The following is a 55,517-nucleotide window of genomic DNA, read 5'->3' on the forward strand; positions in this document are numbered from 1 at the left end:
ATTCGTTTTAAAAATGATACGGATGACTACTACATTTATAAGGAAACACAAAAGCGTCCTGCAATTGTAGGTGGTAAGCGTAAGTTGGTAGAAGTTCCGCTTGTGTGGGCGTTTGATAGATACAACAATTCTATCACAACCTTTAAATTTACAAATATGTTTGACAAGAATTTCTACATTATGAAATTTGACGAAGCGGGCGAACCAATCTGGGATGATCCAACAAAGAAAAAGGAGTAGTATATGGCACCAGACGTCATAAATGCGGTCGTGACGATTAGCGCTTCGTTGATTGGCACATTCGGCGGGATTATTACTAGTGCTAAGATAACCACTTTTCGGATTCAGGAGTTAGAGAAAAAGGTGGAAAAGCATAATAGCGTAGTAGAGCGAACTTATCGCTTAGAGGAAAGAACGAATTACCTTGATGAGCAAATTGACAAGCTCGAAAACAAAATCGAAAAGGAGAAATAAGATGACAAAACTAACAGAAGTAGCAGAAGGGAATTTCAATTTTGGGTTTGGAACGAAATTATATTTGGCACGAGATGAAGAAGGAGAGGTTCGCGCTCATATTTCTAAAAGTGCAACTCAACGTTGGGACGATGGTCAATTTACATTGTCCGAAAGAATCCCCGAAGGATTTAAACCGGCGCACGCTGTAACGTTTACAGCTAAGGTTATTCATCAGAATAAAATTCATCCACAAGCAACAGTAGATCTTGTATTTATGCCGGACGGACGGGTATTTACTAGTGGAAAAAATATTCACCAAATTCCGACACCTGTTCAGCTGGTAGGTGAAGTAACTTATATTATTGGCGCAAGTCAATTTGATAAATAAAAAGGAGACAAATAATGAATAAAATTAACTGGAAAATCCGTTTTACTAAAAAGAACAAAGCATTTGTTACTAGGGTATTCGTAGCAGTATTTATTCCTATTCTTACATATTATGGACTTAAAGTTAATGATATTACAAGTTGGAATGTGTTGTTTGATTTGATGGCGAAAGCATTTTCTAATCCATTCATCTTGGTAATGTCAATCTTTAACTTCATTAATATCATTCCCGATCCTACAACATCAGGATTTGGTGATTCTGAGCAAGCATTAGGATACGATACTGTAAAGGATGACAAAGATAAAGAAAATACAGAAAAGCAAACAGAAACAGAAAAAGGAGAATAAACATGAGTAGAATTGAATCAAGTATCGCAGAGATGCGCAGGTTGCAAGCAACTCCTGTGTATTATGACATGGGCGATCGTTACGGCAATGACGCAGACAGAGACGGACGAGTTGAGTATGATTGCTCTAGCGCGGTCAGTAAAGCGGTCGGATTGAGCCTTAATAACAACACAGAGACGCTGAAGAGCAATTTGCCTACAATTGGGTACAATTGCGTTTATGATGGCGTGGATGGTTCTATCGATTTCGAGCGTGGTGACGTGGTGATTTGGGGCCCTCGTGATAGCTCTAGTTCGCTTGGCGCATTTGGTCACGTTATGATTATGATAAGTCCAACAACTATGATCCATTGTAATTACGGCTATGACGGCGTGACCGAAAACGACTACAACCAAATCTGGGAAATCAACGGACGACCTCGCGAAACCGTCTACCGTTTAAACGCACAAGCGCAGGCTACACCAACTCAATCACAAGCAAGTAGCAAGTTAAAGGTTTATCAAGTAAACGACTTGCAATTTGTTAACGGCATTTGGCAAGTTCGTTGTGATGACCTCTGCCCAGTTGACTTTGACTGGACAGACAATGGCATTGATGTTGCAGACATCGACATCACAGACGCAAGCGGCAATGTGATTAGCGACCAAGAGACGAAAGTAGGTAGCTATTTTGTCATAAATCCTAATAAAGTTGTCTCTGACGGTGAGGGAGCTTATGGCTCTGGTAGTTATTATTGGCGGCATATCACCCTCGCAGCGAGCGGACAAATTTGGCTCTCAGTTTGGGACACTAACCATTTGCTGCATGGATAAAATCTCTTTTAAATAAAACAAGTAAACCCTAGCTTTTGCTAGGGTCTTTTTTATTTCAATTTATCAGTTCTAAAATTTCTTGCTTTATTTTGTCATCGTGCGGATAGTACCTAGCCGATAACTTAAAATGTCCGTCAGTATCAAGGATTACGGCAATTTTGCGATAGCCTTTCACAAAATATATTGTAGGATGTTTCTTCCATTGTGTGACTTTACCCGATTCAATCAGCGCCTGAGCTTTTTGTGAAATTTCTGTATTTTCGATTTGCGCGGCAGCTGCTTCTAACTCTGCTACTCTCTTCTTGTATTTTCTAATAGTAGCGGCAGTATAGGACATTTCTCCTTTTTCGTATTTCTCAATTTGCATAGTAGGCTAAAAATGTTTGTAGCATAGGTTGGTCGCCGCTTGCTTCTAATGCATTGTAATAATCATCAAATTCTTCAAATTCAAATAGTGCGCTCATCACCTTATCAAGATATTGTTCAGCATTTTTGTAGTTAGTACCATAAATTTCATTTATTTCTTGGATTATTCTCATGATCTTATACCTCTTTTATTCAACTATTCGACAGGTACGCTAAATATTTCTTCTTCGTCGTCTTCAAACAAATCAGCAATTCCTAATCTTTCTTGTTCTTTGCGAACCCGCTCTGCATCTTCTTTTGTCCAAACAAAAAGGGAAGCGATTAAGTCATTGTCATGCGCTTTAAGTTTTTCGATTCTATCTTTGAGCTTGCTGATTTCTTTATCAATATCTTCTTGAGTGACGGCTTCGCCTGCCACCAGACCAGTATATTCTCCCATTTCATTCATTTTTAGCTCATTTAAGAAAATATAGATTTGCTTTTCGATTTCTTGTTCGCTTACTGCATAAACTTTGTTGTATTTTGTTACTTTAATCATTTTGTTTTCTCCTTTCAATGACTAGAAAGCTTGTCAAGCTTTCTAGTCGTATTCTATTTAGCATCTTTTATTTTTCAAGCAATCCCGAAACGTGATAATCTAATTTTTCGTTGTACTCGTATAGCTGGTTTATTTGCTGTTGTAGTTCTTGATTTTTCTTTTCAAGTTGATAAAATCCAAATGCAATAGTAAGCGTGATAATGATTGTTGTAATGATAATGATTGATTTTTTCATGATGTTCACCTGCTGTCTAGTCAAGCCACACAATGCCATTGTCGACGTGTCCAATTTGTTTCATTTTGAATTCGCGTTCTCCGGCTGGCGCCATGCCACGAGCTTCAATGCTGATGTCGCCGTCTCTGTCTTCCCAAATGTCAACCATATCCGGTTCAATTTCTATTTCCTTGAGGATTTCCAAGATTTCTTGTTCTGTATGTTGTTTAATCATTTTATTTTTCTCCTTTTCTTCCTTTTACATTTTTAAAAATTTGATTGCTTCTTCAGCATCGTCTTTAAAAAAGAAGAAGTTATAAATATCTTGTTTTGAGGTTTCTTCTTCTGCATTATCTTCGTTTTTGTAGAGCTTTTTAAAAACCGAGTCATCTTGTTTTCATTTTGTTTACCTCATTTTCTTAACTGTTTAAAGGGATTGTATTTAAGCGTATTTTCTATTTGTAATGTTGTAAGTTTCTTCTAACTCTTTCCACATGTCAGAAAGAATGCCATTATAGTCTTGTTCAATGTTTTTGTCTGTCATAGTAAACTCGTCTACTGTTATGTGCTCTATTTTATAATAAGATCCTCTATCGTCTTTATATTCAACCTCATACACATCATATACTTTAATAGTGTATGTTAATGTAAAACCGTTTAAATCAAAATCGTAATCACGTTTAACAAATATTTTATTTCCTGTTTTTTGCGCAGTCATAACATACCTTCTTTCTTTGCGAGGTACGAAAAAACGTACCTATTTGACTCAACAGGCACGCTATGGTATACTATGTATACAGCGCTCTATTGAGTGTTGGACGGCTTGTTACACTATCGCTTTGGTCGGTTGAGAGTGTAGCAAGTTTTTTTATTTCGTAAGGTCTATCTCAACCTTACGAATTAAGTATATCATAATCTAAATATTATGTCAATACTTTTTTTAAAATTTTTTTAAATTTTTTTCGATAAGCTTTGAAAGCTCTGTTAAATCTTCCTTTGTGGCTAGATTTCTAATAAATCCGCGAGCGTTTGAACGTCTGCTCAAATAATTTTTATGCTCTTTATTTTTTTCAGCCCAGCGCCGATTAGCGGCGGCCTGCTGCTCTTTGGTTGCGTAACCTTTGCGTTTCTCTTTTTCTTCTATCATGTCTTCCTCTTCTTTCTGCTAAATTAACATAGCTATAATTTTAAGCAAGATAGCAATAACTAATAATATGATGATTATATTGTATTTATTTCTCATTGCATTTCACCTATATTTTTTGATATAATATAGGGTGTAGGGGCTCTCGCCCCTTCGCCCTACTTGAGTTTAAGCAACAAATCTAACAACTTATCAATGACTTCTAATATAGCTAGTATCAGTAGTAGCTTGATAGTGATGTGTTCTTGTCGCTTAGACTCTTTTTGTTTGCGTTTTTCCAAACGCTTCATATCATTCTCCTTTCTATTTTTTGGCAAGGTATTTATCAACCTCACAATATAAGTATAACATAATCTAAATATTATGTCAATACTTTTATTCAAATTTTTTTAAAAATATTTTGCAACCTCTCGCGAATTCAACAGTATCAAGCGTTTAACTCATCTAATTATTTTTTAGATGAGTTATTTTTTTGCGTTTTCTTCTATTAAATAGTAAAAAAGAGCTGATGACCTGCGAGCGATCGAAAAATATAAATTAACAAAATATTTGCTTTACATCAATTGTAAACCTAAAATAAAATAGGTGTACGAAAGAGCAGGGGCGTGCGCTTAAAATTCGGAAAATACCCCACCAAATTTTGAACGGGGCTATGTTTGTTCGTGATTAAAGAACGCTGCCCTCTTCTGTGCAAAAAATTCCCTTTTTGAAATTTTTGAGATGACAAGAAAGGGTTTACACCAATGATTTTCTTGTTTTAAACAATAAAAAAAGACCTTGTCCAGATAGGTCGTAAGAATGGCGGGGACAGTACCCTTAAAGTATTGATACTACAAGGTTTATGTTTTAGGTGCCTGAAAACTTTTAGTCACTAGGATACTTAAAAGAGATTCTTGAGGATTCTAATAAAACTAAAAATAAAGTATTTACTTATTTAAAATTAAGTGTATAATTATGTTTAACAAAAATTAAGCAATAATTTAATAAAAAGAAAGTGGATATGAAATGAAACGAATATTGCAAAATAAACTGTTTATGGGAACTTTCATCTCGGATATGTTGTCTAATTTTGGAGATGTACTCTATTATTTGGCTTTAATGAATTATATTTTGCTATTGCCAGAAGCAAAATTTGCAATCTCTTTAGTGACTTTATCTGAAAGTTTGCCTTTTCTGACGATGATTTTCATGGGCATGTGTGGCGATCGTACTAAGAAGAAAGTAGATATGATTTTGGTGACGCTTCTGTTTCGGACAGGACTGTATCTGCTCATTGGTCTGGCTATGGGCTTTCAGCCAGCTTTATGGGTAGTGATTTTAGCTGTATTGGTCAATCTTTTATCTGATCTAGCTGGTCAATATGAAGATGCTTTGCATATACCACTCAGCCTTCGTATTATTCCAATGGAAGATCGTGAAGCCATGTATGCCTTTCGTCAAGGAGCAAGCTCTATCCTAAAGATTCTCTTTCAATCCAGTGGAGCAATTTTAGCTGGGCTGATGAGTTATCAACACCTCGCATTTTTTAATGCTGGAACTTTTGTAGTTAGTGCTTTGATAATGCTGATACTTCGTCCCAGTTTAAATAATCTGCTCAAAGATAATCCAATTCATTCTTCTGTTGAGAATCGTGAGGAAGAGAGACATTTTATTAAAAATACATGGAATAGTTTGCAGCAATCTTATCAAACTGTTCAGAATATCTCCATCTTAAAGACTTCTATTTTCACTATTGCTGGTTTAAATGCTGTGTTTGCAGCAGAGAATGCACTGCTCCTCCTAAATATGAAAGAAAATCCCAGTTTTGCATTTATCAATCCAGCCACAACTATAGCAACCGTTACAGTTGTAACTTTGATAGGAAATATTTTGGGGAGTGTTTTGGTAACGACCGTATTAAAAAAAGTAAGTATGGAGTTTTTGCTGAAGATTTCCGTATTCATGCCTCCTGCTCTCTTTATTGGTTTTTTACTCCACAGTATTTATATTATTTTCTTGGTGAATTTTTTGACAATGGTTATCGTAGGCATTTTTCAGCCGAAGATGAATGCTTTTATCATTTCATCGCTTCCTGAGGAGCATTTGGCGACAATCAGTGCGGGGATTAGTAGTTTTTGCACATTAGGCTTAGTTCTTTGTCAAATGCTAGTAGCAGTTTTGGTAACGTTCTTGTCATCAGCCCAAATTGCTTTCTTATTTTTAATATTATCATCAATTTTATTCTTTTATACACTGAAAGTGCCCAGAAAAAATGCTAAACAAGTGATGCAATAGCTTTCCAAACAGTTTACTTGTTAGGGTGAATTTGATAAGATAACACTAAAGAAGGAGTAAAGATAATGGTGGAAGTACAGTATTCAGAACAAGCAAGTGATTTAATGGAGCAGTTTTCTCTATCTACTCTGATACAGGATAGAAGAGAGACTATCGAAAGTTTTAGTGGCAAAGAGCGTGAGCTTTTTAAAGATGTTTTTCCTGTGATGGAGGAGCTTCGCCTTTTGTTTCAACCTTATAAGGAAAAAATGGAAACGTATTATTTGACTGGTTATGGAATCACCTTGCTACAAAGTTGCTATTTGGAGATGGTAGATAAGGGGCTGACGCCCAAATCTGTTGAAGCGGTACATGCCTACTGTTTGCAGCTAGATGCCGAAGCGATAAGAGAACAGCTAAAAGATCTCTTAAACACAGGTCCTGAGCACATGGCTAAAAGTGGAGATTTTTGGGATTATTTAGAAGCATCATCTATTAAATCAGAAACTAAGTGGTATTTCAGTCAATTTTATCGGAAACCACTTGAAGCTATGAAAGAGTTAATAGAATTGTCTCGGGAACTTATTCCGCTTTACCAGCCTTACTTGGAAAAAAGTGCTGCTGAACGTAGAGCTTATGCGGCATCCTTTTCATTGGAGAATACCATTGCAGAGTCTGCTAGTCTATCTCATTTTGATTGGAATTTTAAAGAAAATCAATTTATTAGGCTTTATGTTGTCAGTCCATGGGTGGTGCAGTTTGTATCTTATTTTAGTGAAACAGAACCGAGTGAGAGCCATTATTTTATCGTTTCTTGCCGCATTGATCAATTACTTAAAAGTGGAACAGAACTGGATATGGATACGTTTGCCGCAGTTCTCAAGGTACTTAGTGATAGCACACGCTATAATGTTATGGTAGAATTAGCTAAACCGTATGCAAAGAGCAAACGGATTGCTGAAGAGTTAGATATTACTGGAGCAGCAGTTTCTTTTCATACTCAAAAGCTCATCAATGCAAAACTCCTGCTTTTTAACCGTGACCATAAAGATGTGAAATATGATGTAAATAAAAGTTTACTTAGAGAAATCATTGCCAAGCTGACGAGTGACTTTGGCTTGGAAGAAAAGTGAACAGAAAGATCTTTAGATTAGTTACAGACGAAAAAAGAGGCTGGGACAAAAGTCCTTAACCTCGTCGATTTTTATGAGTTTCTTGCAAGTTGCAGTGGTTGAGTGGGCTCTATGCGGTTGATAAATCAACCTTTACAGCCTACTCAACTGTGCGGGGGTGGGACGACAAAATCAAATTTCTTCGAAATTACCGATTTTTGTCCCACTCCCTTTTGAATAGTTTCTGTTATTCTTCCAATTCTTCGCTGTATGCAATAATCTGATCAACTGTGTCTGACAAGAATTGGATGGTATCACGGAGTGGTTTATCAGTAGAAATATCTGCACCGATGATGCGAGCTGACTCAAGAGGCGTTTTGCTTCCGCCGGATTTGAGGAAGTTGAGCCAATCGCGGGCTCCATTTTCAGAATTTTTCAAATGAAGATAACCAGCAGTTGAGATAACGAGACCTGCAGAATAGGTATAACTATACAGTCCCATGTAATAGTGACTTTGCCGCATCCAAGTGAGCGCAGCATCGTCATCAATTTCCACCGCATCACCCCAGAATTCGGTCAGAACTTCTTTCATGATACTGTTCAGTTTAGCAGCACCAAAAGTTTCACCAGCTTCAATCAGATTGTAAACACGGCGTTGGAAAGCTGCTTCCAGGAGGTGAGTAATGAAGTTATGGAAGTAAGTGTCGGTTAGGCGGTGAGCCAAAGCAAAGCGTTTTTGACGTGGATTATCAAATTGATGCTCTAAATAGTCACTAAGCAGCAGCTCATTAAAAGTAGAAGGAGCTTCTACATAATAAGTTGACATGTGGGTATTAAAGTAGCTTTGGCTGTTGTCTGAGAAGATAAATTGACCAGAGTGACCAATTTCATGAATCAGAGTATATACATCACTCATACGACCCGTCCAGCTCATGAGCACATAAGGGTGCACACGATAAGGGTCAGTTGCATAGCCTCCGGAGTCCTTGCCGGCATTAGCTGCAAAATCCACCCAGCGCTCTTTTTGATAATTGGCAATTTCGCGCGTGTATTCTTCTCCAAGCGGAGCAACGGATTTCATTACTAGTTCGTAAGCGTCGTCAATAGTGACATCAGGATTGAGTGCGCTATCCAAGTCCAATTTCCAATCTGCAAAGGTCATTTTTTCAAGACCGTTGATTTTAGCAACGTGTTTGAGGAACTTTTGTGCAACAGGGGCGAATTCTGTCATGATGAGGTCAATTTGCCGGTCAAACATAGAACGGTCTACCTCTTGCTCAGCCAAAAGATAGTCAAAGACAGAGTCATATCCCCGCATATCAGCAATCAGCTTTTCAGATTTCACTTGAGCCAGATAAGTTGCAGCAGCAGTATGTTGATGTTTGCGAAGTCCAGCTGAGAAAGAACGGAAAGACTTTTCGCGTACATCGGCGTTTTCGTGATTTTGGTAAAAATTTTCATAGCTGATAAAGCTATTCTTATAAACTTTTCCGTCTACTTCAAAATCCTCCATGGCAAAATCACCTGCCCTCATTTTGGTGTAAATGTCTTGTGGGCTGTAAAAAACTTCACTAAGATTTGTCAGAGCCTTTTCGACATCAGCACCTACATAGTGAGCTTTTTGAATTTTTGCTTGACGAATTGCAGCAGTCAAATGCGGTAGTTGTCCGAGACGGTCGAGTACTTTTTCATCGGCATTTACCAAAGCTGCGTCAAAGAAGCTAAGCGCAACGCTGGCTTCTGTTTCAAAATCTGTACCAGCTTGCGCAATCTGTGCAAAGCTTTCATCACCGTAGTCCGTTGTTTGCGGCATAAAGCTGTAGTTGCCAATATGGCTTCTTTGAATGTAGATTTGCTCCAATTCAGCAAAAGCCTTTTCAAAATCCTCGAAAGTATGGAGGTTATCCTTATAATCACGTGTGAATTGGTTAATGTCCTCACGCGTTTTTTCAATCGCACGCAAGAAGTCCTCTCGGTCTTGATAGAGGGCTGTTAAGTCCCACAGTTCATTTTCTGGAAATTCAGAACGTTGTTTTTGTTCAACCATAAATCTATTTCTCCTTGTCATTAACTTTCTTCTAGTATAGCAGAAAAACGCAATAAATAGACAGCATTTCAAAAATTATCACTAAATTCTCAAAAATTCTTGGTAAAAAGCTGTTTTAAGGCTTTTTCTTTTAGTTGAAAATATGATAAAATAAGGTTTATACGTGCTTGATACAAAGATGAGGATTTAAAGGCTTATTAGGGACAATCCTTGTTTATTTCAAAAGTACAGCAGATGAACATTGTGAGCGTTTAACGAGATTTGCGACAGGAACTTGTTAAATCGGTATTATTTGGCAAGAGGCTTTGACTTAGCAAGGCATTTAGCGATTAGCGTAAACTGATTAGGTACTAAGTACCAATCAATTTTAATGCTTTGTATCTTGATCTTTGTAGGCAAGACGTATAAAAAAATTAGAAATTGAGTATAAGCTCAACGAGGAATATATATGACAAAGCAAGTATTTAAAACTACTTTTGCTGGTAAAGACTTGGTAGTTGAAACAGGTCAAGTGGCAAAACAGGCAAACGGTAGCGTAGTGGTGCGCTATGGTGAAAGCACTGTTCTGACGGCAGCCGTCATGTCAAAGAAAATGGCGACTGGTGATTTCTTCCCACTTCAAGTCAATTATGAAGAAAAGATGTATGCAGCTGGGAAATACCCTGGCGGATTTAACAAACGTGAAGGTCGTCCTTCGACAGATGCGACTTTGACAGCTCGCTTGATTGACCGTCCAATTCGTCCGATGTTTGCGGACGGTTTCCGCAATGAAGTGCAGGTTATCAATACGGTTCTTTCTTATGATGCAGACGCTTCGGCACCTATGGCAGCCATGTTTGGTTCATCTCTTGCTTTGTCAATCTCAGACATTCCTTTTAACGGTCCAATTGCTGGCGTGCAGGTCGGCTATGTCAATGGAGAATTGGTCATCAATCCAAGTCAAGAACAAAAAGAAGCTTCTTTACTGGAATTAACTGTTGCAGGAACCAAAGAAGCAATTAACATGGTTGAGTCTGGTGCCAAAGAATTGTCAGAAGAGCTAATGTTGGAAGCCCTTCTAAAAGGTCACGAAGCAGTTAAAGAATTGATTGCTTTCCAAGAAGAAATCGTGGCAGCAGTTGGAAAAGAAAAAGCAGAAGTTGAGCTTCTTCGTGTGGATGAAGAATTGCAAACAGAAATTGTAGCAGGCTATAATGCCGATCTTCAAAAAGCCGTTCAGGTAGAAGAAAAATTAGCTCGTGAAGCCGCAACTCAAGCTGTTAAAGACGAAGTTATAGCCCTTTACGAAGAAAAATATGCTGAGCATGAAGAATTTGACCGCATCATGCGTGATGTGGCTGAAATTTTAGAGCAAATGGAACATGCAGAAGTACGGCGTTTAATTACTGAGGACAAGATTCGTCCAGATGGTCGTAAGGTAGATGAAATTCGTCCATTGGATGCTGAAATTGACTATCTGCCGCGCGTGCATGGCTCTGGTCTCTTTACTCGTGGGCAAACGCAGGCTTTATCTGTCTTGACCTTGGCACCGATGGGCGAAACACAAATCGTTGACGGTTTAGATCCAGAATACAAGAAACGCTTTATGCACCACTACAACTTTCCACAATACTCTGTAGGAGAAACGGGTCGTTATGGTGCACCAGGTCGTCGTGAAATCGGTCATGGAGCTCTTGGTGAACGTGCACTTGCGCAAGTTCTCCCTAGTCTAGAAGAGTTTCCTTATGCTATCCGTTTGGTAGCAGAAGTTCTTGAGTCAAATGGTTCATCTTCACAAGCCTCGATTTGTGCTGGGACACTTGCTCTCATGGCCGGTGGGGTACCAATTAAAGCGCCTGTAGCCGGAATCGCTATGGGGCTCATTTCAGATGGTAGCAACTACACGATTTTAACAGATATTCAAGGCTTAGAAGACCATTTCGGAGATATGGATTTCAAGGTGGCCGGTACACGTGAAGGAATTACTGCTCTTCAAATGGATATCAAGATTGAAGGAATTACTGCTGAAATCTTGCAAGAAGCATTGGCTCAAGCTAAAAAAGCACGTTTTGAAATTTTAGATTTGATTGAACGTACAATTCCAGCTCCTCGTCCAGAACTCGCTCCAACCGCTCCAAAAATTGATACAATCAAGATTGATGTTGATAAAATTAAGATTGTCATCGGTAAAGGCGGTGAAACGATTGACAAGATTATCGCAGAAACAGGTGTCAAGATTGACATTGACGAAGAAGGAAATGTTTCTATTTACTCTAGCGATCAAGATGCGATTAACCGTGCCAAAGAAATCATTGCAGCTCTTGTGCGTGAAGCAAAAGTAGATGAAGTTTATCATGCCAAAGTGGTTCGGATTGAGAAATTCGGTGCTTTTGTCAATCTCTTTGACAAGACAGATGCCTTGGTGCACATCTCAGAAATGGCTTGGACGCGTACTAATAAGGTTGAAGATTTGGTACAACTTGGTGATGAAGTAGATGTCAAAATCATCAAGATTGATGAAAAAGGTCGTGTGGATGCTTCTATGAAAGCATTGCTTCCGCGCCCTCCTAAAGAGGATAAGGAGAAAAAACATCATCATAAAACGCATAAAGAGCATAAAGCTGTTCAAGAAGAAAAGTCGCAAGACTAGACAGGTTGCTAAGTGTTTGCCTTCAGTCTAAAGCTAGAAAGGAGTCATCATGGGTTGGTGGAAAGAGACGATAGATATTGTAAAAGAAAATGATCCGGCAGCTCGCTCCTCACTTGAGGTGCTGTTGACTTATCCTGGGATTAAGGCTTTGGCTGCTCACCGACTTTCTCACTTTCTGTGGAATCATGGATGTAAACTTTTAGCTCGGATGCATAGCCAATTTTGGCGCTTTTGGACTCAGATTGAGATTCATCCGGGGGCACAGATTGCTTCAGGTGTCTTTATTGACCACGGGAGTGGTTTAGTGATTGGCGAGACGGCCATTGTAGAAAAAGGAGTGATGCTCTATCATGGTGTCACTCTTGGAGGCACAGGGAAAGATTGTGGGAAACGTCATCCGACGGTTCGTCAAGGTGCGCTTATTTCAGCTCATGCGCAACTAATCGGTCCGATTGAAATCGGTGAAAATGCAAAGGTCGGCGCTGCTGCGGTTGTTGTGGCAGATGTTCCTAGTGATGTGACTGTTGTCGGTATACCAGCTAAAATTGTCCGTGTACACGGTCAAAAAGATGCTCCAACGATTAAGAATTTAGAAGAAATCCGCGAAGAAAGTTATTATTCATCTAAGTTGTAGATACTATTCTCAAAAATAGCACTTGAACCAAAAGTTAGTTTCCACTTAATAGAAAGAATGAAGTTAGAATATGATCAAAATTTATGATACTATGACCCGCAGTCTGCGTAAATTTGTCCCTCTGGAAGAGGGCAAGGTCAAGATGTATGTCTGCGGGCCGACCGTTTATAACTATATCCATGTCGGCAATGCTCGCTCCACCGCTGCTTTTGACACGATTCGGCGCTATTTTGAGTATCGTGGGTATGAGGTGGCTTATATTTCTAATTTCACCGATGTGGACGATAAAATTATCAATCGAGCTAAGGAAGAGGGGATCACACCTCAGGAAGTGGCAGACAAGTACATTGCGGCTTTTCGGGAAGATGTGACGGCGCTGGGGGTTCAACCAGCGACCCAGCACCCGCGCGTAGTGGACTACATGACGGACATCATTGATTTTGTACAGGTCTTGGTGGACAAAGGATTTGCCTATGAGTCAGAGGGTGATGTCTATTTTCGAGTGGAAAAGTCTCACAATTATGCCAAACTAGCTAACAAAACCTTGGCTGACTTAGAGTTAGGCGCTTCTGGTCGGACAGATGAAGAAACGGCCCGCAAGGAAAATCCTGTTGACTTTGCTCTTTGGAAGGCTGTTAAACCCGGTGAAATCTTCTGGGACAGCCCTTGGGGGCCTGGTCGTCCAGGCTGGCATATTGAATGTTCCGTCATGGCGACAGAAATTCTGGGAGATACGATTGATATTCATGGTGGCGGAGCTGATTTAGAATTTCCGCACCATACTAATGAAATCGCTCAATCAGAAGCTAAAACTGGAAAGACTTTTGCCAACTACTGGATGCACAATGGCTTTGTCAATATTGATGATGTCAAGATGTCTAAGTCTCTGGGGAATTTCATTACCGTTCACGACGCCCTTAAAACCATTGATGGGCAGGTACTGCGTTTCTTCTTTGCAACCCAATACTACCGCAAGCCTATCAATTTCACAGAAAAAGCCGTCCACGATGCGGAAGTGAATCTGAAATATCTGAAAAATACCTACGAGCAACCCTTTACGGGAACGGTTGACCTGACAGAATTGCAGGCTTTTCTGGATAAATTCACCGCTGCAATGGACGAAGATTTCAATGCAGCAAATGGGATTACAGTCGTTTTTGAATTGGCTAAGTGGATTAATTCTGGTCATTACAGTCAAGAAGTAAAAACAGCTTTTGCTGAGCTTCTGCAAGTTTTTGGTATTGTCTTTACAGCAGAAGTACTGGATGCGGATATTGAAGCCTTGATTGAGCAGCGCCAAGCTGCGCGTGTTGCCAAGGACTTTGCAACAGCTGATAAAATCCGTGATGAATTGGCAGCTAAAGGGATCAAGCTTTTAGATACCAAGGACGGAGTGAGGTGGATCCGTGATTGATGTCAATCTTATAAATGGTATTGCCTTGGCTTTTGAAGGCGATGCTATCTACTCAACTTATATCCGCCGTCACTTGATTTTCCAAGGCTTGACAAAACCGAACCAGTTACACAGAGAAGCAACCAAGTATGTGTCGGCTCGTGCGCAAGCTAATCTCATTTCGCAAATGTTGGAAGAAAAAATTCTGACAGAAAAGGAAGAAGACATTTATAAGCGTGGACGCAATGCCAATAGCCATACTAAAGCTAAAAACGCAGATATTGTAACCTATCGTATGTCGACAGGTTTTGAAGCCGTTCTGGGATATTTACACATGACCGATCAAATCAAGCGTTTAGAAGAGCTGATTGATTGGTGTATTGTGAGAGTGGAGGGCGCACATCATGACAAAAACTGATCTTTTAGAGTGGTTTCCTCAAGGGAGGCTTCAATCCAATCCAAATGCAAAAGAGGATGAAGTGGCAATTCCCATTTCAAGTAATCAATGGTTGTTATTAAAAAAAAGCAGTCTGACAGAGCGAGAGCAAGAACTTATTTCTTTACTGACTGGGAAAGACTCTGCATTTGATGGTGGACCTTGGTATGATTATTTGGTTCATAACCGTGGCAAAATGCCTCAAAACGTTCAAAAGCTACAGTTCGTCCATTGTCATTTATTCCATTATGAAAATGAAACGATTGGGTCTTGGTTGGAAATGATGCGAACCATACTGCCCAATAGAATAGCAGATTTTCAGCTGTCCTCTCAGGATTACATCTTTGTGCTGGATCAAACGCAATTAGTCCCTGTAAAAGATGTCCTCCGTGATACTTTATCGGCTATCGAATATGACTTTAGCTTAACTCTGACGATTCAAATCGGGCAAATTTGGCCTCTAATTTTTAAAGAAAGTTATTCAGAACTTTTTCAAGCGGAACATGCTCTTTTCGTCAAATGGTGGGAGCAGGTTCAACATTCCAATGTGCATTCTTTTTCCCAACTCTTTTTGTGGGGGATTGGTCAAAAGGATTTCATATTGCCAATTTTAACGAAGAAACTTCATCAATTGATTGAAAGTCAGGATCAGCTCGTTGATATTATTGCAGCTTTGTGGGAAAATACGGCAGTTGTGACAAAAGCTGCCCAGCAGTTGTATATTCATCGGAACACCTTACAGTATCACATTGATAAATGGGAAGAATTGACGGGTTTACAGCTGAAAGACCTGACAGATTTGACCCTGTGTTACCAGATTGTCATCAATGATTTAGTGTAATGTTTTGTGCATCCTGCACAAAACATTTTTTTTTATTTTGTTCACTTTGCCATAGGATAATGAAGCGTTTTCATATATAATAAAATCATAATAACAAAGGAGTTCCATCTTATGGTAGAATTAAATTTAAAAAACATTTACAAAAAATATCCAAACAGCGAACACTACTCTGTAGAAGATTTCAACTTGAATATTAAAGATAAAGAATTTATCGTTTTCGTAGGACCTTCAGGCTGTGGGAAATCTACTACACTTCGTATGATTGCTGGTCTTGAAGATATTACAGAAGGTGAATGTTCAATTGACGGGCGCGTGGTGAACGACGTAGCGCCAAAAGACCGTGATATTGCTATGGTTTTCCAAAACTATGCTTTGTATCCACATATGACCGTGCACGACAATATGGCTTTTGGTTTGAAGCTTCGTAAATACAGCAAGGATGATATTGAAAAACGTGTAAATGAAGCAGCGGACATTCTTGGTTTGAAAGAATTCTTGGATCGTAAACCAGCTGACCTTTCAGGTGGTCAACGTCAACGTGTAGCCATGGGACGTGCTATTGTTCGTGATGCAAAAGTATTCCTTATGGACGAACCACTTTCTAACTTGGATGCGAAATTGCGGGTATCTATGCGTGCAGAAATCGCTAAAATCCACCGTCGTATTGGGGCAACCACTATCTATGTTACCCATGACCAAACAGAAGCAATGACTTTGGCTGATCGTATCGTTATCATGTCTGCAACAAAGAATCCTTCAGGAACGGGGACAATTGGACGTATAGAACAAATCGGTACCCCACAAGAAGTTTACAAAAACCCAGTCAATAAATTTGTTGCAGGCTTTATCGGAAGCCCAGCGATGAACTTCATCAATGTAACTTTGAAAGGTGATGAAATTGTAGCACAAGACCTTTCTCTGAAAGTACCAGAAGGTGCCTTGAAGGTACTTCGTGAAAAAGGCTATGAAGGCAAGAAACTCATTTTTGGTATTCGTCCAGAAGACATCAATACAGAAGCTGCTTTCCTTGAAACCTTCCCAGATTCAGTAGTACATGCTAAAATCTCTGTATCTGAATTGCTTGGTTCTGAATCTCATTTGTATTGCCAAATTGCAGATAATGAATTTATTGCCAAAGTAGACGCTCGTGATTACCTCAAAGCTGGAGCAGGTATTGACCTTGGCTTTGACTTGAACAAAGCACACTTCTTTGATCCAGAAACAGAAAAGACAGTTTACTAATTTACAACGCCTCTAGAATAAATTAATAAGAAAATGCAGGATGCCTTGTTTTATGCAAGACTCCTGCGTTTTTTTATAGAAGTTAACTATAAGGTGATTTATAAATAAGAAGAAGCATTTTAAATTTTATGTTATACTAAAGTTATGGAAAATAACGATATTGTTTACGGCGTACATGCTGTGACGGAAGCTCTCATGACCAATACTGGAAATAAACTCTATATTCAAGATGACCTACGTGGGAAAAATGTTGCTAAGATGAAAGATTTGGCAGCAGAAAAAAAGGTTTCCATTTCTTGGACTACCAAAAAAATACTACAAGAAATGACAGATGGTGCCGTTCATCAAGGTTTTGTCTTGCGTGTTTCAGAATTTGCTTATACGGATTTTGAGGCGATGTTGAAAATGGCAACTCAGGAAGACAATCCTCTCTTGCTCATTTTAGATGGTCTAACAGATCCGCATAATTTAGGCTCTATTTTACGGACGGCTGATGCGACAAATGTTACAGGTGTCATTATTCCTAAGCATCGAGCGGTTGGTGTCACGCCGGTCGTCGCCAAGACCTCTACTGGTGCGGTGGAGCATATTCCTATTGCTCGTGTGACCAATCTTAGTCAAACTCTGGATAAACTAAAACATGCAGGTTTTTGGATTTTTGGCACGGATATGAATGGTACGCCGTCTACTAAGTGGAATACAGCAGGGAAATTAGCTCTGATTATCGGCAATGAAGGCAAGGGCATTTCTGCTAATATTAAAAAGCAAGTAGATGAAATGATTACCATTCCTATGAATGGACATGTTCAGAGCCTCAATGCCAGTGTGGCAGCAGCCATTCTCATGTATGAAGTATTTAGAAATCGCCTATGAAACGAAAAATTTTATTAGTAGACGGCTATAATATGGTAGCATTTTGGCAGGAGACTCGTTCTTTATTTAACAAAGGTGAATTAGATGCAGCACGAACCATTCTGCTTAACAAACTCAGTAATTACGCCAGTTTTGAACAGTTGGAAATTATCTGTGTGTTTGATGCGCAGTATATGCCGGGAGTTCGCCAGACTTATGATGAATTCAATGTTACGGTTGTGTTTACTGAGGAAGAAGAAACAGCAGACGATTACATTGAGCGTTTGGCAACTGATCTCAACAATCCTAGAAATCAGGTATCTGTGGCAACGAGCGACTTAAATGAGCAGTGGACTGTCTTTGCTCAAGGGGCTTTGCGTGTTTCGGCTCGTGAACTAGAAAAACGAGTAGCTGTTACAAAGTCGGATCTGAATCAAATGAGTCAACAGCTTCAAATGGGAAAACCACCTTTGCGTCCTATGGACAATCCAACCTTGCGCGATTTACAGAAAATGATGGAGAAAAAGAAAGATGACTTTTAAAATTTTAACGGATTCAACCGCAGACCTTCCAGAAAGCTGGGCTTTGGAAAATGATGTTCAAATCCTTGGCTTGACTATTCAGTTGGACGGGACAACTTATGAAACGGTCGGGGATAAGAAACTGACGAGTGAGCAGCTCCTCTCTAAAATGGAAGCAGGCAGTCAACCAACAACTAGCCAAATCAATGTTGGTCAGTTTGAAGATATATTTCGTGGTTACGCTGAAATCGGTATGCCCGTTCTTTATATTGCGTTTGCTTCAGTCTTGTCAGGAACTTACCAAAGTGCGGTTATGGCACGGGATATGGTTCTGGAAGATTTTCCAGAAGCGGTTATCCGGATTATTGATACCAAGGCGGCATCTATGGGAGAAGGTATTCTGGTGATGAAAGCGGTGGAAGCGAAAGCTGCCGGTCAAAGTTTGGAACAAGTAGTAGCCTTAATAAAATCTTTAGTGCCAAAAGTGAAAACGTATTTTCTAGTAGATGACTTAAATCACCTCATGCGGGGAGGACGAATTTCAAAGACTGCAGCTCTTATGGGAAGTTTAGTCAATATTAAGCCAGTAATTGCAGTTAAGGGAGATGGAAGGCTGGATTCTGTGGCTAAAGTCCGTGGGAAGAAAAAGGCTCAAACTGAGGTGGTGCGCATGACCTTGGAAGATATTGCCGATCCGCGCGTGGTAATTGCCTATGCAGGAGCAGACAGCCAAGAGGTGGCTCAAGTCTTAAAAAATCAGCTTCTTGCCTCTGAGCAAGTCAATGAAGTTTTAATTTTACCATTAGGACCAGTCATTTCCACTCACACGGGTCCTGGAACTTTGGGACTATTCAGTATTGCCCATGAAAATCAAGATTAAGCGAAATGAAACCGTTCTTTCATAAATAATTTATCAAATATATTGACTTTTACCCCTAAAATTTGGTATGATAGTAAACGGTATTGTTTACCCCATTTGTAAGGCCCCGGAACCTTCCAAATAACTTGCGGACCGGAACATCCGCTTTGTAAACAAAAACGATATTCATATAGGAGAAATCATGAACAAAACAACATACATGGCTAAGCCAGGTGAAGTTGAACGTAAATGGTATGTAGTAGACGCTACTGATGTACCTCTTGGACGCCTTTCTGCTGTTGTAGCAAGCGTACTTCGTGGAAAAAATAAACCAACTTTCACACCTCATACTGATACAGGTGACTTTGTGATTGTTATCAATGCTGAAAAAGTAAAATTAACTGGTAAAAAGGCAACTGATAAAGTTTACTACACTCACTCAATGTACCCAGGTGGATTGAAATCTATTACTGCTGGTGAACTCCGTTCTAAGAACGCTGTTCGTTTGATCGAAAAATCAGTTAAAGGTATGCTTCCACATAATACTCTTGGCCGTGCTCAAGGTATGAAATTGAAAGTATTTGTAGGCGCTGAACACACGCACGCTGCACAACAACCAGAAGTTCTTGATATTTCAGGACTTATCTAAGGAAAGGAACAAATAAGCTATGTCACAAGCACAATATGCAGGTACTGGACGTCGTAAAAACGCTGTTGCACGCGTTCGCCTTGTTCCAGGAACTGGTAAAATTACTGTAAACAAAAAAGATGTTGAAGAATACATCCCACATGCTGATCTTCGCCTTGTCATCAACCAACCATTCGCAGTTACTTCAACTGTTGGTCAATACGATGTTTTCGTAAATGTTGATGGTGGTGGCTACGCTGGTCAAGCAGGAGCTATCCGTCACGGTATCGCTCGTGCCCTTCTTCAAGTAGACCCAGACTTCCGCGACTCACTCAAACGCGCTGGTCTTCTTACACGTGATGCCCGTATGGTAGAACGTAAGAAACCAGGTCTTAAGAAAGCTCGTAAAGCATCACAATTCTCAAAACGTTAAGAACCGTTTTACAACAACGATTACAAGCATTTTGCAAGTCTCTTGCAAGGTGCTTTTTTGTTGATTTTTGCTTTTGATACCTTTTTTGATACCGTTTTGGAAAAACTTTTACATCTTTTTTGATTATATTCTTATCTTTGAATAGTTTATATAATTGACGTATACTTCCTGTTTATGTTAAACTTTGAGAGTGTAATGACAGGAAAATCAGGTTGGGATTCATTCCTAACAGGCTTCGATGCTGTCCTTGGAGAAAATTCTTCTAAAAAATCGGGATTGCGATGCAAATCGCCCGCATTACTCTACTCTAGACTTACTGTCTGGAGTTTTTTGTATTGTTTTTTAGATAACTCGCAAATTGTTTGATGGACCTATCTTCTCCATTAGCTGTTGAATGGCTGTAGGTGTCTAAAGTCATTTGACTACTTGCATGACCTAGCCTTTTTGCTGTATTGACTGGGTCAACTCCGATTTCAATCATCAAGGTCGCATGGGTATGTCTGAAGCCGTGAGGACTGATTTTCCTTAAGCCATGTTTTCGAATAATTCTTGAAAGTACATTGTTGATATAGTCTGCATGTAGTGGTTCTATTGAGCCTGTACGTGAGCAGTAAGTAAAAATAAAATCTTGCTTGATAGAAAGAGGTGCGACTGCTAGTTGTGCCTTTTCTTTTTGGCAATTTGACTTCCATTCTTGCAGAATAGAGATAGTTTCGCTATCTAGCTTAATCTTTCGAACTGAAAAATCGTTTTTAGTGCCTTTTTCAATGGCTTGTCCGTCTAATCGTCCTAGGCTCTTATTGACACTTAGAGTCTCACTCTTAAAGTCTATATCAGTCCATTTAAGAGCGTATAGCTCGCCTTTCCTTAAGCCGCTATATGCTAGTAGTCTAAACAGTGCATAATGCTTATAAGGTTCTTCCTGAAGGACAATGTTTAGGAACTCTTGTAGTTCCTGAACCGTCCAATAATTTTTTACACGTGTACTTTTCCTCTTTGGCATAATGATTTCTGCCATAGGATTATGCTTAAGCAATTTCATCTTAATCGCAAAGTCAAAGACTTTACCAGTGTAAGACTTGATTTGCTTGATATTCTTGAAAGTCTTTGCTTTTTCCGTGATAAAGTTCTGGCAGCCTAAAGGGGAGATTTTACCGATAGGCAATTCTCCCATGACTGGCAGAATGTGCAACCTAAACATATCAAGAGTACGTGAAGCCGTTGTCGGCTCTACTGTATCTTGATAGGCTTGATACCATTTTTCAAAAATCTCGCTATAAGATTTTTGAGATGGCTTGATGAACTCTTCCAACTTCCCTGAAGCCTTAAGATAGATGAGTCTAGCTTCGTAGTCTTTGGCGTCTTTTCGAGTACGAAAACCACGCTTTACATGGTCTGCACGTTGACCGTCTTTAGTCATATAGACCTTGACAAAATACAAATAGCCAGATTTGGCTTTTTTACTTGGGTATTTGTGAATGGACATTGTAATTTCTCCTTTATTTTTTAGGTTTCGAAGCTTATAAAATAAAGAAATTACGAGTTTTTACAATTATTTTTTACGTTTTTTAGCCATTCTTCTCTTGTATTCGTCGGAGTTTTCCCATGCTTGCCAAACGTAGTGATATGGTGAATCTTCCCCTCCTGACTTGTTAATCAGAAAAGGGATTAATCCTTGTTTTTTATCGGCTATAAATTCCTTAATGGCTTTAACTAAAATAGGGTTAAAGTCTTTTTTACTTGCTAAGAAGTCGATATAATCAGCCAATGCTTCCGACTGATTGATTTCCGCAAGTATGATAGCTAATTCGTCACCAAAAGGAGTCCATTTGTTGATTTTGTTTTCTATGCTACTTTTTCCTTGAAGTATCTTGGCAAAACCTTTCAGAACTTCTTTAGGTGCTCCTGGGTCTACGAGATTAGGATTATCATCAAGCCCTAGTAAGTAAGGGATAGAGACACCAAAGTAGTCGGCAAGGATTTTGGCATTCTCTTTCTTTGGTGTTCTAGTACCCTGGTTATAATTTCCTAATGTTGAGTAACTAATGCCTGTTTCGTGACTTATTTCAGTTAAACTTTTATTACTTTCTTTTACAAGAAATTGAAAATTTGTCATTTACGTATTCTCCTTTTTGAGACATTATATCACAAATTACACAAAAAGAGAAAAAACAGTTGACAAAAACTCGAAAAGGGTTTAAAATCAATATAAATTACACGAAATGAGTAATTTATATTCGAAGCTTATAAAATAAAGAAAGGAGTCAGCTATGGCTTACACATTAGAAGAACAAGAAACGTTTATCCGATATGATGTACTGGATAAACAATGGACGATTGAAACAAATTATTCTCCACACATTCAAAAAGTGCTAAAACTTCCTGAAGCCTATGAAGTGTTGAACACTGAGGAAGAAGAAGGCAGAACGATTTGGCTCAATGCCATTATGAAGATTGGTGAGGATTTTTCAATCAACGTATTTCCTAAGAAAAAACGCAAGATGACCGAAGAACAACGTCAAGAACTTGCTGAACGTATGAAAAAGGCAAGAACCAGCCTTGAAAAATAGGAGTGTTGCTCGGTCTGAAATACTAGACAGGTATATTTACCCTATGGAACTATTTTAGATTGCGCCATCTCCAGAAAATAGGCAATGAAAATAGTTTAAAAATGATTTTAACAAAAAGGAGAACCCGCAGATGACAGAAGGATTTACTATACAACTCCCAAAAGTAACTGAAAAGAAGTTACTGGCTCGCTATGACAATATGCTCCAAAAGGCAATAGAAAAAGCCCTTGAGGACAAGGAGCTTTATAAGCCTATGGTTCGTATGGCAGGCTTGTGCCGTTGGCTAGATGTCTCAACGACGACTATTGTCAAATGGCAACGTGAAGGCATGCCCCACATGGTCATTGACGGAGTGACCTTGTACGATAAACACAAAGTCGCTCAATGGCTACAACAATTTGAGAGATAGGAGGTAAGAGCTATGGACTACGATAACGAAAACTATCTTATCCCGAAAGTTCTCTTTCGAGATGATTTATACAGCGACTTAACTGCATTTGATATTCTGGTCTATGCTGTCTTAAGAGGCAAGCAAGAAGAAGCCTTTGAAAAGGGTTGGATAGATGCTGAAGGAAATGTTTATCTAGGCTATAAGATTAGTGATTTGGCGAAAAAGTTCTCTTGCGCTAAATCTACTATGATAAACTCTTTGCGACGTTTAGAAGAAGCTGACTTGATTGAACGTGACCGAGAAATGATAGGACATTACCATAGTCATAACTTACCTTATAGGACTTATATTAACGAGGTGTGAAAATGATAAAGATTTATTTTGGAAAAGATACAGCACTTAATCAAGCTATTCAATCACGACTGGATAGCTACCAGATTGACTATCAAGCATTTTCAAGTAAGGATATAGATGCCAAAATACTGATGGAATGGCTATTTAGGTCAACTGATATTTTTGAATTACTAAGCACTAAGATGCTGAAGTATAAGCTGAACACACAAATTACTCTAAGCCAATTTGTCCGAAAGATTTTGAAAAATGTTGATAGTTCGCTAAAACTTCCCATTGTTGTAACAGATGAGGTTATCTATTCGAACATGTCTCCTGAGTATGTGGGGACACTTTTACCGAAAGAGTATCGTAAAGCTGAACGGATAAACCTATTCCGAAAACTTGAAGAACTTGATGAAGGTCGAACATTCTGGAGTAATTTTGAAACACTCCGAAAACAATCTGAGCTACGTTGGTTTGAGCTGAACGATTTATTGTTTGCTGATGTGTCCGACGATTTAGGAGAAATCAAAAAAGCTAAAGACCGTTTCTTTAGCTACAAGAAAAATAAACAGGTGCCACCTGATGAGATTATTGAAAAAATCCTCAAAATATTTTTAGTTGATCGAGAAGACTTTTTTTAAAAATCTCCTTCAGATTTACAAAATTTCAAGTCAAAAATATTTATGAAAACAGTTATGAAAATATTGTGAAAATGGGTTTCAGGGGTCAGATTTTGAGGTGCTACGAAAAATTTATAACAGGGCGCCCTCTAACAGCCCGCTATGTGCACATTTAAAGTGCATTTACTACACCCGTTTTTTGGCAAGTTTGACTGACGGAAAATGAAAATGGTTCGACTCCGAAGGGGTCGGCTTGGGGCTGCTCCCCCAAGAATTTTCATTAGGGAGGAGGTCTTTACGCAGACAAAAAAATCGGCGCCGATAGGCGACCGTAAAAAGAAAGGAGTTTTGTTTGAAATTAAAAGTTAGCTTAGATAATATCACGATAACAGCTTATATCAGGCCCCGCAAACTCCTAACTCTCAAAAATCTAGTTGAAAGCCATACAGCAATTAGTATTCAGACAGCGATGACGGATATGTTTAGAGCTTATACTAAGGGCGGAGGTCAAGTCGTGGTCTATATGGAATATGACAAAATAAAAGGACAAGCCTTTAATGCTCGCCCTTTCAGGTTGGAGTTCAATCCCAATAAACTCCGATCAGTAGATACTGATATCATTGACACTATTATACCATGTTTGGAAGATATTGCAATATCTCGTGCTGACTTGGCTTTTGATTTATTTGAAGTTGATTGTAGTGAGTTCGTGCTAGAGAAGAAAGGCAGACCAACCGCAACTAAGGAATTTCGTTCAGAGACCGGAAAGCTAGAAACAAAGTACCTTGGTGCTTCGCGTTCTGAAAAGCAAGTAAGGCTATACAACAAGAAAAAAGAGCAACTGGAAAATGGAACTGATAAAGACAAGGAATTTGCTAGTCAGTTTCAACACTGGTGGCGCTTGGAATTTCAGTTGAGAAGTCGCTCGGTTGAGGAGATATTCGAGGTTATCAATACAGTTATCTTTAAGCCATTCAAATTTAAAGGTTTACCTATTGAGACTCAAATCTATCTGACCGCTCTCATTCATGATAAAAATATCTGGAAAGAGCTCCATAGAAATACAAGAGCAAGATACAAAAAAATCTTAGAGACCTATCAAACATCAGAAATTGACTATCTAGGTTTGATGAAAGACCTATTGAAACATGAGCGCCCCAGACTTAAAAAACAATTAGCCTATTATGGTGGTCGGTAGATTGTCGGACAATGCGAAGCGTCCGACCTTTGGCACTGATGAAGTGCCTTGCTCGCTTCGGCGAGCATAGTCGAACTATCTCTTGTGAGTTGAGAGATGGTTCGAGGTCGCTCCTGTATTCGGAGCGATGTGCCGTCTGCAAGACCCTTCGGAGAACGCACATTTATGGAGTAAAGTGTAGTGCGTTACACTTTACATGGAAGTAGTGCCGATTCTTCAGGAAAAAATCTAGCCTATGGGTTGCTTATTTCTGGTGGCAATCGTCCGCCACCAGCTCGGCGACCTTTTGAGCCGAGAAAGGAGAAAAATCTATGAGTTATGTAGTAGCTAGAATGGTTAAATACAAATCTGGTAATCTCGGTGGTGCTTATCGCCATAATGAACGTGTTTTTGAAAAACATTCAAATAAGGATATTGACCCTGAACGAAGTCATCTAAATTATGAGTTAACAGACCGTGACCGCTCTATACCTTATGACAGACAAATAAAGCAGTATGTCAATGACAATAAACTATCTAAACGCGCTATTCGTAAAGACGCTGTATTATGCAATGAGTGGATTATCACATCTGATAAAACTTTCTTTGAAAATATGAGTCAGGAGCAGACAAAGGAATTTTTTGAGACTGCTAAAAATTTCTTTGCTGAAAGATACGGAGAACAGAATATCGCTTATGCCATGGTTCATCTTGACGAAAGCACCCCACATATGCACCTTGGTCTTGTTCCAATGAGAAATGGGAAGTTGAGTTCAAAAGCCCTATTTGGTCATCGTGAGCAGCTTCAGGCAATTCAGGAGGAGTTTCCAAAATACCTAAATGATAAAGGATACACTTTACAACGTGGTGAAGTTGATAGTGAGAAAAAACATCTTGATACTGCTGAATACAAGGAGAAGCAGCGATTGCTTGATGATGTCGAGCAACGACTATCTGAAAAACAAATTAAACTAGAACAGATAAGCAATAAAATAAACCAACTAGAGCTGACTGTATCAGAGAAAGAGCACCTGCTCCAGTACTTGGAACAGAGGGAGTGGCACACTCTTGAAGAGTTGAAGCAATATGAAAAAGAAATAGAGACCTTGGCTGAAAGTTTAATTGATTTGAAAGAGGTTGAGCCTTTAGGCTTTAGGGAGCTACATGCAGAAGGATTAGCAAAGCGTACACTTGATGGCAAGCTAAAGATGAGTAGAGAAACCTATGATAGGCTATATCAGACCGCTTCTAAAAATGTGACCAATAATGTGAGATTGAGGCAGGACAGGAATGCTTTAGAGCATAAACTGAATAAGTCTCTAAAAGACCAGAACAGCCTAGCTAAATCATTGATAAAAAGTGAAAAGTTACTGACAGAAAACAAGGAATTGAAGTCCGAAGTTGGCAGGCTCCAGCATGAAAATAAGGGGCTTAGGAAACAGATGGAACGCTTGAACGATAGGCTAGAAGCTGTGAGTCAAAAGTTGGCTTTATGGCGTAAGAGTGCTAAAAAGTATCTACCAGAAAAAGAGTTTCGCTCTACCCTGAAACTTGCTAATCAAATACGACCGCCGAAACTAAATATAGTGACAGCAGTCAAAACGATAAAAAAAGTAATTGAGAAAAATTTATTTTAATCACTTTATGCCGTGAAAGTCTCTTGACAATAAGCTAGTCGGCTTTAGACTGAAAGGAGTCGAGTCGGCAGGCTGAAAAGCTGACGACCGATCGCCGTAGGCTAAAAGAGACTAGGTTACTTGTTGTCAAGAGAACCATGGAATAAATGAACAAGGAGAAAACACATGAACAAAATTAATCAGCCTTTAGTTTACAAGATTGAACAATCTGAGCCGTTTTCGGGAAGAGCACTAATAAGCTTTTTGGAAATTGCCCATAAAGAGGCGACAGGTGAATTCTTGTCTCTTGCCTGGCCTCTAAGCGTCATTGAACCATTTATTCTGGAAGATGAACAAGGGAATGAGTTTTGGACTAAAGATCTGTCCACCAATGTTTTAGAAATACGCCTTAAGGATAACTACAATATCCGATTCCTTCGAAAAAAGTCTAACCTCTATATCATCATTGAAGATTTGAAAGCCTTCAGACAAGGTTTTTCTCAGCTAGTAGAGGATTTGGTAAATCCTAATAAAAAATATTTGCTTTATCGTGATTTTATCAAAACGTATCGCAATATGCTTCCTCATGAAAAAATTGAATTCTTCAAAAAGAAAACAGCTGAGGAAATCGCGCGTAAGAAAGCAAGTAAGAAATAACGTATGCTATACTATTTAGTGAGGAGGTAACGCTATGAGAAAAACGATATTTGGTTGGATGATTGTATTTGCAGCACTACGTTTTTTAGACCGTTCTGTACGTCAGTCGAATAAGGCACTGCGCCGATTATTGCGATAAATGCGAATTGGGGAAAATCCTAGTTTTTTGATAACTAGGATTTTTACTTGCTTAAAATCTATACATGGTATATAATAAATCTATAAATATAGATTGGAGATATATCATGGCTATAACATTATCAAAGCAATATAATTTTAAGTTGAATGAGGCCACTATGGAACAAGCTCGAAATATTATTAAGGCAAAGGGCATGACCATGACTGAAGCCATCACGCTTTTTGTTGAGCAAATTGTACTTGAGCAAGATTTGCCTATTAAGACAGCTGAAGATTTGCATAGAGAACAGTTGATTGAGGAACTACAGTCTCAGTCAGAAAAAGCATTGAGACAGTACGAGGAAGGACAAGGCGTTTCCTTAGTAGAAATGAGGGAACGCTATGGTCTATAAAGTTGTTTTTTCAGAAGAGGTCAGCCAAGCGATAGACAATATTCATGAATATATTTCAAATGTATTGTTATCAGAGCAATCAGCAAAAAATACGATTGCTAAAATTTTAAATGGATTGCAGGAACTGGAGCTTTTTCCAGAGGCTGGTTTTGATGCTGATGAACGAATAGGCGTTAAGATAAATAGCAAGTATTTGACTAGGGGAAAAATTATTGGACAATATGTGCTACTGTATTTTGTGATTGAAGAAGATAAAGTTGTATTCTTGTCGCATCTCTTTCATACTAAGAGTGATTATGTGAATTTACTACGAAAAGGCAATAAAAAAAGCTCAAATGATTGAGACAGATTTCGTTTATTTTATAAGCTTCGAAACTATAGAAAATTGATACCTTTTTGATACCGTTTAGGTTTAGATATTTGTTTATAAATAAGATTTTTGATGATTTTTTGTTTTAGAAACGTTGATTTTAATGGTATTTGAGTTTAAATAATCGAGTGAACCAAAAACCAGGTCTTAAAAAGGCTCGTAAAGCTAGCCAGTTCTCAAAACGTTAAGAACCAGCTACAATACAGCATCTACAACACTTCATGGTTCACACCATGGGGTGTTTTTTTAGGATTTTTAGCAAAATTCACACCAAATTCACACCATTATTTATTTTAGGTTACGGTAGGCGATTTCTCCAACGGCCATTGGAACGATGGTAGAGGTATTGATGTAGTTTTTAGTTATGCAGTTGTATTTATGAAGTTTTACCAGAGTGCTTCCTATTTTACACACTATTTTTACGCTAATGTTTGTCATCATCAGTCATATAAGTAGTAAATTGTAGTCTGATGATTACTTCAAAAGTAGATAAATCATTTCTTTCTTTGCTTAATTCTAAATTATATGAAAGTCAGAGCACTGTTTAAATGTTGCTGTTACAAACCAAGGAAAAAGAGATACAAAAATAGCCTCTACAAACATATTGATTGTATGGGCTATTCTGTCAAAAATTACCAGCTAGGAAAAATAGCTATATTCTAAAAGCCCGATTTTTCGGGCTCTTTTTTCTAGTCTATATGATTATCTTTGTCTAGTGAGATGTATTGGTCAAGAGAAGAATGAACGAGGGTTAAAAATTTTTCTTTGAAGACTTGTGGTGGGAGTGGATTTTCTTGGGTTATCCACACTTCAATGTTGGCAATCACATAATGAACCAGTAGGGAGATGATAAAATCATCTGGCAAATCAATAAGGGATTGATTCGGTTTGATATTTTCAAGTGCCCATTTTGTGTAAATCTTTTTTAAATAATTGGTCCAATAAGGATCCGTTGAGCTAGAATACAGCATTTTTAGCCATTTTCGATTTTCATAAAGAATAGGGAAAATGTTATCTGCAATGAAAAGAAATGGGTCTTTATTTTCGAGAGTATCATATTCTAAAAACATTTCGTAAATGGGCTTATCAATACTCTCATGAATGGATTCAATGATGTCGTCAACACTATTGAAATGATGTTTATAAATTGCTTGACGTGAAATACCAGCTTTTTTGGCAAGGTCACTCATTGAGAGATTGGCTTCATTGGGATTTTGCATTGCTAAGTCATAGAAAGCATCCAAAATCTTTTGTTGATTACCTTTTACCATATAAAACAACTCCTCTCTCTTTTTAGTATAATGAAAAGAGAAAAAGATTGCAAGAAAAAGTGAGTAATAAAGACGTTAATGCAATCCTTTTGAAATTGCTATTTATTAAGTTTAACAAAAATAACATTTGTCATGAATCTGTGTTTTGTTTGAGATAGAATTAACATCTGTGAATGGTATTGGAAAAATAGGATAAACAAAAATATTGATAGAATAGTCTAATTATGATGTAATAGTAAAAGTGCACTATTTTTAATGCATAATAATTTTACTATTATAAAATAGTGCTAAATAAGAGGATAAATTTTACATAAATAATAGGACAAAAACATAGAGAATGTATACTAAAATATTGACGGTATAAATTTAAAGCGGTACAATATTAGTGTATAGTAGGGGGTGGCTGTCTTATTTTAGCTAGGCGTTTTTATTTGTGTCATTCTGTTATAAGGAGGAAAACGTGAAAAAAATAAAGGTAATGGTCGTTTTTGGTACAAGACCTGAAGCTATCAAGATGGCTCCACTTATTCTTCAATTGAAAAAACAATCAGAGAAATTTGAAACTATGACAGTTGTGACTGCACAACATCGACAAATGTTAGATCAAGTATTACAAACATTTAATATTGAACCAGATATTGATTTGAATATCATGGGAAAGCAGCAAACATTAACGGATATTACTGTAAAAATTTTAAACCAACTGGACAAACTTTTAAAAGAAGTGAAACCTGACATCATTTTGGTACATGGAGATACAACGACAACATTTGCAACAAGTTTGGCAGCTTTTTATAATCAAGTTCGAATTGGACATGTGGAAGCTGGTTTGAGGACATGGGAAAAGTATTCTCCATTTCCAGAAGAAATGAATCGTCAAATGACAGATGCTGTAACAGATCTCTATTTTGCCCCAACGATGCAAAGTAAAGAAAATCTCATTAAGGAAAATCATGATGAAAAAACCATATTTGTTACAGGGAATACAGCGATTGACGCTTTAAAATTGACTGTTCAAGAGAATTATCATCATGATGTTTTGGAGCAAATACCATCAAATCATCGGCTTATTCTTGTTACCATGCACCGTCGTGAAAATCAAGGAGAACCAATGCGTCGTGTGTTTAGAACCTTGCGGCAAGTGGTCGAAGCGCATGATGATGGTGAGGTCATTTATCCTGTTCATTTAAGTCCAGCCGTTCAAGAGGCAGCAAAGGAAATTCTTAGCAATCATCCGCAGATTCATCTAATTGAGCCTTTAGATGTTGTGGATTTTCATAATATTGCAGCGAGAAGTTATTTCATTATGTCTGATTCTGGAGGTGTCCAAGAGGAAGCCCCTTCTTTAGGAAAACCGGTGCTTGTATTGCGTGATACGACAGAGAGACCAGAAGGCGTGACTGCTGGGACATTGAAGTTAGTTGGAACAGAAAGTGAGAATATTCGCGAGGCTATGGAGACATTGTTGACAGATGAAACTGTTTATCATCAAATGTCTCAAGCTAGCAATCCGTATGGTGATGGCAGAACATCTGAGCGAATTGTAGAGGCTATTGCGCATTACTTTGGTTATGCAGACAGACCAAAAAATTTTGTGATAGGAGAATAAGATGTATCGAAAAAAAGAACTGGAATGGACAATTGCTTTACTAATTATCGTAATTTTAGCAATTGTTGGTTATAGTTTCTATTTTGCGAGTAGTATTTTTCATGTTGAAATTATTTTGATTGCTCTTGCCATCTTGAGTGTATTTGTCTTACCAGATATGCTGCTCACTTGGTTACTGATCTTTAGCAGTGTATTGGCAACAATTTTTTTGGTTGCAGGTGTTGTGTATATACCAACAAATCAATGTTTTCTACTATTGATTACCTTTCCGCTTATTTTAAGCATATCACAACAAGTCAATGTTCACCGACGAACCTATCTTTCTATTGTCAAAGACTATAGTGAGCAAGCAAAAGAATTGTATGAAAGTCATTTACAGGCGGTTCGAGATGGGCGGGAAGAAAGTTTTCAAGCCTTATTAGTCCATTGGGCGCATAATGATTATTTTCAACAAATTTATCCTAAAGAATTTCGTTGGATGTTGGTGCGGATCTATGTGACTTTAAAGAAATGTATGCAGGGAACAGGTGCTGTTTATTATCTTTCAAATGGGAATTTTCTCATTTTATGTTCGGGAGAAGGGCAATCTCCAGCAGAGATATTCCAGCACAATATGCTTGCTAAATTGTCTTTGCTTCGCTTTAAAACTAGTAAAAGTGTGCACGAAGTGCAGTATAAATCAGGCTATCTGTTGATTGATTCAGAAAATTGTGAAAAGTTTTTAAACTTTGATGATTTTGTTAAAAATCTGGACAGACAACTTGAAACAGACATTATTGTAGAATACTAGGAGGGAATCTGTGATCATAACCAATATATTTTTTGGAGTAGCATTGGCAATTAGTATCTTTTTTGCTGTATGCTTTGTTGTGCTGTTTATTTGTTATTTAGTCATTTATAACAGAGTGAATAAAAACTTTAAGGCGGTGAAACATGATTAGTCAGTTGATTATGATTATCACTCTGGTATCCATTTGGTTATCCTTGGTTTGGAGTTTAGTTACTTTGAGTTCAGGTGTTCATTTTTGGCTAAAACATAGCGACTTTAAAGTAGATACTAGTCCTTTAGAGAGCTATCCGATGGTTACAATTGTGGTACCAGCCCATAATGAAGATGTGGTCATTGCGCAAACAACAAGAGCTATTTTGGATATGAATTACCCACATGACAAAGTGGAATTGCTTTTATTTGCGGACAATTGTGAAGATACTACTTATCAAGAAATGTTAAAAGTAAAAGCGATGCCAGAATATGCTACACGAGATATTACCATTACAGACCGGAAGGGGACTGGCGGAAAAGCAGGCGTTTTAAATGATGCTCTGAAAATGGCGAAGGGTGAATATATCTGCGTTTATGATGCAGATGCTATGCCAGAGAAAAATGCTCTTTATTTTCTGGTTAAGAAAGTTCTGGAAGATCCAGAACGCCACGTAGCATCTTTTGGTCGAAACAAGACACGAAATGCGAATCAAAATTTCTTAACACGTTGTATCAATCAAGAGATTGTCGTGACGCAACGAATTCAACATGTTGGTATGTGGCATATGTTTAAAATTGGTCGCATTCCTGGCACAAACTTTATTATCAATACTGAATTTGTAAAGAGCATTGGTGGTTGGCGAAATGGCGCCTTGACAGAAGATACGGATATTTCTTTTAAAATTATGCAAAGTGGGAAATTGATTGCTTTGGCTTATAATTCTGAAGCTTTCCAACAAGAACCAGAGACAGTTAAAAGCTATTATATGCAGCGAAAACGTTGGGCTAAAGGAAATTATGAAGTTGTGATTTCAAATTTTAAGCATTTATTTGATAAGAGTAATTGGCGTGTGAAATTAGAAGTTGCATATTATTCCTGTGTTTTCTTCTGGTTTAATGCAGCAATAATTTTATCAGATATTGTCCTTTTGTCAAATGTGATTGCTATTATTGTTCATCTATTTGTTCCAAGTGTTCATATTCCTTTTACATTTGATTCAAGTAATATTTACATTGCGCAATTGATGTTGTTTAATTGGCTTTTGATGATTATGCTATATCTCTTACAAATCAATATCGCTCTAGCCTCCCAATTTGGTCAAGCAACTTCTAAGCAGATTTGGTTAGCTTTGATTTCTTACTTTACTTATTCGCAGCTATTCATCATTGTTTCAATTGATGCTGTAACTTCTGTGACCTTGGACAAACTCTTCCATCGTGATGGAACCAAATGGGTTAAAACGAAGCGATTTGCAGGATAGGAGGAAACGTGAAAAGAACAAATTTAAGATATGTTTGGTTAGTTGCTATTTTATTGGCAATCATTACTATTTTTACTTATGTTAGATTCAATAGTACAGGTCATTTGAAGAATCAGATTTACCAACAATGGTCAAAAAATTATGTAGTTCAGCAAAAAGATAAGGCGTACGTTAAGACAACGAACGATAAAAAAAAAGATGTTGTCTTGTCTGAATCACAAGGCTATGGAATGGTGATTGCTGTTGAAGCTGCAAAACAAAGGAATGCTAGCCTGAAAGATTTTGAACTTTTGTACAATTATTATTTGGCACATCGTATGAAAAATACGCAGCTGATGTCATGGCGGCAAACGGTTAAGAATGGCATCGTTAAAGCTGAAACCAATAATGCAACTGATGGCGATCTTTATATTGCATATGCTTTGATTCAAGCAGCTAAATTATGGCCACAGAAGGCTGATGCATATCATACACAGGCTAGGGCAATCTTAAAGGATATTTTGACTTATAATTACAATAGTACAACAGGAGTGTTGACAGTTGGGAACTGGGCAACATCAGACTCAAAATACTATCGTTTAATGCGAACGTCAGATGTCCTTCCAGCACAATTTCAAGCCTTTTATAAGCTGACAGGCAATGCACAATGGTTAAAGATAAAATCAAATATGTTGTCTAAATTAGAACTGATGAGTGCTAAATCAAAAACAGGTCTACTTCCTGATTTCCTTTGGGTGGAAGCAGATACAGTTCGGGCAGCTGAGAAAAAAGCTGTTGCTTCTAAGTATGACGGTGATTATTATTACAATGCTTGTCGCTTGCCATATAATTTAGCACAAAGTCGGGATAAACAAAGCCAGAAGATATTGAATAAAATGATGAATTTCTTTATGAAACAAGAAGTGCTTTATGCTGGTTATACGTTAAAAGGCAAGGCTCTAAATCATTATCAGTCTGCTAGTTTTGGCGCTCCGATTTTCTATGCAGCCAGCCGAAATTCAGCATATCGAAAACTGGTTCAGCAAAATAAATATATTTTTATGCAAGATTTGTCAAAGGAAAATTATTATGAAGCAGCAATGATTACTCTTGTTGCGCTAGATGCTTTATAAACTAAATAGAAGTGGACACAAATTGGTATTTCGTAAGAAATTGATTTTGTCGCCCCACCCTGTAGGGTTGAGTTGGTGGTATTAGTTAGGGATTACTTAACTACTGCATATTGAGTTTTATTTTAGAAGAAAGTAAACGAGTCTGGGACATTTTTGTCTCAGACTCGTTTTTACTAGTAGAGTATTCTATTCTTCTTTTTTCTTTAAATGGAGCAAGTAGCCACTGACAAGAATGAACATGCTAGCAATAACCAAGCTGCTTTGGTTTTCTTTGCTTCCTGTTTGTGGAAGTTGAGCTTTTCGAGTAGCGTTCATGATTTGAGGTTGAGGAGTGTAGCGTAGGGTTGTCGCTTGAGCTGCCTGAGGTTTTTGATTGATGATTTCAACAACTTCAGTAGAAGGTTTTTGTTCTTTCTCAAGATCTTTCAGTTGAGCTAATTGACTGCCAAAGATAGCATTGGATACCCAACGGTAGAAATGAATCGTGTGAAGACGGTTTGTTGGGTTGCCAGCATAAATAAAGAGTGGTTGTTCTTTGTAGCTACCAGAAATAGCTACAATTTTATTGGCTAACTGTTCATTACCAGGCCACCAACCAGCGATATAATAATCACTGCCAGCAATTGAAGCTAATGTCTTGAAATTTGCAGGTACTTTAGCAATCCAATTTCCAGAGTTAGAATAGAAAAGATCATTCTTATTGTAACCACTAGTCAACGGATCTTTGTCATCAATGATCGCTTTCATCAAGCCTTCATAATCACCACCATTTTTGAGTTGTTCTGCGTCAAAGCCGTCAACCACACCGAGTTCTTCAAGGCGTTGCATAGCAGTTCCGCCTACTACAATAGTTGGCTTCAGACCAAGGAGGGACTTGTCAAAGTTGTCACTTTCTAAAACAATCACATCAGCTTCTTCAGGGGTATTGACAATGTCAAATCCTAAATTCTTCAAAGCAAGAGCGGTATGAGCAGGAGTATCCACACCAGCCCAATAGTATTGATGAGGCGGTGCATAAACTTTTAGAGCTTTTAAGGTTTGCCCTTGAGGAGTTTTATAAAGGGCATCTCCATAGATTGCATAGTTTTTCAGCAGGTTGGCAAAAGTAGGTGTATCCACGATGTAGCCATCGTCTGTCAAATAAACTTTCTTACCGTCTCGGATTGCACGATTGACAGCGCGAACGGCACTTTCTGAAGTATTGGCAATGACATAATATGGTGCTTTGTGGTCAATTTCGCTAGTCCGAGTAGCACGAAGAGCAGTTACTTCACCGAGTTTACCGTCAAAGAGTTTTTCTTTAAAGACTGCTACTGCTTTGAATCCCCTCATATCTGGGAAATTAACCAGCAACTCTGCATACATAGCGGCCCAAGCAGATTCGTTGGAGCCCTTGTAGAGGATATGGTTGGCATAGCCACGTTTAGCTTGTGCCATGTCAACAACCAAATCCCCCTTCTTATAACCGCCAGTGTCTTCCTTCAATTCTTGAACGACAACGCCGTTTCTCTTGAAGTATTCAATCATATTATAGGCCTGTTGGGAGTCATTGCTCTTATCAAGTCCCATTGGAATCACATAATAATCGGGGAAGAATTTCTTTTGTCCATGTTTGATACGACCGACCACTTTACCATCTGGTCCAACTAATTCATTTTCAGCTTTTGGATCTTCTACTTTGTTCACGCCACGAAGGTAGAAGTTGAGGCGCATTTCCATGAGCTTATCAGGATTTTGGGATAAATAATCAATTCCTCCCAAAACAGCGTGGAAACCAGCCTTATAAGATTCTTGATTTCCTTGAGGGATTTCAATAGTGTGTCCTAGAATGCCATGATACATGCCATAAACACCAGTATAACCAGAAAAAGAGTCGTCCCAACCGTCGCCCCAGTCTAACTTCGGAATGATGTAGTGATCATAGTTAGAATTGGCAACGCCAGCACGTCCCATGTGATGAGCATTTTCTAGCATAAGGTCTGCTAAAAGATCATACTCAAAGTTTGGATCGTGCGGAGGTGTAGCTGGCTCGATAAGGAAATCTTTGACAAATCCGTGAATGTCATAAAGGGCAATCGGATTCCATTTATTGATAAGTCCAGCAACCGTGCGAGTTTCAGGGTTTGTCTGATAGCTCGTATCGCGGTTAGGATCCAGACCATTTGCAAGTGCACGTGTATTGGCAACATCTCCGTCAGGATTTTCTGTGAAATCAAAGAGGAAGATGAATTTCTTGAGAAGGTCTTTAACGGAGAGGGTTACGATTTTTTGTGTTCCATCTGCTTGAGTCGTTTTAAAGCTGATTTGGTCTTGGGTTGCGAAAGAGTTGAACAAGCCGGTAATAATATCAATAGCAGGTTGCTCATCAGCATGTGTGTTGTTGATGAGGATAGGAAGTTTGTAGTCTAATTTTCCGTCTTTGAGGGCTGCTAACATTTCAGCAGGTTTGGTTAGCGCCATTTTATTGGTTGAGTTGAGGTAGTTATCAATGCTTTTTTGATCAGAACTGATAATGCCTAACTTAATTTTCCGTCCTTGAGCGCTGGTACCAATGTCTTCAATTTGAACAAGCCGATCATTTTTAGCTTCTTGACGACTTTTTTCGATAGCCGCTAACATTTCTTCATGAGTATGGAAGTTTTCATATGGTCGGAAAACAAGTGTTTTTCGAATCGTTAGACCGGATTCTTCATCTGTTCCAACGAGCTCATGATTTCCGATGAATTGCCGATAGGTTTTGCGGATATTATTTGGCGTCCGAAGACTTAAATCCTTTCCAAATAATTCATTAAATTTGAGAGAAAGTTTGAGGTCAGAGCCATTAGTTGTTTCCTCAATGGTGACAAAGGAATCTCCTGAAAAGTCTCCTTTTTCCATATTCCAAGTTTTCCATTCAGCGATTGGCTTATTATCTAATTTCCAAGTCACCTTGCCAGCAGCGGCTCCTTGTTCCTGTACAGTCTCAGTAATGGTAGCTTTTTCAGACATATGGACTGTACTATCAGCTAATTGAACCTTCTTTTCTTCTGTTCCAGCTGCTCGTGTTTCTGGTTTTACAGGTGTTGCAGGAGTCTCTGTTTCGGATTCGTTTGTAGTAGAAATCGAACTGTCTATTGAAGGAGCGCTTTCTGATTTTTGTACTTCTTCTTGATTGGTTGTTGTGGGAAGCTGAGCTTCAGCTGGTGAAGAATCTGGCGTTGCTGTCGCTTCTGTTGCGTTTGTTTTCGCACTTGACTTTTCGGCAGGGACTACCGTTTCTGTCTTGTTAGCAATAGGCTGTGTTTCCGTGCTATCTTGCGTATCTGCAGCAGCATTTCCTTGCGTTAAAACTGCAACAAGAACGGCAGCTGACAAGCTGAGAACATTTGTGTACAATCGTTTCTTATATGAATTTTTCATAAGAAACCTCCTTTATGAAATTTGAGGGCATCAAAAATAACGAAAATAGCTCTTAGTTATTCTCTGTTATTTTTCTCCTCTTATTATTTGAAGTATACAAAGATAGTATACCAAAAAATGTAAACGGTTTCAGCCAGAAACATAGACAGAAAATAGAAATATATCAAAATAAATAGATATGTAATAAATTTGGGCAGGAATTGAATGGCAGAAAAAACCAAAGCATACACTAAAGACTATCGAAGAATAAGCTTCACCTCGAAAACCTGACAATGTTCTAACGAAGAAGGGTAGAGGTAAGGCTTTTGCAACTGAAATATTCTTTGCCCCTGATAGCAAGGAAATCTTTCAAGATAAGTAGTTAAAGATTATACATTTTGAAAAGAATGAAGAAAAAGTAGATTGTTTTTGTATCGATTTCTGGGAGCGAGTAGGAAATTTGACGATGGGGAAATTGTCTTAAAAGTGGTATAATAACATATATATTAAAGATTTTAGGAAGGTTGAATATCATGAGAAATTTACTATGTGAAAAAATAGTATGGTATGACTCTCGGTTTTAGAGTTGACAGCAATCAATAAAGAAGTAATAGTGAAGCGGCGTAAATAAATTAGAATTTGTGGGAGGAATCATAGTGAATGAATTTAATGAATATGTACGTGAATGTTTTTCTACAGTTGGCGATATTGTCATAAAATCTATGATGGGCGGATACCTTGTATATTTTAATGGTAAGCTGATAGGTGACATTTGCAATAATGAACTGTTTTTAAAGAGAACGCCGACATCGGATAGACTGCTTGCAGATTCCGAACTGCGTTATCCGTATAAGGGTTCAAAGACCCTGATGCACGTATTCGACAAATTTGAGGATGCGAATTTGATTGTAGGATTACTGGGAGGAATGTATACGGAACTGCCCGAGAAGAAACCTAAGAAAGCCAAATGAGATTGACAAACTTCAGTTTGTTGAAATTAAATAATTAAATAAAAACAATAATATAGCAAATTACAAAACAGTAAATCAAAAAAATGGTTTACTGTTTTTCTTGCTCAAAATGGGGATGATGTCAAAAGAAAAAGCATCAATAAATCAAAAAGATACTTGGCAAAATGTTTTAGGTCAGAGCAAACCAGTTTTCAGGCAGACTGTCTGAGCCTCGGATGAAGCGAACCAGTTTTCAGGCAGCCCGTCCGACCCTCGGATGAAGCGAACGAGTTTTCGTTCAGTCCGTTGAACGAGATGACGAGCTTATCTTCGCCGAGTATCACGACAAGGTCAACCAGCTTTTGAAGAAGGCCAGCAGGCGACCAAGATTTTGATTGACCAGATTGAGGGGGCATCATCAAGAAGAAAAACAACAAGTGCTGGATTGTAGTGTTCATTGGAAAGAATCAACAATCAATTGATAACGATTAGGCAGAGCTTAAGGGATAAAAGTCGTATTTTTCTCTTTCGGTTTATGCAAATTTCCTTTACTTATGCTACAATAGGGAAAAGCATGTTGATTGGAGTAAAAAATGAAAGCAATTATTACGGTTGTTGGCAAGGATAGAACGGGGATTGTGGCAGGAGTGTCTAGCAAAATTGCAGAACTTGGTTTGAATATTGATGATATTTCACAAACTGTTTTAGATGAATTTTTCACTATGATGGCGGTTGTTTCTAGTGAAGAAAAGAAAGATTTTACAGAATTGCGCAATGAATTTGAAGCCTTTGGCAATACACTCAATGTTAAAATTAACATTCAAAGTGCAGCGATTTTTGACGCTATGTACAATATCTAATAGAGGTGAAAAATGGATATAAAGCAAGTTACTGAAACCATTTCCATGATTGAGGAGCAAAATTTTGATATTCGGACGATTACTATGGGGATTTCACTTCTCGACTGTATTGATACGGATATTGAGCGAGCAGCAGAAAAAATTTATCAAAAGATCACAAGGAAAGCTAAAAATTTGGTAGCAGTTGGTGATGAAATAGCTGCGGAGCTGGGTATTCCCATCGTGAACAAACGTGTATCGGTGACCCCGATTTCCTTGATTGGTGCTGCGACAGATAGTGATAACTATGTGCTTCTAGCAAAAGCGCTGGATCGAGCAGCAAAAGAAATCGGTGTTGATTTTATCGGTGGTTTTTCTGCACTGGTGCAAAAGGGCTATCAAAAAGGGGACGAAATCCTCATCCGCTCCATTCCGCGAGCTTTAGCGGAGACTGATAAGGTTTGCTCATCTGTTAATATTGGATCCACCAAGTCAGGAATCAATATGACAGCAGTTGCAGATATGGGACGTGTCATCAAGGAAACTGCAGAACTTTCTGACATGGGGGCAGCGAAATTAGTTGTTTTTGCCAATGCGGTCGAGGATAATCCTTTTATGGCAGGTGCTTTTCATGGCGTTGGCGAAGCTGATGTCGTCATCAATGTAGGCGTTTCTGGTCCTGGTGTCGTCAAACGTGCCCTTGAAAAAGTTCGTGGCGAAAGTTTTGATGTAGTGGCGGAAACAGTCAAGAAAACAGCCTTTAAAATCACTCGGATCGGTCAGCTTGTCGGACAGATGGCTAGTGAGCGGCTAGGTGTTAAATTCGGGATTGTTGATTTAAGCTTGGCGCCAACACCTGCTGTCGGCGACTCTGTTGCCCGTGTTCTGGAAGAAATGGGCTTGGAAACGGTCGGTACACATGGCACAACGGCAGCCTTGGCTCTACTCAATGACCAAGTGAAAAAAGGCGGTGTTATGGCTTGTAATCAAGTTGGCGGTTTATCTGGTGCTTTCATTCCAGTTTCAGAAGACGAAGGTATGATTGCAGCGGTTCAAAACGGATCTCTCAATTTAGAAAAATTAGAAGCCATGACCGCGATTTGCTCGGTTGGATTGGATATGATTGCCATTCCATCAGACACGCCTTCTGAAACGATTGCAGCTATGATTGCGGACGAAGCCGCTATTGGGGTTATCAATCAGAAAACAACAGCGGTACGGATTATTCCTAAAGGAAAAGAAGGCGACATGATTGAGTTTGGAGGTCTTTTAGGGACTGCGCCAGTGATGAGAGTCAATAAAGCTTCATCAGCTGATTTTATCGCGCGTGGTGGACAAATTCCAGCACCGATTCATAGTTTTAAAAATTAAAATGAGAGTGGGACAGAAATCAGTAGTTTCGTAGAAACTTGATTTCATCGTCCCACCTCCGCACGGTTGAGTAGGGCTGTAAAAGTTGATTTATCAACGTATTAGGGTCCGCTCAGCCACTGCGTCTTATAATTATGACTATATAAGCAAAGGAAGCTGAGCACTTTTGTTCCAGCTTCTTCTTTTGAGAAGGAGATTAAAATGGCAAAAACAAAATTATACATTATTCGTCATGGGAAAACGATGTTTAATACGATTGGTCGGGCGCAAGGTTGGAGTGATACGCCGCTTACGGCTGAAGGAGAACGCGGCATCCATGAATTAGGAATCGGTCTACGAGAATCGGGGCTTGCATTTACAAGGGCTTTTTCTAGCGATTCTGGGCGGACGATTCAGACCATGGGGATTGTCCTTGAAGAGCTCGGTTTAACAGGCAAAATTCCTTATACCTTTGACAAACGGATTCGTGAATGGTGTTTTGGCAGTTTTGACGGTGCTTATGGTGGCGATCTGTTTCATGGCGTGATTCCACGAGTGCTGGATGTAGAAGACTATAAGAAACTAACCTTGCAGGAATTGGCAGACGGTCTAGTCGAAGTGGATACAGCTGGCTGGGCAGAGCCTTGGGAAAAGCTGAGTGGACGTATTTTAGAAGGTTTTACAGCCATTGCAAAAGATGTAGAGGCTTCTGGTGGGGGCAATGCTCTTGTCGTCAGCCACAGTATGACAATCGGTGCCTTTGCTTGTTTGATTGATCCGTCTATCATTTTAAATCCTGGTGTGCAAAATGGCAGTGTAACGGTTGTGGAATATGAAAATGGGAAATTCACCATTGAAGCGTTAGGAGACATGGCTTATCGCCAAGTGGGTGCTAAGATATTGGAAAAACAAAACTAATCATAAAAACGGGAATGTGAGAAAAGTTATTTTTTACAAATGGTGACTTTTGTCTTACTCCCGATTTTTCTTTCATCTCTCAAACGACTTTCTGCAAAAAATGATATAATATAGTAAGAAAAACGGAGGTAAAATATGGCAAAAACAAGATTATACATTGTTCGCCATGGGAAAACCATGTTTAATACCATCGGTCGGGCACAAGGGTGGTCTGATACGCCTTTGACCGCTGTGGGAGAACGTGGAATTCGTGAGCTAGGAATTGGACTTCGCGAGTCGGGGCTGCAATTTGCAAAAGCTTTTTCTAGCGATAGCGGGCGGACGATTCAAACCATGGGAATTATGCTAGAGGAACTCGGATTAACCGGACGCATTCCTTATCGCACAGACAAACGACTTCGCGAATGGTGTTTTGGTAGTTTCGATGGAGCTTACGACGGTGAGCTGTTTATGGGAGTGATGCCCCGTGTTTTCAATGTAGAGCATGTTCATCAATTGAGTTACCCTGAGCTGGCTGAAGGCCTGGTAGAAGTTGATACAGCTGGTTGGGCTGAGAGTTGGGAAAAATTGAGCAGCCGTATTTGGGAAGGATTTTCAGATATTGCCAAGGAAATCGAAGCTGCTGGTGGTGGCAATGCACTGATTGTTAGCCACGGTATGACCATTGGAACATTTGTGTACCTCATTGACCAAACAAGACCGCATGGTTTAGACAATGGTAGTGTGACCGTCATTGAATACGAGAATGGTCAATTTACAGTTGATTGCATTGGAGATATGTCTTATCGTGAAGTTGGCAAAAAATATTTGGATGACGGTGAGCAAGATTAGTTTTTAGTAGTGCAATTCGTGTGAATTTGCTACGGTTTTATTTAACATTGAGGAAAGCTTAAGATTTATAACATCTTCTATAAGATATTTTGTAGGTCTTCAGACTGATTTTTAGCACTCTTGTAAAAAGAGTGCTAATTTTTTGAGTTTTTGTCTTGACTTTAAAAATGAACCGTGTATAATAGAATCATAAGTTAGCACTCGGGTATGTATAGTGCTAAACAAAAAATCTCATATTCCAGTTCAAAGCTGAAAGGGGTGATGTCATGGTAACGGAACGTCAGAATGAGATTTTAAACTTGATCATTGACATCTTTACAAAGACCCATGAGCCAGTCGGCTCCAAATCCCTACAAGAATCAATCCAGTCTAGCAGCGCGACGATTCGTAATGATATGGCTGTTCTTGAAAAGCAGGGGCTTTTGGAAAAAGCGCACACATCAAGTGGACGCAAGCCAAGTGTGGCGGGTTTTCAATACTTTGTCAAACATTCCCTTTCCTTTGATCGTCTTGCTGAAAACGAACTCTACGAAGTAATCAAGGTATTTGACCGTGAATTCTTCAAATTAGAGGATGTTCTTCAACAGGCAGCAGACGTTCTTTCAACGCTAAGTGGATGTACGGTGGTAGCACTTGATGTAGAACCAAGTCAACAGCGCTTGACTGCTTTTGACATTGTGATTCTCAGCCAGCATACAGCTTTGGCGGTCTTCACCTTGGATGAATCCAATACGATTACCAGCCAGTTCATGATTCCCCGTAATTTCTTGCGAGGTGATTTGATTCAGCTGAAAGAATTGATTCAGGAACGTTTCTTAGGACAAACAGTTCTTGATATTCACTATAAGATTCGGACAGAGATTCCGCAGATTATTCAGCGTTATTTTACAACGACTGATAATGTTATGGATCTTTTTGAGCATATTTTTAGTGATATTTTCAAAGAAAATGTCATCGTATCTGGTAAGGTGAAGTTGCTGAATTTTTCAGATCTAAAGAGTTATCAATTCTTTGATCAACCGCAAAAAGTGGCTTTTGAAATTCGAGATAGTTTAGCTGAAGATCAAATGCAGACGGTGCGCGTGGCAGACAGCAGAGAAAGCAGTCTGGCGAATTTGACGCTCATCTCTAGCAAATTTCTCATTCCTTACCGGGGATTTGGCATGCTAGCGGTCGTTGGGCCAGTCAATTTAGATTATCAGCGAGTTGTCAGTCAACTCAATGTTGTCAATCGCGTTTTAACGATGAAGCTCACAGATTTTTATAGATATCTGAGTAGCAATCATTATGAAGTGCATTAAGGCGACAGAGCTGATAGCTATAGATAGAAAAATACTTAAAATACCATAAGGAGGTGCCTAGTGGCAGCAGAAAAACAGCAAGAAGAAGCAAAAAAAGAGGACGTTTCGGTAGAAGAAACAACAGAGGTAGCTCCTGAAAAGTCCGAATTGGACTTGGCGAATGAGCGCGCAGACGAATTTGAAAACAAATATCTTCGTGCAGCTGCTGAAATGCAAAATATTCAGCGCCGAGCAAATGAAGAACGTCAACAATTGCAGAAATATCGTAGCCAAGACTTAGGAAAAGCAATTCTTCCTTCGTTGGACAACTTAGAACGCGCCTTGGCAGTTGAAGGTCTGACTGATGATGTCCGAAAAGGGCTAGAAATGGTACAGGAAAGTTTGATTGCCGCCCTTAAAGATGAAGGAATTGAAGAAGTTCCAACAGACGGTGAGTTTGATCACAACTTCCATATGGCTATTCAGACGGTGCCGGCAGATGATGATTACCCAGCTGGAAGCATCGCACAAGTCTTCCAAAAGGGCTATAAACTCCATGAACGTCTCCTAAGACCAGCTATGGTAGTGGTAGCAGAATAAAAAGATCTCGTCCGAAACGACGGTAAACTATGAAGAAAGAAAATATATTTTCGCTCTACTAAACCGTGAGCGAAGTGAACAATTGGCGACACTCTTAACCGTGGTGCTCTCTGCGCAAACTTTAATAAAGAGATTGACATAGTCAAGCTCTGATGGCGCCGCCACTTAAGAAGAGTATCAAAAAAGAAATTCTAAATAAAGGGGAAAAAATAATGAGCAAAATTATTGGTATTGACTTAGGTACAACAAATTCAGCAGTTGCAGTTCTTGAAGGAACTGAAAGCAAAATTATCGCAAATCCAGAAGGTAACCGTACAACACCGTCAGTTGTGTCTTTCAAAAACGGTGAAATCATCGTTGGTGACGCAGCAAAACGTCAAGCAGTGACAAATCCTGATACGATTATCTCCATTAAATCAAAAATGGGAACTTCTGAAAAAGTTTCAGCAAATGGAAAAGAGTATACTCCACAAGAAATCTCAGCTATGATTCTTCAATATTTGAAAGGCTATGCTGAAGATTACCTTGGTGAAAAAGTAACTAAGGCAGTTATCACAGTTCCTGCTTACTTCAACGATGCGCAACGTCAAGCAACTAAAGATGCTGGTAAAATTGCTGGTCTTGAAGTAGAACGGATTGTCAACGAACCAACAGCAGCAGCCCTTGCTTATGGTTTGGACAAGACAGATAAAGAAGAAAAAATCCTTGTATTTGACCTTGGTGGTGGTACATTTGACGTGTCAATCCTTGAATTAGGCGACGGTGTATTTGATGTATTAGCAACTGCAGGGGACAACAAACTCGGTGGTGACGACTTTGACCAAAAGATTATTGACCATATGGTAGCTGAGTTCAAGAAAGAAAATGGTATTGACTTGTCAACTGACAAGATGGCTCTTCAACGTTTGAAAGATGCGGCTGAAAAAGCTAAGAAAGACCTTTCTGGTGTAACTTCTACTCAAATCAGCTTGCCATTCATCACTGCGGGAGAAGCTGGACCTCTCCACTTAGAAATGACCTTGACACGTGCGAAATTTGATGACTTGACTCGTGAGCTTGTGGATCGCACAAAAGAACCTGTTCGTCGTGCATTGTCTGACGCTGGTCTTAGCTTGTCAGAAATTGATGAAGTTATTCTTGTTGGTGGTTCAACACGTATCCCAGCCGTTGTGGAAGCAGTAAAAGCTGAAACTGGTAAAGAACCAAACAAATCTGTAAACCCTGACGAAGTGGTTGCTATGGGTGCTGCTATCCAAGGTGGTGTGATTACTGGTGATGTTAAAGACGTTGTCCTTTTGGACGTAACACCGTTGTCACTTGGTATCGAAACTATGGGTGGTGTATTTACAAAACTTATTGACCGCAACACAACTATCCCAACTTCTAAATCACAAGTCTTCTCAACAGCTGCAGATAACCAACCAGCTGTGGATATCCATGTTCTTCAAGGTGAACGCCCAATGGCAGCAGATAACAAGACACTTGGACGTTTCCAATTGACAGACATTCCTGCTGCACCTCGTGGTATCCCTCAAATTGAAGTAACATTTGATATTGACAAAAACGGTATCGTGTCTGTTAAGGCTAAAGACCTTGGTACGCAAAAAGAACAACATATCGTTATCCAATCGAACTCAGGTTTGACAGATGAAGAAATTGACCGCATGATGAAAGATGCAGAAGCAAACGCCGAAGCAGATAAAAAACGTAAAGAAGAAGTAGATCTTCGCAACGAAGTAGATCAAGCTATCTTTGCGACTGAAAAGACTATCAAAGAAACAGAAGGCAAAGGCTTTGATGCAGAACGTGACGCTGCTCAAGTTGCTCTTGATGAATTGAAAAAAGCCCAAGACAACAACAACTTGGATGACATGAAATCAAAACTTGAAACACTCAATGAAAAAGCGCAAGCTCTCGCTGTGAAACTTTACGAACAAGCAGCTGCAGCCCAACAAGCTCAAGCAGGAGCAGAAGGTGCAAGCCAAACAAATACAGGCGACAACAAAGGTGATGATGTCGTAGACGGTGAGTTTACTGAGAAATAAGACGCCGAAGCAAAATGGCTACTCTAAGTAGCTCATCTGCTAACGCTTGCCACTATAAGGCGGTCGAGCTAGGCGGCTTAGTAGCTCGAAAACAAAGAAAAAATCGTCTTTGTCTTCTCCCGTTGTAACGATGAGATAGGAGTACCTCAGGAAAATCCTAAAACCTCCTTTGTCACATCTTGGCAAGAACGATTGCGGATTATAATTTAATGCTTGCTCAATCTTACTTGTAGCCGATTTGTAACAGATAAATTCAGGGGTTGATAAACCAACCTCTGTTTTTGGATAATGGAATCTTAGAATTGAACCTGCCCTAAAAAAGTTCGTTCTGTTAAATTAAAACGAAAGGAAAGTGTTCGTAACTGAACACGGGCTACGGACTGTGCCAAAAAGATAGTTTTTCCTAGAAACTCTGGATTCTTCGTCAAAACTCCTATTTTGGCTGTGCCCGCTTAACGCCCTTTGTATCTTATATTATGAACAATACAGAATTTTACGACCGTTTAGGCGTTTCAAAAAACGCATCTCAGGATGAGATTAAGAAAGCCTATCGGAAATTATCAAAAAAATATCATCCAGATATCAATAAAGAACCGGGTGCTGAAGAGAAATACAAAGAAGTCCAAGAGGCTTATGAAACCTTGAGTGATGAGCAAAAACGGGCAGCCTATGACCAATATGGTGCTGCGGGTGCTAATGGAGGCTTCGGCGGTGGAGCTGGCGGTTTTGGTGGCTTTGACGGTTCTAGCTTTGGTGGCTTTGAAGATATTTTCTCTAGCTTCTTTGGTGGAGGTGGTGCAAGTCGCAATCCCAACGCACCTCGTCAAGGGGATGATCTGCAATATCGGGTCAACCTTAAGTTTGAAGAAGCGATTTTTGGTACAGATAAAGAAATTAAATACAATCGTGAGGCGACTTGCCATACTTGTCACGGTTCGGGTGCGAAACCAGGAACTAGTCCAATAACTTGTAGCCGTTGTCACGGATCTGGTGTCATCAATGTGGACACACAAACTCCACTTGGCATGATGCGCCGTCAAGTCACTTGTGATGTCTGCCATGGGCGCGGACAAGAAATCAAAGATCCTTGTCAAACCTGTCATGGAACAGGGCATGAAAAACAAGCTCATAGCGTTCATGTAAAAATCCCTGCAGGTGTTGAAACTGGTCAACAAGTTCGCTTGTCTGGTCAAGGGGAGGCCGGTTTCAACGGTGGACCGTACGGAGATCTATATGTCGTCGTTCAGGTGGAATCAAGTGACAAGTTTGAACGGGATGGATCAACCATTTATTATAAGCTCAATCTCAATTTCGTTCAAGCAGCTTTAGGTGACAGCGTGGAAATACCAACCGTTCACGGTGATGTGGAATTAACCATTCCAGAAGGAACACAAACTGGCAAACGCTTCCGCCTGCGTGGAAAGGGAGCACCGAGCCTTCGTGGCGGCAGTATGGGAGACCAGTATGTCACAGTCAATGTTGTAACACCGACAGGACTTAATGACAAACAAAAAGCAGCGTTGAAAGAGTTCGCTGCTGCTGGAAATATAACCGTTACTCCTAAAAAGAAAGGCTTCTTTGATAAAATGAAAGATGCCTTTGAAGGAGAATAAAATAAATGGGGATCAGTTTTTCTGTTCTCCATTTTTTGTAATGATATGCTGTATTCCCATATCTAATCCTTTTAAAATTTATGGAATGAAGGTTGGAAATACCCTGTGGTTTTCTAATTCTTGAATAGGAATCCAGTGAACTGTTTCGTCCTCTATTTGACTTTGGAATTGTTTTCCTTTTGGTTTCATAAGATAGTATAGGCAAATTTCATGGCAATCTAACCCTCTGAAGACACCGTTTGAATTTGAAAAGAAATTTTCGTGAAAGCAGACCAAGCGGTCAATTTCATATTGCTGTCCAGTTTCTTCTATAAAACCTCTCGAAGAACAGCTTCTTCGGTTGTTTCGCCAAATTGAACAGCTCCACCAACGGAGTAATGATAGTCTTCGGAAGGACTGCTCATGAAGCAAATAGCTCCCTCTTCAATAATGATAGCGGCTGCTCGATAGCGAAAGCGTTGATGCCCGTTTGTGTAACTAATATCTTCTGCCATTTAGCTCCTCTTTAGCTAATTAAGTGTATAGTCTTTTGTCAGTCTTGTCAAGTCCAATCTGTACCCAGACAGTTTTGTTTTTACAGTCTTGCGAGGGGCTTTTTTTCTTGTTACAATAAACACATGACACGATATAAAGCGATTATTTCTTATGACGGTCATGATTTTGCTGGTTTTCAGCGGCAACCTCATGCTCGCAGCGTCCAAGAAGAGATTGAAAAGACTTTAACTAAAATCAATAGAGGAAAGCCTGTCATCGTTCATGGAGCTGGACGCACAGACAGCGGTGTTCATGCGCTTGGGCAGGTTATTCATTTTGATTTGCCGCAAAAAAGAGACGAAGAAAAGCTGCGTTTTGCACTCGATACGCAAACACCGGAAGACATTGATTTTATCAGCGTAGAAGAAGTAAATGAGGATTTTCATTCTAGATATTGGAAACATAGTAAGATCTATGAATTTATAGTAGATGTTGGACGCCCTAAAAATCCTATGATGCGCCATTATGCAACGCATTTTCCTTATCCTTTGGACATTTCTTTAATAAAAAATGCTATTGCAAAGCTCGAAGGAACTCACGATTTTACGGGTTTCACAGCTTCAGGGACTAGTGTGGAAAATAAAGTTCGGACGATTACAGAAGCACGCTTAGACTTTGATGAGAAACGTAATTTTCTGATTTTTACTTTTTCTGGCAATGGATTTTTATATAAGCAAATTCGCAATATGGTCGGAACGTTGCTGAAGATCGGCAACGGTCGAATGCCAGTTGAGCAGATTGATAGAATTTTAACAGAGAAAAATCGTCATTTGGCTGGACCAACAGCAGCACCAAACGGACTTTATCTAAAGGAGATACGATATGAAGAATAACTTTATTTTAGCTATATCAGGGAATGATATTTTTAGTGGAGGCGGACTGCATGCTGATTTAGCAACCTACACGGTCAACCAACTGCATGGTTTTGTGGCGGTGACTTGCTTGACCGCTATGACAGAGCAAGGTTTTGAGGTTATTCCTGTAGACACGACCGTCTTTGCTCAGCAGCTCAATTCTCTCAAGGATGTACCTTTCTCAGCCATTAAATTGGGGCTTCTGCCCAATGTAGAAGTGGCAGATTTGGCTTTAGATTTTGTGAAAGCTCATGCAGAGGCTCCTGTTGTGTTAGACCCTGTCTTAGTTTGCAAGGAAACCCATGATGTCGAGGTCTCAGCACTTCGAGATGAGCTCATCAAGTTTTTTCCTTATACAAACATTATCACGCCTAATTTACCAGAAGCTGAACTCTTGGATCAAAAAGAGTTGCGAACATTGGAGGATGTCAAAGAAGCGGCTAGACATCTCTATTCTTTGGGGGCTAAATCCGTTGTTATCAAAGGAGGAAATCGCTTAGATACTCAAAAAGCAATTGATGTTTACTATGACGGAGAACAATTTAAAATTTTGGAATCGCCTGTTTTAGACAAAAATAATACCGGAGCGGGTTGCACCTTTGCTTCCAGCATTGCCAGTCAGCTATTACTAGGAAAATCAACTTTTGAAGCTGTTCAAATTTCAAAAAAATTTGTTTATCAAGCTATCCAACATTCAGATCAATATGGAGTTGTTCAATATGAAAAAAAATCAGACATATAAACTTGTTCTTTTGTCCATGATTGCTGCATTGACAGTTGTTTTGGGTTATTATTTAAAAATTCCAACACCAACAGGAATTTTAACTTTTCTTGACGCAGGAATTTTCTTTACCGCCTTTTATTTTGGCAGAAAAGAAGGAGCAATTGTTGGCGGTTTAGCCGGATTTCTTATTGATTTGATTTCGGGTTATCCACAGTGGATGTTTTTTAGCTTGTTCTTCCATGGATTGCAAGGCTATTTTGCTGGTTTTAAAGGGAAAAGCCGCTATCTTGGTTTAGTATTGGCGACGCTTGTTATGGTAGGAGGCTATGCTTTTGCTTCCGCAATCATGCACGGTTGGGGAGCAGCTTTTCCAGAAATATTTCCTAACTTTTGCCAAAATACCTTGGGAATGGTCGTCGGGGCAATCTTAAATAAACTGTTAGTAGATGTTTTGAAAAAATAAAGTGAATAAAGGGCGCTGTGCCCTTTTTACTTTTAAGAATTTCAGTTTGTAAAAACAATAAAAATCATTTATAATACAATTAAAACGAGGTGAGATCATGGATTTACAAGAATTGAAAAAACAAACACAAATCATTTTAACAGATGTTTTAGAAAAATCAGCTCTTTCTTCCGGTGATATTTTTGTACTGGGCTTGTCTTCCAGTGAGGTGATTGGAGGACATATTGGAAAAAATTCCAGCCAAGAAGTGGGAGAAGTTATTGTAAAAACTATGCTGGAGTTGTTATCCGAGCGTGGTCTTTACTTAGCTGTTCAAGGCTGCGAACATGTTAATCGAGCCTTGGTTGTGGAGAAAGAATTGGCGCAAAAACGAAACCTAGAAATTGTCAACGTCCTACCGACTCTGCATGCCGGTGGAAGCGGTCAATTGGCTGCATTTAAATATATGAATAATCCAGTTGAAGTGGAATTTATTACGGCTCAAGCAGGGATGGATATCGGAGATACAGCAATTGGTATGCATATTAAGCACGTCCAAATTCCAGTACGACCAATTTTACGAGAACTAGGAGAAGCGCATGTGACTGCGCTTGCCAGTCGTCCGAAGCTAATTGGTGGAGCGCGAGCTGCTTACCAAAAAGATAAAATTCGGAAAGCATAAAGAGCAAAATCAGCAAATGGACGGAAAAATCGTTAAATTTTTCATTAGAAACAAAGTATAAATTTCTAATTATCTTTTTATATTTTCTTAAATGCTCGTAAAGCCTTATTCTATGTGCTTTCGAGTATTTTTACTGTAGGAAGATACTTCACGTTTCTTTGCATATTTCCTCATGTCTTAGCTGTCAGAAGTGGTAAATAAGTAGTAAATTCATTTGTACTACTAAGCAACAAGACGCTCCTGTTGCTTCTCTTTATTCAAGCGTTTCATTTCTGCCATTGCAGAATCGAATGTTGCATGTGCGTAATAGTTCAGCGTCATGGCTATATTAGCATGTCCCATAATGTACTGTAATGCCTTTGGATTCATTCCTGCATTTGCATAGTTGGTACAGAATGTATGTCGCAAACTATGTGGAGTGATGTGTGGCAATTTATCCTCGTTATACTTATTGTATTTCTTAACAAGACCTTTCATCATGCCGTTGTAATCACTTGCCACTTTTGGATAGTTCTTTCTATTAAGAAAGAGGAAATCACTATATCCATCAATCTCAACACGCTTATCATTCTTTCGATTCGCTAACACTCGCTTAAATGCTTGATAGGCTTCTTCAACCATAGGAACTTGACGTTCGCCACTTTTGGTCTTTGGTGTTTCAATGTAGTACCCAATTTCAGTATCTCTCAATAGCTGATGGTCTATATTGACAAGACGATTCTCAAAATCTAAATCTGGAAGTGTCAAACCACCAAACTCTGAAATACGAAGACCTGTTTTTAAGAGTATCAGAATTTCATCATAATTTTTGCTGTAGGTTTTATCAGCTTTTGCAAAGGCTAACAGTTTTTCTTCCTGTTCTTCTGTTAGTACGGTCTTAGGGACAGTATCATCATCAAGAACTGCTTTCAGTTGAAAGTCAAATGGATTCTTCCGAACACAATCATCTTGTATAGCAATATAGAATGAAGCCTTTAAAGAACGTTTGTAGTTATTGATGGTTTGATAAGCATAACCATTTTCACTCATTCTAATAGCCCATTCTTTAGCGTCTGATGGCTTAATACTGTCAATACTTCTTACACCTAACTTGTCTTTCTTCAAAATATCCATAAGATATTTGCGTCCAGTTTCAGTGTTTTTTCTAACCTTTGGTCTTTGAGCGTTCTGTTTTGCGTAAAGCTGGCAGAGTGTCATTTTCTTTCCTACAACATCAATACCATCATGAATGTCTTTCTGTAACTCTGCGATTTTCTCTCTAAGTGAGATACAATCACGCTTTCCTGCTGGTACTCGGTCTGTAGCCACAAGTTTCCACGAGTAAACAAATTGCGGTTCTCCAAATGAATCTATATATTTGTATAAGTATCTTCCGTCTTTTCGTTGGCTCTCTCCAGTCTTTAAGATTCGACCTTTATTGTCACGTCTTTTTTCTGACATGGCATTTGCTCCTTTCCTTTATGGAAAGAGCCTTGATACGACTTAATACTATTTTATCATATACAAGACCCTTTGGCGACGCTAGATTGCGTCCAATGTATCTATAATTTTTTCAAATTGTTTTCGTTTAATCTGAATACGATTGCCATTCATAATCAGCCAATTTGCATTTTTATTTTCCTCTGCCAAGCGTCGTAGCTTGTTTTCGCCAATACGAAAATATTTTGACGCTTCTTCAATGGTTAGGGTATAACGTTCCCAAATAGGAATGTCAGTCTGCTTCATAAAATCCTCCTTTCCAAATCACTTATTTGGATTTCATAAAAGTTGTTTTACCAGCAATCGAACAGCTTTAGCAAAGCTCACGGGAGTTCCACCCCTGCATGGTTCTCATGTAGCCATACTCATTGCCTGCGACGGTTTTATCACGCTCGGACTATTGACTGTATGGGAGTATCATTATCACGATAAGAATGTCGTTGCAGGCAATCCTGCTAAAGATTGCTTCTCGGATCACTAACATGAATCGCTCGCTATCTTTATAAGATAGGTCATGGCGGTTAGTTCCGTTGGCTCTTTTCTTATCGAAACGTATTCGATTACTTTTATTCAGTTTTCAAAGAACAATGGCTCGTTAGCCTATCAAAACACATTGAAAGCTCAATATGCTTTGGTGGAATAACAAACCTCCCTGTTCGGGAAGCGTGGAATGGTTTAGCACGCTTCCACGAAAGGAGAGAGGATATTACTTAATTTCAAATGACAAAATCTTTGTAATCAGTCTGGTTTCCATTCTTCCACGTAAGACTTCATCAACGACCATACTTTGATTGCCATATTCATCTTTCATAAGTCGTAGGGAACGCTTCGTTATGTACCCTCTGTAATGATGTAGAATCTGGTTAATCGCTTCGGTATCGCCATCTGTTGCCTTTACAATGAGAGGAAAGGGAATCATAGGATATTGTGTTTTCATTCTTCAAATTCCTCCATAAACTTTTTAATTAAGGCTAGTCCACTGGTTCTATGCCGATAGACAGTAGAACGGTTCAATTTCAACAGGTCTGCAATTTCTGAATCGCTCATGTCCATAAAGTAAAACAGCAGTAGAATTTCACGTTTCTTGTCTGGCAACTCACGTAATGCTTCACTCAACAAATCATTTTCAACGCCTACTGATAACCCATTGAGTGTAAAAATCTGAAAGTCAGTTGAATAGTTATCTGTTGTCGCAAACTGGCTAACAAGATAATCGCCAACATCCGAAAAGGACACCTCACGCTTTGCAATCCTTGAAAGATAAAGCATATAATTCTTTCGCTCGTCTTCCATAGCACGTTTACAGATATAGTCAAACTGATTTTCTATTGTGGTCTGAAAAGAAGATGGTTTCATGTTTCTCACCCCCTTTCTGTCTAGGAAAGGAAGTGAGCCTTGCTCGTTTATCTCCTTTCACTCTTAGTCCCAATGTGAAAGGGGGATTTGTTGCATTACTGATAAATAAACTTTGTAAAAAAGTTCTGAATAGCCAAAAAAGCATATAAACAGATTTATTTCTCTGTTTACATGCTTCTGTTATTCTATCTATATGATTTATAAAACCACATTGGTGGACGTACTTATCTATTGCAGATAGACGACTTTTTTTGACAAGAACCCAATGTAAGGAAATTTATTGTATATGATGTACTTCATGGCGACGTTGACCTCCAACAAACCGCCATTTGGAAGTAATATACAATATTTTAACAGCGTAAATAGCACTACCATATAACGGTTTTTTTTATTGGCGTTTAGTAGTGCTTTTTATTAAATATAAACCTATAAACCATATAACACGTTTTTCTATACCTGTTTTTAATTCAGTAGGGACAATAAAATGTATAGAGGTGGTCTACTATGCGTAAAAAAGAAGATAAATATGATTTTAGAGCCTTTGGTTTAGCCATTAAAGAAGCTCGATTGAAACGAGGTTTAACTCGTGAACAAGTGGGAGCATTGATTGAAATTGACCCACGGTACTTAACTAATATTGAAAATAAAGGGCAACACCCCAGCATACAAGTTCTTTATGACCTTGTATCGTTACTTCATGTTTCCGTTGATGAATTTTTCTTACCTGCTAATAACTTGGTAAAAAGCACCCGACGATTACAGATAGAGAAATACATGGATAGCTTTACAGACAAAGAACTATCCTTAATGGAATCTTTAGCCAGCGGTATCAACGAAGCAAGAAACATCGAAGACTAATTAAAAGAATCCATACATAACGGAAAGAGCCGATAAAATGAGATTGTATTAATCTCATTTTATCGGCTCTGCGTCTTTGCGTCTGGCTCTGTAATCACAGTTACTTTGAACTGCTTTATTTCAATTAAATTTTCTT

The 55,517-nt window shown here is 38.9% G+C and carries 66 protein-coding genes and 2 pseudogenes (1 of these 68 only partly in view); 49 read left to right on the forward strand and 19 right to left on the reverse strand.

The window, feature by feature from the left end; all coding sequences use genetic code 11:
- From HMPREF2634_RS09970 to HMPREF2634_RS09975, 5 genes are all read left to right on the forward strand, one after another.
- A partial coding sequence (locus HMPREF2634_RS09970; protein ID WP_070836232.1) for a hypothetical protein occupies window positions 1–240 on the forward strand: 240 nt, incomplete at its 5' end.
- Between the two features lie 3 nt (window positions 241–243).
- Entirely contained in the window at window positions 244–474 is a 231-nt protein-coding gene (locus tag HMPREF2634_RS02340; RefSeq protein ID WP_070836234.1) for a hypothetical protein, read from the forward strand.
- 1 nt (window position 475) lies between these two features.
- On the forward strand, window positions 476–844 hold the full coding sequence (locus HMPREF2634_RS02345; protein ID WP_070836236.1) for a hypothetical protein: 369 nt from the start codon (window positions 476–478) through the stop codon (window positions 842–844).
- A 14-nt stretch (window positions 845–858) separates the two neighbouring features.
- Window positions 859–1,191, forward strand: coding sequence for a phage holin (locus tag HMPREF2634_RS02350; protein WP_070836238.1), 333 nt, complete (start codon window positions 859–861; stop codon window positions 1,189–1,191).
- A gap of 2 nt (window positions 1,192–1,193) precedes the next feature.
- Window positions 1,194–2,003, forward strand: a complete 810-nt coding sequence (locus HMPREF2634_RS09975) for a lytic exoenzyme target recognition domain-containing protein (RefSeq protein ID WP_180363040.1) — start codon at window positions 1,194–1,196, stop codon at window positions 2,001–2,003.
- A gap of 55 nt (window positions 2,004–2,058) precedes the next feature.
- On the opposite strand, the gene HMPREF2634_RS02360 is transcribed toward HMPREF2634_RS09975, so the two are convergent.
- The 8 genes from HMPREF2634_RS02360 to HMPREF2634_RS10135 all read right to left on the reverse strand — a co-directional run bounded on the left by HMPREF2634_RS02360 (window position 2,059) and on the right by HMPREF2634_RS10135 (window position 4,555).
- Entirely contained in the window at window positions 2,059–2,370 is a 312-nt protein-coding gene (locus HMPREF2634_RS02360; protein ID WP_142350293.1) for a hypothetical protein, read from the reverse strand.
- Window positions 2,360–2,542, reverse strand: coding sequence for a hypothetical protein (locus HMPREF2634_RS02365; protein ID WP_070836242.1), 183 nt, complete (start codon window positions 2,540–2,542; stop codon window positions 2,360–2,362). Before HMPREF2634_RS02365 ends, HMPREF2634_RS02360 begins: the two co-directional genes overlap by 11 nt.
- Window positions 2,543–2,565: 23 nt before the next feature.
- A complete protein-coding gene (locus HMPREF2634_RS02370) occupies window positions 2,566–2,907 on the reverse strand; it encodes a hypothetical protein (protein ID WP_070836244.1) in 342 nt (113 codons plus the stop codon).
- Between the two features lie 67 nt (window positions 2,908–2,974).
- Window positions 2,975–3,142 (reverse strand): hypothetical protein, encoded by a 168-nt coding sequence (locus tag HMPREF2634_RS09980; RefSeq protein ID WP_158255652.1) that lies wholly within the window; start codon window positions 3,140–3,142, stop codon window positions 2,975–2,977.
- A 16-nt stretch (window positions 3,143–3,158) separates the two neighbouring features.
- Entirely contained in the window at window positions 3,159–3,356 is a 198-nt protein-coding gene (locus tag HMPREF2634_RS02375; RefSeq protein WP_070836246.1) for a hypothetical protein, read from the reverse strand.
- 207 nt (window positions 3,357–3,563) lie between these two features.
- On the reverse strand, window positions 3,564–3,839 hold the full coding sequence (locus HMPREF2634_RS02380; protein ID WP_070836248.1) for a hypothetical protein: 276 nt from the start codon (window positions 3,837–3,839) through the stop codon (window positions 3,564–3,566).
- A 222-nt stretch (window positions 3,840–4,061) separates the two neighbouring features.
- A complete protein-coding gene (locus HMPREF2634_RS02385) occupies window positions 4,062–4,268 on the reverse strand; it encodes a hypothetical protein (RefSeq protein ID WP_070836250.1) in 207 nt (68 codons plus the stop codon).
- A 155-nt stretch (window positions 4,269–4,423) separates the two neighbouring features.
- Entirely contained in the window at window positions 4,424–4,555 is a 132-nt protein-coding gene (locus HMPREF2634_RS10135) for a hypothetical protein (protein ID WP_257361985.1), read from the reverse strand.
- 715 nt (window positions 4,556–5,270) lie between these two features.
- Here HMPREF2634_RS10135 and HMPREF2634_RS02390 point away from each other — a divergent pair.
- Both HMPREF2634_RS02390 and HMPREF2634_RS02395 read left to right on the forward strand, forming a co-directional pair.
- Window positions 5,271–6,539, forward strand: coding sequence for an MFS transporter (locus tag HMPREF2634_RS02390; protein ID WP_021002075.1), 1,269 nt, complete (start codon window positions 5,271–5,273; stop codon window positions 6,537–6,539).
- 65 nt (window positions 6,540–6,604) lie between these two features.
- Window positions 6,605–7,651 (forward strand): ArsR/SmtB family transcription factor, encoded by a 1,047-nt coding sequence (locus tag HMPREF2634_RS02395; RefSeq protein ID WP_003026248.1) that lies wholly within the window; start codon window positions 6,605–6,607, stop codon window positions 7,649–7,651.
- A gap of 226 nt (window positions 7,652–7,877) precedes the next feature.
- On the opposite strand, the gene pepF is transcribed toward HMPREF2634_RS02395, so the two are convergent.
- Window positions 7,878–9,677, reverse strand: a complete 1,800-nt coding sequence (gene pepF, locus HMPREF2634_RS02400) for an oligoendopeptidase F (RefSeq protein WP_021002073.1) — start codon at window positions 9,675–9,677, stop codon at window positions 7,878–7,880.
- Between the two features lie 448 nt (window positions 9,678–10,125).
- Here pepF and pnp point away from each other — a divergent pair, with 448 nt between their 5' ends.
- The 11 genes from pnp to rpsI all read left to right on the forward strand — a co-directional run bounded on the left by pnp (window position 10,126) and on the right by rpsI (window position 20,145).
- Entirely contained in the window at window positions 10,126–12,306 is a 2,181-nt protein-coding gene (gene pnp / locus HMPREF2634_RS02405; protein ID WP_003026244.1) for a polyribonucleotide nucleotidyltransferase, read from the forward strand.
- A gap of 49 nt (window positions 12,307–12,355) precedes the next feature.
- Window positions 12,356–12,940 carry a serine O-acetyltransferase gene (gene cysE / locus HMPREF2634_RS02410; protein ID WP_003026242.1) on the forward strand — a complete coding sequence of 195 codons (585 nt, stop codon included), beginning with the start codon at window positions 12,356–12,358 and terminating at the stop codon, window positions 12,938–12,940.
- Window positions 12,941–13,010: 70 nt separating this feature from the next.
- Window positions 13,011–14,354, forward strand: a complete 1,344-nt coding sequence (gene cysS / locus HMPREF2634_RS02415; RefSeq protein WP_004224193.1) for a cysteine--tRNA ligase — start codon at window positions 13,011–13,013, stop codon at window positions 14,352–14,354.
- Window positions 14,347–14,751, forward strand: a complete 405-nt coding sequence (locus HMPREF2634_RS02420) for a Mini-ribonuclease 3 (RefSeq protein WP_003026238.1) — start codon at window positions 14,347–14,349, stop codon at window positions 14,749–14,751. The genes cysS and HMPREF2634_RS02420 overlap by 8 nt, the downstream gene beginning before the upstream one ends.
- Complete coding sequence (locus tag HMPREF2634_RS02425; protein WP_004224191.1) at window positions 14,738–15,610, forward strand: helix-turn-helix domain-containing protein; 873 nt, start codon at window positions 14,738–14,740, stop codon at window positions 15,608–15,610. The genes HMPREF2634_RS02420 and HMPREF2634_RS02425 overlap by 14 nt, the downstream gene beginning before the upstream one ends.
- A 111-nt stretch (window positions 15,611–15,721) precedes the next feature.
- Entirely contained in the window at window positions 15,722–16,852 is a 1,131-nt protein-coding gene (locus HMPREF2634_RS02430) for an ABC transporter ATP-binding protein (RefSeq protein ID WP_003026236.1), read from the forward strand.
- A gap of 144 nt (window positions 16,853–16,996) precedes the next feature.
- Complete coding sequence (gene rlmB, locus HMPREF2634_RS02435; protein WP_021002072.1) at window positions 16,997–17,725, forward strand: 23S rRNA (guanosine(2251)-2'-O)-methyltransferase RlmB; 729 nt, start codon at window positions 16,997–16,999, stop codon at window positions 17,723–17,725.
- Complete coding sequence (locus HMPREF2634_RS02440) at window positions 17,722–18,246, forward strand: NYN domain-containing protein (protein WP_022526580.1); 525 nt, start codon at window positions 17,722–17,724, stop codon at window positions 18,244–18,246. The genes rlmB and HMPREF2634_RS02440 overlap by 4 nt, the downstream gene beginning before the upstream one ends.
- Window positions 18,236–19,105, forward strand: coding sequence for a DegV family protein (locus HMPREF2634_RS02445; RefSeq protein WP_003026231.1), 870 nt, complete (start codon window positions 18,236–18,238; stop codon window positions 19,103–19,105). The genes HMPREF2634_RS02440 and HMPREF2634_RS02445 overlap by 11 nt, the downstream gene beginning before the upstream one ends.
- 181 nt (window positions 19,106–19,286) lie before the next feature.
- Window positions 19,287–19,733, forward strand: coding sequence for a 50S ribosomal protein L13 (gene rplM, locus HMPREF2634_RS02450; RefSeq protein ID WP_003026230.1), 447 nt, complete (start codon window positions 19,287–19,289; stop codon window positions 19,731–19,733).
- Window positions 19,734–19,752: 19 nt separating this feature from the next.
- Entirely contained in the window at window positions 19,753–20,145 is a 393-nt protein-coding gene (gene rpsI / locus HMPREF2634_RS02455) for a 30S ribosomal protein S9 (RefSeq protein ID WP_003030908.1), read from the forward strand.
- Window positions 20,146–20,458: 313 nt separating this feature from the next.
- Here rpsI and HMPREF2634_RS02460 read toward each other — a convergent pair whose 3' ends face one another.
- Together HMPREF2634_RS02460 and HMPREF2634_RS02465 are read right to left on the reverse strand one after the other, a co-directional pair.
- Window positions 20,459–21,631: a tyrosine-type recombinase/integrase gene (locus tag HMPREF2634_RS02460; protein ID WP_021002056.1), complete on the reverse strand. Its 1,173-nt coding sequence runs from the start codon at window positions 21,629–21,631 to the stop codon at window positions 20,459–20,461.
- A 66-nt stretch (window positions 21,632–21,697) separates the two neighbouring features.
- Window positions 21,698–22,261: a helix-turn-helix domain-containing protein gene (locus HMPREF2634_RS02465; protein ID WP_021002055.1), complete on the reverse strand. Its 564-nt coding sequence runs from the start codon at window positions 22,259–22,261 to the stop codon at window positions 21,698–21,700.
- A gap of 154 nt (window positions 22,262–22,415) precedes the next feature.
- On the opposite strand from HMPREF2634_RS02465, the gene HMPREF2634_RS02470 reads away from it, so the two are divergent.
- The 10 genes from HMPREF2634_RS02470 to HMPREF2634_RS02510 all read left to right on the forward strand — a co-directional run bounded on the left by HMPREF2634_RS02470 (window position 22,416) and on the right by HMPREF2634_RS02510 (window position 28,385).
- Window positions 22,416–22,715, forward strand: a complete 300-nt coding sequence (locus tag HMPREF2634_RS02470) for a hypothetical protein (RefSeq protein WP_021002054.1) — start codon at window positions 22,416–22,418, stop codon at window positions 22,713–22,715.
- Window positions 22,716–22,845: 130 nt separating this feature from the next.
- Window positions 22,846–23,124, forward strand: a complete 279-nt coding sequence (locus tag HMPREF2634_RS02475) for a hypothetical protein (RefSeq protein ID WP_021002053.1) — start codon at window positions 22,846–22,848, stop codon at window positions 23,122–23,124.
- 12 nt (window positions 23,125–23,136) lie between these two features.
- The gene (locus HMPREF2634_RS02480) at window positions 23,137–23,469 is read left to right on the forward strand and encodes a replication initiator protein A (RefSeq protein ID WP_021002052.1); all 333 of its coding nucleotides are present in this window, start codon (window positions 23,137–23,139) and stop codon (window positions 23,467–23,469) included.
- Window positions 23,470–23,471: 2 nt separating this feature from the next.
- Window positions 23,472–24,083, forward strand: coding sequence for a hypothetical protein (locus HMPREF2634_RS02485; RefSeq protein ID WP_021002051.1), 612 nt, complete (start codon window positions 23,472–23,474; stop codon window positions 24,081–24,083).
- Window positions 24,084–24,414: 331 nt separating this feature from the next.
- Window positions 24,415–25,260 (forward strand): hypothetical protein, encoded by an 846-nt coding sequence (locus HMPREF2634_RS02490; protein WP_003070635.1) that lies wholly within the window; start codon window positions 24,415–24,417, stop codon window positions 25,258–25,260.
- Between the two features lie 180 nt (window positions 25,261–25,440).
- On the forward strand, window positions 25,441–25,575 hold the full coding sequence (locus HMPREF2634_RS10140; RefSeq protein ID WP_257361993.1) for a hypothetical protein: 135 nt from the start codon (window positions 25,441–25,443) through the stop codon (window positions 25,573–25,575).
- Entirely contained in the window at window positions 25,572–26,876 is a 1,305-nt protein-coding gene (mobV, locus tag HMPREF2634_RS02495; RefSeq protein ID WP_021002049.1) for a MobV family relaxase, read from the forward strand. Before HMPREF2634_RS10140 ends, mobV begins: the two co-directional genes overlap by 4 nt.
- 165 nt (window positions 26,877–27,041) lie before the next feature.
- Window positions 27,042–27,512, forward strand: a complete 471-nt coding sequence (locus tag HMPREF2634_RS02500; RefSeq protein WP_021002048.1) for a hypothetical protein — start codon at window positions 27,042–27,044, stop codon at window positions 27,510–27,512.
- 245 nt (window positions 27,513–27,757) lie between these two features.
- Window positions 27,758–28,042, forward strand: a complete 285-nt coding sequence (locus tag HMPREF2634_RS02505; RefSeq protein ID WP_024052721.1) for a type II toxin-antitoxin system RelB/ParD family antitoxin — start codon at window positions 27,758–27,760, stop codon at window positions 28,040–28,042.
- Entirely contained in the window at window positions 28,032–28,385 is a 354-nt protein-coding gene (locus tag HMPREF2634_RS02510) for a type II toxin-antitoxin system RelE/ParE family toxin (RefSeq protein ID WP_021002046.1), read from the forward strand. Before HMPREF2634_RS02505 ends, HMPREF2634_RS02510 begins: the two co-directional genes overlap by 11 nt.
- A 716-nt stretch (window positions 28,386–29,101) precedes the next feature.
- On the opposite strand, the gene HMPREF2634_RS02515 is transcribed toward HMPREF2634_RS02510, so the two are convergent.
- The gene (locus HMPREF2634_RS02515; protein ID WP_003030910.1) at window positions 29,102–29,683 is read right to left on the reverse strand and encodes a TetR/AcrR family transcriptional regulator; all 582 of its coding nucleotides are present in this window, start codon (window positions 29,681–29,683) and stop codon (window positions 29,102–29,104) included.
- Window positions 29,684–30,143: 460 nt separating this feature from the next.
- Between HMPREF2634_RS02515 and wecB the strand changes: the two genes are divergently transcribed.
- From wecB to HMPREF2634_RS02535, 4 genes are all read left to right on the forward strand, one after another.
- Complete coding sequence (gene wecB / locus HMPREF2634_RS02520) at window positions 30,144–31,292, forward strand: non-hydrolyzing UDP-N-acetylglucosamine 2-epimerase (protein ID WP_070836252.1); 1,149 nt, start codon at window positions 30,144–30,146, stop codon at window positions 31,290–31,292.
- A 1-nt stretch (window position 31,293) separates the two neighbouring features.
- Entirely contained in the window at window positions 31,294–32,082 is a 789-nt protein-coding gene (locus HMPREF2634_RS02525; protein WP_021002044.1) for a hypothetical protein, read from the forward strand.
- 143 nt (window positions 32,083–32,225) lie between these two features.
- Complete coding sequence (locus tag HMPREF2634_RS02530; RefSeq protein ID WP_003032949.1) at window positions 32,226–33,536, forward strand: glycosyltransferase family 2 protein; 1,311 nt, start codon at window positions 32,226–32,228, stop codon at window positions 33,534–33,536.
- A gap of 8 nt (window positions 33,537–33,544) precedes the next feature.
- On the forward strand, window positions 33,545–34,648 hold the full coding sequence (locus tag HMPREF2634_RS02535) for a family 8 glycosyl hydrolase (RefSeq protein WP_021002043.1): 1,104 nt from the start codon (window positions 33,545–33,547) through the stop codon (window positions 34,646–34,648).
- A 186-nt stretch (window positions 34,649–34,834) separates the two neighbouring features.
- Here HMPREF2634_RS02535 and HMPREF2634_RS02540 read toward each other — a convergent pair whose 3' ends face one another.
- Complete coding sequence (locus tag HMPREF2634_RS02540; protein ID WP_070836254.1) at window positions 34,835–38,047, reverse strand: LPXTG-anchored zinc carboxypeptidase; 3,213 nt, start codon at window positions 38,045–38,047, stop codon at window positions 34,835–34,837.
- Between the two features lie 635 nt (window positions 38,048–38,682).
- Between HMPREF2634_RS02540 and HMPREF2634_RS02545 the strand changes: the two genes are divergently transcribed.
- The 10 genes and pseudogenes from HMPREF2634_RS02545 (at window position 38,683) to dnaJ (ending at window position 48,452) form a co-directional block, all read left to right on the forward strand.
- Window positions 38,683–38,997, forward strand: a complete 315-nt coding sequence (locus HMPREF2634_RS02545) for a TfoX/Sxy family protein (protein ID WP_041784040.1) — start codon at window positions 38,683–38,685, stop codon at window positions 38,995–38,997.
- Between the two features lie 291 nt (window positions 38,998–39,288).
- Window positions 39,289–39,458, forward strand: a pseudogene (locus tag HMPREF2634_RS09645) (substrate-binding domain-containing protein); the annotation flags it as partial.
- Between the two features lie 111 nt (window positions 39,459–39,569).
- Window positions 39,570–39,836: an ACT domain-containing protein gene (locus HMPREF2634_RS02550; RefSeq protein WP_003026213.1), complete on the forward strand. Its 267-nt coding sequence runs from the start codon at window positions 39,570–39,572 to the stop codon at window positions 39,834–39,836.
- 12 nt (window positions 39,837–39,848) lie between these two features.
- Window positions 39,849–41,186: a PFL family protein gene (locus HMPREF2634_RS02555; RefSeq protein ID WP_021002041.1), complete on the forward strand. Its 1,338-nt coding sequence runs from the start codon at window positions 39,849–39,851 to the stop codon at window positions 41,184–41,186.
- 201 nt (window positions 41,187–41,387) lie between these two features.
- Window positions 41,388–42,083 (forward strand): histidine phosphatase family protein, encoded by a 696-nt coding sequence (locus tag HMPREF2634_RS02560; protein WP_021002040.1) that lies wholly within the window; start codon window positions 41,388–41,390, stop codon window positions 42,081–42,083.
- Between the two features lie 135 nt (window positions 42,084–42,218).
- Entirely contained in the window at window positions 42,219–42,914 is a 696-nt protein-coding gene (locus HMPREF2634_RS02565) for a histidine phosphatase family protein (protein ID WP_003026208.1), read from the forward strand.
- A gap of 266 nt (window positions 42,915–43,180) precedes the next feature.
- Window positions 43,181–44,215 (forward strand): heat-inducible transcriptional repressor HrcA, encoded by a 1,035-nt coding sequence (hrcA, locus tag HMPREF2634_RS02570; RefSeq protein ID WP_021002039.1) that lies wholly within the window; start codon window positions 43,181–43,183, stop codon window positions 44,213–44,215.
- A 60-nt stretch (window positions 44,216–44,275) separates the two neighbouring features.
- Complete coding sequence (gene grpE / locus HMPREF2634_RS02575) at window positions 44,276–44,794, forward strand: nucleotide exchange factor GrpE (protein ID WP_021002038.1); 519 nt, start codon at window positions 44,276–44,278, stop codon at window positions 44,792–44,794.
- A gap of 212 nt (window positions 44,795–45,006) precedes the next feature.
- The gene (gene dnaK, locus HMPREF2634_RS02580; protein WP_021002037.1) at window positions 45,007–46,839 is read left to right on the forward strand and encodes a molecular chaperone DnaK; all 1,833 of its coding nucleotides are present in this window, start codon (window positions 45,007–45,009) and stop codon (window positions 46,837–46,839) included.
- A gap of 476 nt (window positions 46,840–47,315) precedes the next feature.
- On the forward strand, window positions 47,316–48,452 hold the full coding sequence (gene dnaJ / locus HMPREF2634_RS02585; protein ID WP_021002036.1) for a molecular chaperone DnaJ: 1,137 nt from the start codon (window positions 47,316–47,318) through the stop codon (window positions 48,450–48,452).
- A 78-nt stretch (window positions 48,453–48,530) separates the two neighbouring features.
- On the opposite strand, the pseudogene HMPREF2634_RS02590 reads toward dnaJ, so the two are convergent.
- Window positions 48,531–48,946, reverse strand: a pseudogene (locus HMPREF2634_RS02590) (NUDIX hydrolase).
- A 123-nt stretch (window positions 48,947–49,069) separates the two neighbouring features.
- Here HMPREF2634_RS02590 and truA point away from each other — a divergent pair.
- The 4 genes from truA (at window position 49,070) to HMPREF2634_RS02610 (ending at window position 51,688) form a co-directional block, all read left to right on the forward strand.
- A complete protein-coding gene (gene truA, locus HMPREF2634_RS02595; protein ID WP_003026196.1) occupies window positions 49,070–49,819 on the forward strand; it encodes a tRNA pseudouridine(38-40) synthase TruA in 750 nt (249 codons plus the stop codon).
- The gene (locus tag HMPREF2634_RS02600) at window positions 49,809–50,582 is read left to right on the forward strand and encodes a bifunctional hydroxymethylpyrimidine kinase/phosphomethylpyrimidine kinase (protein ID WP_021002035.1); all 774 of its coding nucleotides are present in this window, start codon (window positions 49,809–49,811) and stop codon (window positions 50,580–50,582) included. The genes truA and HMPREF2634_RS02600 overlap by 11 nt, the downstream gene beginning before the upstream one ends.
- On the forward strand, window positions 50,560–51,027 hold the full coding sequence (locus tag HMPREF2634_RS02605) for an ECF transporter S component (RefSeq protein ID WP_021002034.1): 468 nt from the start codon (window positions 50,560–50,562) through the stop codon (window positions 51,025–51,027). The genes HMPREF2634_RS02600 and HMPREF2634_RS02605 overlap by 23 nt, the downstream gene beginning before the upstream one ends.
- Window positions 51,028–51,124: 97 nt before the next feature.
- Window positions 51,125–51,688, forward strand: coding sequence for a TIGR01440 family protein (locus tag HMPREF2634_RS02610; protein WP_021002033.1), 564 nt, complete (start codon window positions 51,125–51,127; stop codon window positions 51,686–51,688).
- Between the two features lie 222 nt (window positions 51,689–51,910).
- Here HMPREF2634_RS02610 and HMPREF2634_RS02615 read toward each other — a convergent pair whose 3' ends face one another.
- Both HMPREF2634_RS02615 and HMPREF2634_RS02620 read right to left on the reverse strand, forming a co-directional pair.
- Window positions 51,911–53,128 (reverse strand): tyrosine-type recombinase/integrase, encoded by a 1,218-nt coding sequence (locus HMPREF2634_RS02615; protein WP_001291561.1) that lies wholly within the window; start codon window positions 53,126–53,128, stop codon window positions 51,911–51,913.
- A gap of 81 nt (window positions 53,129–53,209) precedes the next feature.
- On the reverse strand, window positions 53,210–53,413 hold the full coding sequence (locus HMPREF2634_RS02620; RefSeq protein ID WP_000814511.1) for an excisionase: 204 nt from the start codon (window positions 53,411–53,413) through the stop codon (window positions 53,210–53,212).
- On the opposite strand from HMPREF2634_RS02620, the gene HMPREF2634_RS10145 reads away from it, so the two are divergent.
- Both HMPREF2634_RS10145 and HMPREF2634_RS10150 read left to right on the forward strand, forming a co-directional pair.
- Complete coding sequence (locus HMPREF2634_RS10145) at window positions 53,397–53,648, forward strand: hypothetical protein (protein WP_001845478.1); 252 nt, start codon at window positions 53,397–53,399, stop codon at window positions 53,646–53,648. The genes HMPREF2634_RS02620 and HMPREF2634_RS10145 overlap by 17 nt on opposite strands.
- 33 nt (window positions 53,649–53,681) lie before the next feature.
- Window positions 53,682–53,810, forward strand: a complete 129-nt coding sequence (locus tag HMPREF2634_RS10150; protein WP_000301356.1) for a hypothetical protein — start codon at window positions 53,682–53,684, stop codon at window positions 53,808–53,810.
- Window positions 53,811–53,873: 63 nt separating this feature from the next.
- Here the strand turns inward: HMPREF2634_RS10150 and HMPREF2634_RS02625 are convergent, their stop codons facing one another.
- Entirely contained in the window at window positions 53,874–54,104 is a 231-nt protein-coding gene (locus tag HMPREF2634_RS02625) for a helix-turn-helix domain-containing protein (RefSeq protein WP_000857133.1), read from the reverse strand.
- Window positions 54,101–54,523, reverse strand: coding sequence for a sigma-70 family RNA polymerase sigma factor (locus HMPREF2634_RS02630; protein ID WP_000804885.1), 423 nt, complete (start codon window positions 54,521–54,523; stop codon window positions 54,101–54,103). The genes HMPREF2634_RS02625 and HMPREF2634_RS02630 overlap by 4 nt, the downstream gene beginning before the upstream one ends.
- Window positions 54,524–55,027: 504 nt before the next feature.
- Here HMPREF2634_RS02630 and HMPREF2634_RS02635 point away from each other — a divergent pair.
- Window positions 55,028–55,381: a helix-turn-helix transcriptional regulator gene (locus HMPREF2634_RS02635; protein ID WP_001227347.1), complete on the forward strand. Its 354-nt coding sequence runs from the start codon at window positions 55,028–55,030 to the stop codon at window positions 55,379–55,381.
- A gap of 59 nt (window positions 55,382–55,440) precedes the next feature.
- On the opposite strand, the gene HMPREF2634_RS09655 is transcribed toward HMPREF2634_RS02635, so the two are convergent.
- Window positions 55,441–55,517, reverse strand: partial view of a cysteine-rich KTR domain-containing protein gene (locus tag HMPREF2634_RS09655; RefSeq protein WP_000336323.1) — the 3' portion only. The gene runs 91 nt beyond the window's last position; the window shows 77 of its 168 coding nt (coding positions 92–168); the start codon falls outside the window, past its right edge; it ends in the stop codon at window positions 55,441–55,443.

The sequence above is a fragment of the Streptococcus sp. HMSC034B03 genome, from assembly GCF_001838575.1.
Taxonomy (GTDB): Bacteria; Bacillota; Bacilli; order Lactobacillales; family Streptococcaceae; genus Streptococcus; species Streptococcus anginosus.

Coding starts and splice junctions, on each gene's coding strand:
- HMPREF2634_RS02365 (WP_070836242.1), bottom strand. CDS start 2,542: ATGAGAATAATCCAAGAAATAAATGAAATTTATGGTACTAACTACAAA.
- HMPREF2634_RS02505 (WP_024052721.1), top strand. CDS start 27,758: ATGGCTATAACATTATCAAAGCAATATAATTTTAAGTTGAATGAGGCC.
- HMPREF2634_RS02620 (WP_000814511.1), bottom strand. CDS start 53,413: ATGAAGCAGACTGACATTCCTATTTGGGAACGTTATACCCTAACCATT.
- HMPREF2634_RS02610 (WP_021002033.1), top strand. CDS start 51,125: ATGGATTTACAAGAATTGAAAAAACAAACACAAATCATTTTAACAGAT.
- truA (WP_003026196.1), top strand. CDS start 49,070: ATGACACGATATAAAGCGATTATTTCTTATGACGGTCATGATTTTGCT.
- HMPREF2634_RS02340 (WP_070836234.1), top strand. CDS start 244: ATGGCACCAGACGTCATAAATGCGGTCGTGACGATTAGCGCTTCGTTG.
- HMPREF2634_RS02465 (WP_021002055.1), bottom strand. CDS start 22,261: ATGACAAATTTTCAATTTCTTGTAAAAGAAAGTAATAAAAGTTTAACT.
- HMPREF2634_RS02370 (WP_070836244.1), bottom strand. CDS start 2,907: ATGATTAAAGTAACAAAATACAACAAAGTTTATGCAGTAAGCGAACAA.
- HMPREF2634_RS02560 (WP_021002040.1), top strand. CDS start 41,388: ATGGCAAAAACAAAATTATACATTATTCGTCATGGGAAAACGATGTTT.
- HMPREF2634_RS02385 (WP_070836250.1), bottom strand. CDS start 4,268: ATGATAGAAGAAAAAGAGAAACGCAAAGGTTACGCAACCAAAGAGCAG.
- HMPREF2634_RS02475 (WP_021002053.1), top strand. CDS start 22,846: ATGACAGAAGGATTTACTATACAACTCCCAAAAGTAACTGAAAAGAAG.
- cysE (WP_003026242.1), top strand. CDS start 12,356: ATGGGTTGGTGGAAAGAGACGATAGATATTGTAAAAGAAAATGATCCG.
- HMPREF2634_RS02605 (WP_021002034.1), top strand. CDS start 50,560: ATGAAAAAAAATCAGACATATAAACTTGTTCTTTTGTCCATGATTGCT.
- rlmB (WP_021002072.1), top strand. CDS start 16,997: ATGGAAAATAACGATATTGTTTACGGCGTACATGCTGTGACGGAAGCT.
- dnaJ (WP_021002036.1), top strand. CDS start 47,316: ATGAACAATACAGAATTTTACGACCGTTTAGGCGTTTCAAAAAACGCA.
- pnp (WP_003026244.1), top strand. CDS start 10,126: ATGACAAAGCAAGTATTTAAAACTACTTTTGCTGGTAAAGACTTGGTA.
- HMPREF2634_RS02540 (WP_070836254.1), bottom strand. CDS start 38,047: ATGAAAAATTCATATAAGAAACGATTGTACACAAATGTTCTCAGCTTG.
- HMPREF2634_RS02440 (WP_022526580.1), top strand. CDS start 17,722: ATGAAACGAAAAATTTTATTAGTAGACGGCTATAATATGGTAGCATTT.
- HMPREF2634_RS02360 (WP_142350293.1), bottom strand. CDS start 2,370: ATGCAAATTGAGAAATACGAAAAAGGAGAAATGTCCTATACTGCCGCT.
- HMPREF2634_RS02390 (WP_021002075.1), top strand. CDS start 5,271: ATGAAACGAATATTGCAAAATAAACTGTTTATGGGAACTTTCATCTCG.
- HMPREF2634_RS02630 (WP_000804885.1), bottom strand. CDS start 54,523: ATGAAACCATCTTCTTTTCAGACCACAATAGAAAATCAGTTTGACTAT.
- HMPREF2634_RS02350 (WP_070836238.1), top strand. CDS start 859: ATGAATAAAATTAACTGGAAAATCCGTTTTACTAAAAAGAACAAAGCA.
- HMPREF2634_RS02615 (WP_001291561.1), bottom strand. CDS start 53,128: ATGTCAGAAAAAAGACGTGACAATAAAGGTCGAATCTTAAAGACTGGA.
- HMPREF2634_RS02600 (WP_021002035.1), top strand. CDS start 49,809: ATGAAGAATAACTTTATTTTAGCTATATCAGGGAATGATATTTTTAGT.
- HMPREF2634_RS02530 (WP_003032949.1), top strand. CDS start 32,226: ATGATTAGTCAGTTGATTATGATTATCACTCTGGTATCCATTTGGTTA.
- cysS (WP_004224193.1), top strand. CDS start 13,011: ATGATCAAAATTTATGATACTATGACCCGCAGTCTGCGTAAATTTGTC.
- HMPREF2634_RS09975 (WP_180363040.1), top strand. CDS start 1,194: ATGAGTAGAATTGAATCAAGTATCGCAGAGATGCGCAGGTTGCAAGCA.
- HMPREF2634_RS02375 (WP_070836246.1), bottom strand. CDS start 3,356: ATGATTAAACAACATACAGAACAAGAAATCTTGGAAATCCTCAAGGAA.
- mobV (WP_021002049.1), top strand. CDS start 25,572: ATGAGTTATGTAGTAGCTAGAATGGTTAAATACAAATCTGGTAATCTC.
- HMPREF2634_RS02380 (WP_070836248.1), bottom strand. CDS start 3,839: ATGACTGCGCAAAAAACAGGAAATAAAATATTTGTTAAACGTGATTAC.
- HMPREF2634_RS09980 (WP_158255652.1), bottom strand. CDS start 3,142: ATGAAAAAATCAATCATTATCATTACAACAATCATTATCACGCTTACT.
- HMPREF2634_RS02550 (WP_003026213.1), top strand. CDS start 39,570: ATGAAAGCAATTATTACGGTTGTTGGCAAGGATAGAACGGGGATTGTG.
- HMPREF2634_RS02500 (WP_021002048.1), top strand. CDS start 27,042: ATGAACAAAATTAATCAGCCTTTAGTTTACAAGATTGAACAATCTGAG.
- HMPREF2634_RS10150 (WP_000301356.1), top strand. CDS start 53,682: ATGGCGGTTAGTTCCGTTGGCTCTTTTCTTATCGAAACGTATTCGATT.
- HMPREF2634_RS02425 (WP_004224191.1), top strand. CDS start 14,738: ATGACAAAAACTGATCTTTTAGAGTGGTTTCCTCAAGGGAGGCTTCAA.
- HMPREF2634_RS02460 (WP_021002056.1), bottom strand. CDS start 21,631: ATGTCCATTCACAAATACCCAAGTAAAAAAGCCAAATCTGGCTATTTG.
- HMPREF2634_RS10135 (WP_257361985.1), bottom strand. CDS start 4,555: ATGAAGCGTTTGGAAAAACGCAAACAAAAAGAGTCTAAGCGACAAGAA.
- HMPREF2634_RS02635 (WP_001227347.1), top strand. CDS start 55,028: ATGCGTAAAAAAGAAGATAAATATGATTTTAGAGCCTTTGGTTTAGCC.
- HMPREF2634_RS02470 (WP_021002054.1), top strand. CDS start 22,416: ATGGCTTACACATTAGAAGAACAAGAAACGTTTATCCGATATGATGTA.
- HMPREF2634_RS02525 (WP_021002044.1), top strand. CDS start 31,294: ATGTATCGAAAAAAAGAACTGGAATGGACAATTGCTTTACTAATTATC.
- HMPREF2634_RS02515 (WP_003030910.1), bottom strand. CDS start 29,683: ATGGTAAAAGGTAATCAACAAAAGATTTTGGATGCTTTCTATGACTTA.
- HMPREF2634_RS02555 (WP_021002041.1), top strand. CDS start 39,849: ATGGATATAAAGCAAGTTACTGAAACCATTTCCATGATTGAGGAGCAA.
- HMPREF2634_RS10145 (WP_001845478.1), top strand. CDS start 53,397: ATGTCAGTCTGCTTCATAAAATCCTCCTTTCCAAATCACTTATTTGGA.
- HMPREF2634_RS02345 (WP_070836236.1), top strand. CDS start 476: ATGACAAAACTAACAGAAGTAGCAGAAGGGAATTTCAATTTTGGGTTT.
- HMPREF2634_RS02565 (WP_003026208.1), top strand. CDS start 42,219: ATGGCAAAAACAAGATTATACATTGTTCGCCATGGGAAAACCATGTTT.
- HMPREF2634_RS02510 (WP_021002046.1), top strand. CDS start 28,032: ATGGTCTATAAAGTTGTTTTTTCAGAAGAGGTCAGCCAAGCGATAGAC.
- rplM (WP_003026230.1), top strand. CDS start 19,287: ATGAACAAAACAACATACATGGCTAAGCCAGGTGAAGTTGAACGTAAA.
- dnaK (WP_021002037.1), top strand. CDS start 45,007: ATGAGCAAAATTATTGGTATTGACTTAGGTACAACAAATTCAGCAGTT.
- pepF (WP_021002073.1), bottom strand. CDS start 9,677: ATGGTTGAACAAAAACAACGTTCTGAATTTCCAGAAAATGAACTGTGG.
- HMPREF2634_RS02430 (WP_003026236.1), top strand. CDS start 15,722: ATGGTAGAATTAAATTTAAAAAACATTTACAAAAAATATCCAAACAGC.
- HMPREF2634_RS02445 (WP_003026231.1), top strand. CDS start 18,236: ATGACTTTTAAAATTTTAACGGATTCAACCGCAGACCTTCCAGAAAGC.
- HMPREF2634_RS02625 (WP_000857133.1), bottom strand. CDS start 54,104: ATGAAAACACAATATCCTATGATTCCCTTTCCTCTCATTGTAAAGGCA.
- HMPREF2634_RS02480 (WP_021002052.1), top strand. CDS start 23,137: ATGGACTACGATAACGAAAACTATCTTATCCCGAAAGTTCTCTTTCGA.
- rpsI (WP_003030908.1), top strand. CDS start 19,753: ATGTCACAAGCACAATATGCAGGTACTGGACGTCGTAAAAACGCTGTT.
- HMPREF2634_RS02395 (WP_003026248.1), top strand. CDS start 6,605: ATGGTGGAAGTACAGTATTCAGAACAAGCAAGTGATTTAATGGAGCAG.
- hrcA (WP_021002039.1), top strand. CDS start 43,181: ATGGTAACGGAACGTCAGAATGAGATTTTAAACTTGATCATTGACATC.
- HMPREF2634_RS02485 (WP_021002051.1), top strand. CDS start 23,472: ATGATAAAGATTTATTTTGGAAAAGATACAGCACTTAATCAAGCTATT.